51 protein-coding genes and 2 pseudogenes (2 of these 53 running past the window's edge) are annotated in these 56785 nt (G+C 70.6%); 32 read left to right on the top strand and 21 right to left on the bottom strand.

The window, feature by feature from the left end:
* The 3 genes from ABZ851_RS25995 to ABZ851_RS25985 all read left to right on the top strand — a co-directional run.
* On the top strand, positions 1-57 hold the end of the coding sequence (locus tag ABZ851_RS25995) for a 50S ribosomal protein L25/general stress protein Ctc (RefSeq protein ID WP_361131978.1). Its footprint begins 534 nt before the window's first position; 57 of the gene's 591 nt are visible here — the last part of the coding sequence; the start codon falls outside the window, past its left edge; it ends in the stop codon at positions 55-57.
* 144 nt (positions 58-201) lie between these two features.
* Positions 202-789, top strand: a complete 588-nt coding sequence (gene pth / locus ABZ851_RS25990; protein WP_361131975.1) for an aminoacyl-tRNA hydrolase — start codon at positions 202-204, stop codon at positions 787-789.
* A gap of 100 nt (positions 790-889) precedes the next feature.
* On the top strand, positions 890-1414 hold the full coding sequence (locus ABZ851_RS25985; RefSeq protein ID WP_361131972.1) for a hypothetical protein: 525 nt from the start codon (positions 890-892) through the stop codon (positions 1412-1414).
* 69 nt (positions 1415-1483) lie between these two features.
* Here the strand turns inward: ABZ851_RS25985 and ppc are convergent, their stop codons facing one another.
* A complete protein-coding gene (gene ppc, locus ABZ851_RS25980) occupies positions 1484-4207 on the bottom strand; it encodes a phosphoenolpyruvate carboxylase (RefSeq protein WP_336054074.1) in 2724 nt (907 codons plus the stop codon).
* Between the two features lie 343 nt (positions 4208-4550).
* Between ppc and ABZ851_RS25975 the strand changes: the two genes are divergently transcribed.
* From ABZ851_RS25975 to ABZ851_RS25950, 6 genes are all read left to right on the top strand, one after another.
* On the top strand, positions 4551-5564 hold the full coding sequence (locus ABZ851_RS25975; protein WP_361131969.1) for a fatty acid desaturase: 1014 nt from the start codon (positions 4551-4553) through the stop codon (positions 5562-5564).
* Positions 5565-5586: 22 nt separating this feature from the next.
* Positions 5587-6273: a TetR/AcrR family transcriptional regulator gene (locus ABZ851_RS25970; protein ID WP_361131966.1), complete on the top strand. Its 687-nt coding sequence runs from the start codon at positions 5587-5589 to the stop codon at positions 6271-6273.
* A gap of 163 nt (positions 6274-6436) precedes the next feature.
* A complete protein-coding gene (locus ABZ851_RS25965; protein ID WP_361131964.1) occupies positions 6437-7075 on the top strand; it encodes a hypothetical protein in 639 nt (212 codons plus the stop codon).
* A 258-nt stretch (positions 7076-7333) separates the two neighbouring features.
* Positions 7334-7624, top strand: a complete 291-nt coding sequence (locus ABZ851_RS25960) for a hypothetical protein (RefSeq protein WP_176956506.1) — start codon at positions 7334-7336, stop codon at positions 7622-7624.
* Positions 7625-7689: 65 nt separating this feature from the next.
* Entirely contained in the window at positions 7690-8916 is a 1227-nt protein-coding gene (locus ABZ851_RS25955; RefSeq protein WP_361131961.1) for a putative T7SS-secreted protein, read from the top strand.
* A gap of 147 nt (positions 8917-9063) precedes the next feature.
* Positions 9064-10203, top strand: a complete 1140-nt coding sequence (locus ABZ851_RS25950) for a hypothetical protein (protein WP_361131958.1) — start codon at positions 9064-9066, stop codon at positions 10201-10203.
* 166 nt (positions 10204-10369) lie between these two features.
* Here the strand turns inward: ABZ851_RS25950 and ABZ851_RS25945 are convergent.
* Together ABZ851_RS25945 and ABZ851_RS25940 are read right to left on the bottom strand one after the other, a co-directional pair.
* Positions 10370-10483 (bottom strand): annotated as a pseudogene (locus tag ABZ851_RS25945) (glyoxalase); the annotation flags it as partial.
* Between the two features lie 83 nt (positions 10484-10566).
* Positions 10567-11391 (bottom strand): trans-aconitate 2-methyltransferase, encoded by an 825-nt coding sequence (locus tag ABZ851_RS25940; RefSeq protein WP_361131955.1) that lies wholly within the window; start codon positions 11389-11391, stop codon positions 10567-10569.
* 165 nt (positions 11392-11556) lie between these two features.
* Here ABZ851_RS25940 and ABZ851_RS25935 point away from each other — a divergent pair, with 165 nt between their 5' ends.
* The 3 genes from ABZ851_RS25935 to ABZ851_RS25925 all read left to right on the top strand — a co-directional run bounded on the left by ABZ851_RS25935 (position 11557) and on the right by ABZ851_RS25925 (position 15158).
* The gene (locus ABZ851_RS25935; protein ID WP_088798071.1) at positions 11557-12054 is read left to right on the top strand and encodes a MarR family transcriptional regulator; all 498 of its coding nucleotides are present in this window, start codon (positions 11557-11559) and stop codon (positions 12052-12054) included.
* A 159-nt stretch (positions 12055-12213) separates the two neighbouring features.
* The gene (locus ABZ851_RS25930; RefSeq protein WP_361131952.1) at positions 12214-13008 is read left to right on the top strand and encodes an SDR family oxidoreductase; all 795 of its coding nucleotides are present in this window, start codon (positions 12214-12216) and stop codon (positions 13006-13008) included.
* A gap of 128 nt (positions 13009-13136) precedes the next feature.
* Positions 13137-15158 carry a beta-galactosidase gene (locus tag ABZ851_RS25925; protein ID WP_361131949.1) on the top strand — a complete coding sequence of 674 codons (2022 nt, stop codon included), beginning with the start codon at positions 13137-13139 and terminating at the stop codon, positions 15156-15158.
* A 159-nt stretch (positions 15159-15317) separates the two neighbouring features.
* On the opposite strand, the gene ABZ851_RS25920 is transcribed toward ABZ851_RS25925, so the two are convergent.
* The 4 genes from ABZ851_RS25920 to galT all read right to left on the bottom strand — a co-directional run bounded on the left by ABZ851_RS25920 (position 15318) and on the right by galT (position 19617).
* On the bottom strand, positions 15318-16088 hold the full coding sequence (locus ABZ851_RS25920; protein WP_361131946.1) for a response regulator transcription factor: 771 nt from the start codon (positions 16086-16088) through the stop codon (positions 15318-15320).
* A 270-nt stretch (positions 16089-16358) separates the two neighbouring features.
* The gene (galK, locus tag ABZ851_RS25915; protein WP_361131942.1) at positions 16359-17555 is read right to left on the bottom strand and encodes a galactokinase; all 1197 of its coding nucleotides are present in this window, start codon (positions 17553-17555) and stop codon (positions 16359-16361) included.
* Positions 17555-18547 carry a UDP-glucose 4-epimerase GalE gene (gene galE / locus ABZ851_RS25910; RefSeq protein ID WP_361131939.1) on the bottom strand — a complete coding sequence of 331 codons (993 nt, stop codon included), beginning with the start codon at positions 18545-18547 and terminating at the stop codon, positions 17555-17557. The genes galK and galE overlap by 1 nt, the downstream gene beginning before the upstream one ends.
* The gene (gene galT / locus ABZ851_RS25905) at positions 18544-19617 is read right to left on the bottom strand and encodes a galactose-1-phosphate uridylyltransferase (RefSeq protein ID WP_361131936.1); all 1074 of its coding nucleotides are present in this window, start codon (positions 19615-19617) and stop codon (positions 18544-18546) included. Before galT ends, galE begins: the two co-directional genes overlap by 4 nt.
* 268 nt (positions 19618-19885) lie before the next feature.
* Between galT and ABZ851_RS25900 the strand changes: the two genes are divergently transcribed.
* Positions 19886-21556 (top strand): sodium:solute symporter family protein, encoded by a 1671-nt coding sequence (locus tag ABZ851_RS25900; protein ID WP_361131933.1) that lies wholly within the window; start codon positions 19886-19888, stop codon positions 21554-21556.
* A gap of 30 nt (positions 21557-21586) precedes the next feature.
* Positions 21587-21895: a hypothetical protein gene (locus ABZ851_RS25895; protein ID WP_361131930.1), complete on the top strand. Its 309-nt coding sequence runs from the start codon at positions 21587-21589 to the stop codon at positions 21893-21895.
* Between the two features lie 10 nt (positions 21896-21905).
* Here ABZ851_RS25895 and ABZ851_RS25890 read toward each other — a convergent pair whose 3' ends face one another.
* The gene (locus ABZ851_RS25890; protein WP_361131927.1) at positions 21906-22712 is read right to left on the bottom strand and encodes a LuxR C-terminal-related transcriptional regulator; all 807 of its coding nucleotides are present in this window, start codon (positions 22710-22712) and stop codon (positions 21906-21908) included.
* 457 nt (positions 22713-23169) lie between these two features.
* Between ABZ851_RS25890 and ABZ851_RS25885 the strand changes: the two genes are divergently transcribed.
* The 4 genes from ABZ851_RS25885 to ABZ851_RS25870 all read left to right on the top strand — a co-directional run bounded on the left by ABZ851_RS25885 (position 23170) and on the right by ABZ851_RS25870 (position 29522).
* Entirely contained in the window at positions 23170-23589 is a 420-nt protein-coding gene (locus tag ABZ851_RS25885; protein ID WP_361131924.1) for an SseB family protein, read from the top strand.
* A 2-nt stretch (positions 23590-23591) separates the two neighbouring features.
* Positions 23592-24215 carry a hypothetical protein gene (locus tag ABZ851_RS25880; RefSeq protein ID WP_361131921.1) on the top strand — a complete coding sequence of 208 codons (624 nt, stop codon included), beginning with the start codon at positions 23592-23594 and terminating at the stop codon, positions 24213-24215.
* A complete protein-coding gene (locus tag ABZ851_RS25875) occupies positions 24212-29020 on the top strand; it encodes a putative T7SS-secreted protein (protein WP_361131918.1) in 4809 nt (1602 codons plus the stop codon). Before ABZ851_RS25880 ends, ABZ851_RS25875 begins: the two co-directional genes overlap by 4 nt.
* 145 nt (positions 29021-29165) lie before the next feature.
* The gene (locus ABZ851_RS25870; protein WP_361131915.1) at positions 29166-29522 is read left to right on the top strand and encodes a hypothetical protein; all 357 of its coding nucleotides are present in this window, start codon (positions 29166-29168) and stop codon (positions 29520-29522) included.
* A 396-nt stretch (positions 29523-29918) separates the two neighbouring features.
* On the opposite strand, the gene ABZ851_RS25865 is transcribed toward ABZ851_RS25870, so the two are convergent.
* On the bottom strand, positions 29919-31718 hold the full coding sequence (locus ABZ851_RS25865; protein ID WP_361131912.1) for an ABC-F family ATP-binding cassette domain-containing protein: 1800 nt from the start codon (positions 31716-31718) through the stop codon (positions 29919-29921).
* A gap of 121 nt (positions 31719-31839) precedes the next feature.
* On the opposite strand from ABZ851_RS25865, the gene ABZ851_RS25860 reads away from it, so the two are divergent.
* Both ABZ851_RS25860 and ABZ851_RS25855 read left to right on the top strand, forming a co-directional pair.
* Positions 31840-32205 carry a hypothetical protein gene (locus tag ABZ851_RS25860; protein WP_361131909.1) on the top strand — a complete coding sequence of 122 codons (366 nt, stop codon included), beginning with the start codon at positions 31840-31842 and terminating at the stop codon, positions 32203-32205.
* Between the two features lie 31 nt (positions 32206-32236).
* Positions 32237-33061 carry an alpha/beta hydrolase gene (locus ABZ851_RS25855; protein WP_361131906.1) on the top strand — a complete coding sequence of 275 codons (825 nt, stop codon included), beginning with the start codon at positions 32237-32239 and terminating at the stop codon, positions 33059-33061.
* Between the two features lie 361 nt (positions 33062-33422).
* Here the strand turns inward: ABZ851_RS25855 and ABZ851_RS25850 are convergent, their stop codons facing one another.
* Positions 33423-33647: a hypothetical protein gene (locus tag ABZ851_RS25850; RefSeq protein WP_361131903.1), complete on the bottom strand. Its 225-nt coding sequence runs from the start codon at positions 33645-33647 to the stop codon at positions 33423-33425.
* Positions 33648-33834: 187 nt separating this feature from the next.
* On the opposite strand from ABZ851_RS25850, the gene ABZ851_RS25845 reads away from it, so the two are divergent.
* Both ABZ851_RS25845 and ABZ851_RS25840 read left to right on the top strand, forming a co-directional pair.
* Positions 33835-34692 (top strand): helix-turn-helix transcriptional regulator, encoded by an 858-nt coding sequence (locus ABZ851_RS25845; RefSeq protein ID WP_361131900.1) that lies wholly within the window; start codon positions 33835-33837, stop codon positions 34690-34692.
* On the top strand, positions 34673-34891 hold the full coding sequence (locus ABZ851_RS25840; protein WP_361131897.1) for a DUF397 domain-containing protein: 219 nt from the start codon (positions 34673-34675) through the stop codon (positions 34889-34891). The genes ABZ851_RS25845 and ABZ851_RS25840 overlap by 20 nt, the downstream gene beginning before the upstream one ends.
* Before the next feature lie 33 nt (positions 34892-34924).
* On the opposite strand, the gene ABZ851_RS25835 is transcribed toward ABZ851_RS25840, so the two are convergent.
* The 6 genes from ABZ851_RS25835 to rsmI form a co-directional block, all read right to left on the bottom strand.
* The gene (locus ABZ851_RS25835; RefSeq protein ID WP_361131894.1) at positions 34925-35830 is read right to left on the bottom strand and encodes a 4-(cytidine 5'-diphospho)-2-C-methyl-D-erythritol kinase; all 906 of its coding nucleotides are present in this window, start codon (positions 35828-35830) and stop codon (positions 34925-34927) included.
* On the bottom strand, positions 35827-36777 hold the full coding sequence (rsmA, locus tag ABZ851_RS25830) for a 16S rRNA (adenine(1518)-N(6)/adenine(1519)-N(6))-dimethyltransferase RsmA (protein ID WP_361131891.1): 951 nt from the start codon (positions 36775-36777) through the stop codon (positions 35827-35829). The genes ABZ851_RS25835 and rsmA overlap by 4 nt, the downstream gene beginning before the upstream one ends.
* A 22-nt stretch (positions 36778-36799) precedes the next feature.
* On the bottom strand, positions 36800-37954 hold the full coding sequence (locus tag ABZ851_RS25825; RefSeq protein ID WP_361131888.1) for a ubiquitin-like domain-containing protein: 1155 nt from the start codon (positions 37952-37954) through the stop codon (positions 36800-36802).
* 274 nt (positions 37955-38228) lie between these two features.
* Positions 38229-39137: a TatD family hydrolase gene (locus ABZ851_RS25820; protein ID WP_361131885.1), complete on the bottom strand. Its 909-nt coding sequence runs from the start codon at positions 39135-39137 to the stop codon at positions 38229-38231.
* Positions 39138-39170: 33 nt separating this feature from the next.
* Entirely contained in the window at positions 39171-39629 is a 459-nt protein-coding gene (locus ABZ851_RS25815) for a hypothetical protein (RefSeq protein WP_336054039.1), read from the bottom strand.
* A gap of 216 nt (positions 39630-39845) precedes the next feature.
* Positions 39846-40781: a 16S rRNA (cytidine(1402)-2'-O)-methyltransferase gene (gene rsmI / locus ABZ851_RS25810; protein ID WP_361131882.1), complete on the bottom strand. Its 936-nt coding sequence runs from the start codon at positions 40779-40781 to the stop codon at positions 39846-39848.
* A gap of 88 nt (positions 40782-40869) precedes the next feature.
* Between rsmI and ABZ851_RS25805 the strand changes: the two genes are divergently transcribed.
* The 4 genes from ABZ851_RS25805 to ABZ851_RS25790 all read left to right on the top strand — a co-directional run bounded on the left by ABZ851_RS25805 (position 40870) and on the right by ABZ851_RS25790 (position 45899).
* The gene (locus ABZ851_RS25805) at positions 40870-42609 is read left to right on the top strand and encodes a phospholipid carrier-dependent glycosyltransferase (protein WP_361132030.1); all 1740 of its coding nucleotides are present in this window, start codon (positions 40870-40872) and stop codon (positions 42607-42609) included.
* A 189-nt stretch (positions 42610-42798) separates the two neighbouring features.
* Entirely contained in the window at positions 42799-44448 is a 1650-nt protein-coding gene (locus ABZ851_RS25800; RefSeq protein ID WP_361131879.1) for a penicillin-binding transpeptidase domain-containing protein, read from the top strand.
* An 87-nt stretch (positions 44449-44535) separates the two neighbouring features.
* Positions 44536-45051, top strand: a complete 516-nt coding sequence (locus tag ABZ851_RS25795; RefSeq protein WP_361131876.1) for a YbaK/EbsC family protein — start codon at positions 44536-44538, stop codon at positions 45049-45051.
* Entirely contained in the window at positions 45048-45899 is an 852-nt protein-coding gene (locus tag ABZ851_RS25790; protein WP_361131873.1) for a DMT family transporter, read from the top strand. The genes ABZ851_RS25795 and ABZ851_RS25790 overlap by 4 nt, the downstream gene beginning before the upstream one ends.
* A gap of 23 nt (positions 45900-45922) precedes the next feature.
* Here ABZ851_RS25790 and ABZ851_RS25785 read toward each other — a convergent pair whose 3' ends face one another.
* The 4 genes from ABZ851_RS25785 to ABZ851_RS25770 form a co-directional block, all read right to left on the bottom strand.
* Positions 45923-46885: a TIGR01777 family oxidoreductase gene (locus ABZ851_RS25785; protein ID WP_361131870.1), complete on the bottom strand. Its 963-nt coding sequence runs from the start codon at positions 46883-46885 to the stop codon at positions 45923-45925.
* A gap of 653 nt (positions 46886-47538) precedes the next feature.
* Positions 47539-48075 carry a chloramphenicol phosphotransferase CPT gene (gene cpt, locus ABZ851_RS25780; RefSeq protein ID WP_361131867.1) on the bottom strand — a complete coding sequence of 179 codons (537 nt, stop codon included), beginning with the start codon at positions 48073-48075 and terminating at the stop codon, positions 47539-47541.
* Between the two features lie 17 nt (positions 48076-48092).
* Positions 48093-49673, bottom strand: coding sequence for a DUF2079 domain-containing protein (locus tag ABZ851_RS25775; protein WP_361131864.1), 1581 nt, complete (start codon positions 49671-49673; stop codon positions 48093-48095).
* Between the two features lie 172 nt (positions 49674-49845).
* Positions 49846-50112: a hypothetical protein gene (locus tag ABZ851_RS25770; protein WP_361131861.1), complete on the bottom strand. Its 267-nt coding sequence runs from the start codon at positions 50110-50112 to the stop codon at positions 49846-49848.
* 64 nt (positions 50113-50176) lie between these two features.
* Between ABZ851_RS25770 and ABZ851_RS25765 the strand changes: the two genes are divergently transcribed.
* The 3 genes and pseudogenes from ABZ851_RS25765 to ABZ851_RS25755 all read left to right on the top strand — a co-directional run.
* The gene (locus ABZ851_RS25765) at positions 50177-50815 is read left to right on the top strand and encodes a SurA N-terminal domain-containing protein (protein ID WP_361131858.1); all 639 of its coding nucleotides are present in this window, start codon (positions 50177-50179) and stop codon (positions 50813-50815) included.
* A 67-nt stretch (positions 50816-50882) separates the two neighbouring features.
* Positions 50883-51899 (top strand): nucleoside triphosphate pyrophosphohydrolase, encoded by a 1017-nt coding sequence (locus ABZ851_RS25760; RefSeq protein ID WP_361131855.1) that lies wholly within the window; start codon positions 50883-50885, stop codon positions 51897-51899.
* A gap of 795 nt (positions 51900-52694) precedes the next feature.
* A pseudogene (locus ABZ851_RS25755) lies at positions 52695-52805 on the top strand (zinc ribbon domain-containing protein); the annotation flags it as partial.
* A gap of 269 nt (positions 52806-53074) precedes the next feature.
* On the opposite strand, the gene ABZ851_RS25750 reads toward ABZ851_RS25755, so the two are convergent.
* The gene (locus ABZ851_RS25750) at positions 53075-53479 is read right to left on the bottom strand and encodes a hypothetical protein (RefSeq protein WP_361131852.1); all 405 of its coding nucleotides are present in this window, start codon (positions 53477-53479) and stop codon (positions 53075-53077) included.
* A gap of 44 nt (positions 53480-53523) precedes the next feature.
* On the opposite strand from ABZ851_RS25750, the gene ABZ851_RS25745 reads away from it, so the two are divergent.
* The 3 genes from ABZ851_RS25745 to ABZ851_RS25735 all read left to right on the top strand — a co-directional run.
* A complete protein-coding gene (locus tag ABZ851_RS25745; RefSeq protein WP_361131849.1) occupies positions 53524-53784 on the top strand; it encodes a hypothetical protein in 261 nt (86 codons plus the stop codon).
* A 573-nt stretch (positions 53785-54357) separates the two neighbouring features.
* The gene (locus ABZ851_RS25740; RefSeq protein WP_336050666.1) at positions 54358-55614 is read left to right on the top strand and encodes a cytochrome P450; all 1257 of its coding nucleotides are present in this window, start codon (positions 54358-54360) and stop codon (positions 55612-55614) included.
* A 297-nt stretch (positions 55615-55911) separates the two neighbouring features.
* Positions 55912-56785 carry the 5' portion of a transglycosylase family protein gene (locus tag ABZ851_RS25735; RefSeq protein WP_361131846.1) on the top strand. The gene runs 128 nt beyond the window's last position, so the window shows 874 of its 1002 coding nt (coding positions 1-874); the start codon lies at positions 55912-55914; its stop codon lies beyond the right edge, outside the window.

Raw genomic sequence — 56785 nt, 5'->3', positions numbered from 1 at the left:
CAGGCCGAGGCTCCGGCCGAGGAGGCCGAGGGCGAGGGCGAAGGCGCCGAGGCCTGAGTCGTTCTTCGCTGAGAGGTTTTCTCGGCGAGTGGTCCAGCCGCTGCCGCGCGCCTTGGGGCGCGGGGTGGCGGTTGGCCTGTTTCATGGGCAGTTGCGGTCGGGGCCGGTGCGGGGTTGCCGGCGGATGTGGGAGTGGCTGAGATGGCGGACGCTGATCCGTGGCTGGTGGTGGGGCTGGGTAATCCGGGCCCGGAGTATGCGCGTAATCGCCACAATGCGGGTTTCATGGTGGCGGATTTGCTGGCGGAGCGGATGGGGGGCCGTTTCAAGGCGCACAAGGCGCGGGCGCAGGTGGTGGAGGGGCGTTGTGGTGCGCCGGGTCCGTCGAGTCGCCGTGTCGTGGTGGCGAAGCCGTTGTCGTTCATGAATCTGTCGGGTGGGCCGGCGACGGCGTTGCGGGATTTCTACAAGGTGCCGGTCGGCAACATCATTGCGATTCATGATGAGTTGGATATCGATTACGGTGCGTTGCGGCTGAAGCTGGGTGGCGGTGACAACGGTCACAACGGTCTGAAGTCGATCACGAAATCGCTGGGTGCGGAGTACCACCGGGTGCGGTTCGGGATCGGGCGTCCGCCGGGCCGTATGCAGGTCGCGGATTTCGTGCTGAAGGATTTTTCGTCGGCGGAGCGGCGCGAGCTGGATTATTTCGTGGACCGTGCGGCGGATGCGGTGGAGACGCTGATCGTGGACGGTCTGGAACGGGCGCAGAGCACGTACAACTCCTGAAAGAGCACGTACAACTCGTGAAGGGGACAGCCCGGGTCAGGCTCTGACGAACCGTTGTGGGAGGTTGACCGGCTGCGGGTTATGGCCAAGGATCGCCGCCATGGCCCGAAGCAGTACGCGTACCAAAGCGGTGAGACGGAGTCGTACCCGGCGGGTCGGTGAGAGCGCTTACGGTGCGCTGCTGCTGGCCAGGACCGGGGTGATGGGTCTGCTGGCGCTGCTCCTGCTGGTGGCCGGGGTGTGGACGTCGTGGCACACGGCGCAGTACGCGATGCTCGTCAAGGCGCGGGAGCGCGGCATGATGACGGTGTCGTCGTGTGCGGCGGAGCGGTGCACCGGCTCGTATGTGCCGACGGGGGGCGACGGCCGGCCGCGGTCGCGGGTGACGATCGCCGAGGCGGCGGCGGGCGGCAAGGGCGAGCGGGTCGAGGTGACGGTCGAGCCGGGGACGGCGCGGGCGGTGCGGACCGGGGCGGCCGGGATCCTGCATGCGTGGGTGCCGTTCGCGGGGTCGTTGCTGCTGGCGGCGCTGGTGGTGGCCGGGGGGATGCGGCTGCGCCGTACGGCGTGGGTGATGGGGTTGTTGGGGGCGGTGTTGTTGGGCGCGGCGTTCGCTGCGCTGTAGGCGGTACGACGGCGGCCCGCCCTCTCGGTCGAGAGGGCGGGCCGCCGTCGTGTGCCGTGCCGGGCGGTGTCAGCCGGTGTTGCGCAGTCCGGCGGCGACACCGTTGACGGTGAGCAGCAGGGCGCGCGCGAGGACCGGGTCCGGCTCCTCGCCGCGCTCGGCGGCGCTGCGCTGGCGGTCCAGCAGCGAGACCTGGAGGTAGGAGATCGGGTCGAGGTAGGCGTCGCGGATGTGGAAGGTCTGCTTGAGGACCGGGTTGGAGTCGAGGAGGGTCTTCTCCCCGGTGACCCGCAGGACCTCGGCGACGGTGAGCTCGTGCTCGGCCTTGATGACGTCGAAGACGTGCTTGAGCTCGTCGGGCACGAGGGTGTCGACGTAGTGCTGGGCGATCCGCAGGTCGGTCTTGGCCAGCGTCATGGTGACGTTGGACAGGAAGTTGCGGAAGAAGTGCCAGTGTTCGGACATCTCGTCCAGGACGCTGTCGAGTCCGGCTTCCCGGGCGGCCTTGAGGCCGGTGCCGACGCCGTACCAGCCGGGGACGATCTGACGGGACTGGGTCCAGCCGAAGACCCACGGGATGGCGCGCAGTCCGTCGAGGCCGGCGCCGGAGTCGGGGCGGCGCGAGGGGCGCGAGCCGAGGTGGAGCTCGGCGAGCTGGTCGACGGGGGTGGAGGCGAAGAAGTACGCGGGCAGGTCGGGGTCCTCGACCAGGCGCCGGTAGGCGCCGTGGGCCGCCTCGGAGACGGTTTCCATGGCGGCGTCCCAGCGGGCCAGGGCCTCGTCGGACTGCCGGGGGGCGGTGTGCAGGGCGGAGGCCTGGAGGGTGGCGGCGACCGTCAGTTCCAGGTTCTCCCGTGCCAGCGACGGCACCAGGTACTTGTCGGAGATGACCTCGCCCTGTTCGGTGACCTTGATCTCGCCTTCGAGGGTGCCGTAGGGCTGGGCGAGGATCGCGTCGTGGGAGGGGCCGCCGCCGCGGCCGACGGTGCCACCGCGGCCGTGGAAGAGGCGCAGCCGTACGCCGTGCCGGTGGGCGACGTCGCGCAGCAGGCGCTGGGCGCGGTGGATCTCCCACTGGGAGGTGGTGATGCCGCCGAACTTGGAGGAGTCGGAGTAGCCGAGCATGACCTCCTGGACGTCGCCGCGCAGGGCGACCAGGCGCCGGTAGGAGGGGTCGGCGAGCATCTCGTCGAGCAGCTGGTCGGCGATCTTCAGCTCGTCGGTGGTCTCCAGGAGCGGGACGATGCCGATCTTGGCCCAGCCGGCGTGCAGGTCGATCAGTCCGGCCTCGCGGGCGAGGACGGCGGCGGCGAAGACGTCGTCCGAGCCGGCGCACATGGAGATGATGTAGGACTCGATGACCTCGGGGCCGAAGGTTTCCTTGGCCTTGCCGATGGTGCGGAAGACGCCGAGGGTCTTGGCGCCGGCCTCGTCGAGCGGGGCCGGGGTGGGGGCCAGCGGGCGCCGGGAGCGCAGTTCCTTGGCGAGGAGCTTGCGGCGGTAGTCGCGCGGCATGTCCGCGTAACGCCAGGATTCCTCGCCGAGGCGGTCGAAGAGCTGGCCGAGGGCGTGGTGGTGGGCGTCGGCGTGCTCGCGGACGTCCATGGTGGCGAGCTGCAGGCCGAAGGCGGCGATGGTGCGCAGGGTGCGCTCCAGGCGGCCGTCGGCGACCAGGCCGCCGCGGTGTTCGCGCAGCGAGGTCTGGATGAGGGCCAGGTCGTCGAGGAGTTCCACGGTGCCGAGGTAGTCGCGGCCGGGGACGTGGGGGGTGTCGCCGGCGAGGCGTTCGCGGGTGTTGACGAGCTTCTGGCGGATGCAGGTTGCCTTGAGGCGGTAGGGCTCCTCGCTGTTCAGCCGCTTGTAGCGGGGGCTGATCTCGGGGAGGAGGTCGAGGTCGTGCTGGAGGGAGGCCAGCAGCTCCTCGGTGGCGCCGCAGTTGCGGATGGAGTTGGACAGCGCGCCGCGCAGTTCGTCGACGTGCTCCAGGGCGTCGGTGATGCCGTGCTCGTGCTGGAGGAGCAGGACGTCCCAGGTGACCTGCGGGGTGACGTTGGGGTTGCCGTCGCGGTCGCCGCCGATCCAGGTGCCGAAGGTGAGCGGGCGGGTGCCGGCGGGCAGCTCGGTGCCGGCCCGCTCCAGCTCGGCAGCGAGGTCTTCGAGGACGTCGCCGACGGCGCCGCGGCCCAGCTCGTCGAGGTAGTAGATGGCGTTGCGGGCCTCGTCGGTGGGCTCCGGGCGGGCGACGCGCAGCTCGTCGGTCTGCCAGATGAGGTCGATGTTCTCGGCGAGGCGGAGGTCGGCGCGGCGGCGCTCGGCGTCGGGGCTGTCCAGCAGCTCGGCGACCTTGCGGAGCTTGGTGAGGACGGAGCGGCGGGCGGCCTCGGTGGGGTGCGCGGTGAAGACGGGGCGCACGCCGAGGTTGCGGGCGGTCGCCTTCAGGTGCTCGGGGTCGGCGTCCTTGAGCATGTCGGCGGTGCGGGCGAGGATGCTGCCCTCGGCGGCGCGCCGGGCGCCGAGCTCCCGGCCGCGGTGCACCTGCTCGGTGACGTTGGCGAGGTGGAAGTACGTGGAGAAGGCGCGCACCAGCTTGGCGGCGGTGGCCAGGTCGGTGTCGCCCAGGAGCCGGGCGGCGGCTTCGCCGTCGGAGCGGGTCAGAGCGCGGACCCGCTCGACGAGGTCGAGGAGCTCCGGGCCTTCCTGGCGGACGAGGGTTTCACCGAGGAGGTCGCCGAGGCGGCGGATGTCGGCGCGCAGGGCGATGTTGTCGCTCGGGCCGGGGTCGAGGCTCTCGATGGGCGCGATCTCGGCCGGAGTGTTGTCGGCACTGCTCACTGGTGCGGCTCCTTGCAGCGATCAGGGGCGTCGTACCGCGGCTCATGGGAGAGGTGCCGGCGGGCGACGGGTGGGCAGGTCTGATGCGGGCGGGTTGCGGACCGCGCTGTCCGACGTTCCCCAGGATAGGTCTGCCCAGCGTCAGCAGATCACACCGTCCGCTGGGTGGGCAGATGCGTCACAGGGGGTGGGTGTGGCGCCTGTCACGGCCTTGCCCGGGGCGGCGGCACTGCCATACTTACGAGACCGTAGGTTACGGTTCCGTAGCCGTAGCCGTGCCCCCGAGCCCCCGACGAGGGACACCATGACCGCTGGTTCCGAAGCCGTAGAAGATCCCCCGATTCCTGCCGGTTCCTCCGCCGGCCCGGCCGCTGCCGCCGCGGCGCCGTCCGCGACGCTGGGTGGCGAGCAGCGCAGGTCGGTCGAGCAGATCACGCTGCTGCTCTTCATCACCGTCCCGTTCGTGGCGCTGGTCGCCGCGGTCCCGCTGGCCTGGGGCTGGGGGGTGAGCTGGCTGGATCTGGGGCTGATGGTGGCGATGTACTACATCGGCTGCCACGGCATCACGATCGGCTTCCACCGCTACTTCACGCACGGTTCCTTCAAGGCGAAGCGGCCGCTGCGGATCGCGCTGGCGATCATGGGCTCGCTGGCGGTGGAGGGGCCGCTGGTGCGCTGGGTGGCGGACCACCGCAAGCACCACAAGTTCTCCGACGCCGAGGGCGACCCGCACTCCCCGTGGCGCTTCGGCGAGACGGTGCCGGCCTTGATGAAGGGCCTGTGGTGGGCGCACATCGGCTGGATGTTCGACGAGGAGCAGACCCCGCAGCAGAAGTACGCACCGGACCTGATCAGGGACGATGCGATCCGTACGGTCTCCCGCCAGTTCGTCCTGTGGACGACGGTGTCGCTGCTGATCCCGCCGCTGGTGGGCGGTCTGGCGACCTGGTCCTGGCAGGGTGCGCTGACCGCGTTCTTCTGGGGCTCCCTGGTCCGCGTCGCGCTGCTGCACCACGTCACCTGGTCGATCAACTCCATCTGCCACGCGGTGGGCAAGCGCCCCTTCAAGTCCCGCGACCGGTCGGGCAACGTCTGGTGGCTGGCCGTCCTGTCCTGCGGTGAGTCCTGGCACAACCTGCACCACGCGGACCCCACCTGTGCCCGGCACGGGGTGATGAAGGGGCAGCTGGATTCCAGCGCCCGGCTGATCCGCTGGTTCGAGAAGGCGGGCTGGGCGTATGACGTCCGGTGGCCGGACGCGTCCCGTATCGATGCCCGACGCGCGGAGCCGGCCGCCGGGGGTACGTCCCGGCGGTAGGCGGGGAAGGCATGATTGACGGGTGGCGATCGACGACAGCAGCGCGAGCAACAGCAAGGGCAAGCCCTCCCCGGCCGCGGGCACGCGGCGGGCCCGCCGGGTCCGGATGACCGGTGCGGAGCGCCGGGAGCAGCTGCTGGACATCGGTCGCACGCTCTTTGCCGAGCGGGGCTACGAGGGCACCTCGGTGGAGGAGATCGCGGCGAAGGCCGGGGTCTCCAAGCCGGTGGTCTACGAGCACTTCGGGGGCAAGGAAGGCCTGTACGCGGTGGTCGTGGACCGCGAGATGCGGCAGCTGCTGGACATGGTGACCGGCGCACTGACCGCCGGCCACCCGCGCGAACTCCTCGAACAGGCGGCGTTCGCGCTGCTCGATTACATCGAGACCTTCACCGACGGCTTCCGCATCCTGGTCCGCGATTCCCCGGTGGCCCAGTCCACGGGCACCTTCGCCTCCCTCATCAGCGATATCGCCACTCAGGTCGAGGACATCCTGGGCCTGGAATTCAAGGCCCGCGGCTTCGACCCGAAGCTGGCCCCGCTCTACGCTCAGGCCCTGGTCGGCATGGTCGCGCTGACCGGCCAGTGGTGGGTGGACACCCGCAAGCCGAAGAAGGCCGAGGTGGCGGCCCATCTGGTGAACCTGGCCTGGCACGGCCTGGGCAACCTGGAGGCGAGGCCGCGGTTGATAGGGCATCGGAAGAACTGAGGGGCGGGGAGGGGGCGGGGAGGGGGCGGGGCTGTCGGGGGCTGGGCTCTCGGGGGTGGCGCCTCACGGGCGGCCCGCCGGGTGATCGTTGTCTGACACACTGGTCGGCCGTCGTCATGTACCGCGTCTGTCGAGGCGATCCGGAACGGGAGCAACGAGCCGAATGTCCGAGATAACGTTCTGCCTTTCGCAGGAAGAATTTGCGCAGCAATTCACCGCACTTCCCGGGCACGAGGCATGGGGGGCTCTCCAAACGGGAAATGGGCGGATTGCCGCCGAGTCGCCCCTGGCCCGGGTTCACCGCCAGGGCGGCAGTGACGACCGCGCGCCGGCCTTCACCCTCACGGCGGGGACGGAGCCCGCCCACACCCTGTGCACCGTCGCCCCCGAGGCCGGCGCCGCCGGATCGGGTACCGCTTATGCGGTGCATGACGGAACCGGCAACCTCATCGGCCGGATCGTCCATGCGCGTTCCCCGCTGGGAGTTCGCCAGGCCTGGCGCATCGAGGACACGGTCAAGCAGTGCAGCGCGGTCGCCTACAAGGGAAATATCCGCGGCTGGATCGCATACTGGGCCATCTCGCCGTTCTGGGTCATTCTGGCGCTGATCCACCTTCTCAACGGTGACCTGCATCCGGGCCGTTCGGTGTGGCGCAAGCCCTACCGCGCCCGCTGGCGCATGCTCACCGGCGGCGGACCGAAGAAGGCCGCTCTCGACTTCAACACCGGCCGATACCGCGCGGACCCCGGCCTGCTGAATGTGCATCTCCTCTATGCGCAGGCCGCGTTGTACGGCGCGTAGCGCCGGACCTGGACGCCGCTCTCCCTTTCACGGAGCGCCGCCGCGCACACCCCCATCCGGGCATTCGATATCTAGCGACATATCCGGCATACCCCACAGTTTGTTTCTTCATGCAGCTTTGCCATGCCACCTCGCTGCACATTCCCCCTCCTTTAACCCTGTACTTTCACCCCGTCGGGCGTCACGGTACGGTGAGCAAATGTGCCGATCAGGGATCGTCGCACTCAAGAAATAGCTGAGCGATGGGGGAATCGCGCCGTGGCGACAGACTTCAAAATAGATGTCGAGCGCATCCAGGCGATGCTCAAGAAGCTCGCGGATGCGGACGACCGCATGCGGGATGCGCAGCACCGGCTCAACAAGGTGGGCCCGAAGACTCTGGGCACCGATGGTCTCGACGATGCCTGTGACGAGTTCCAGGATCAGTGGGGTGACGGCATCAAGCGGATCGCGGGTGCCGCCAAGGAGATTCACGAGAAGCTCAAGCTGACGCTGGACGCCTATAAGGCGGGCGAAGAAGAGAACGCCAAGATGATGGGCAAGAAGTAACCACCGGCGCAGCCTGATCGGCTCGACGCGCTGCCGAAGCAGAGATTGATCACACGGGGAGACGTATGTCCTGGCGCAGCATATTCATCGAAGACGACTCGGCCTGGCCCGGCGTCAAGTTCAATCCGGCCAAGGGAGATCTGGACCAGATCCAGGCGCTCGCTTCGGATGTGAAGTCCGTCGGCGACCAGCTCGACGAACTCGACCATATGCTCAAGTCGATCGGTAAGAGCGACGGCGCGTGGGAAGGTGAAGCGGCGCAGAACTTCGCGAAGAAGCTCGGTGAACTGCCCAAGTACCTTCACCAGGGCAGCGAATCGATGCACGACTGCGCCAAGGCTCTGCGGGGCTGGCACACCCATCTGCAGGGGTTCCAGCACAAGGCCGAAAAGATCGAGTCGGAGGCCGCGGCGACCCGCAAGGACGTGACGGCCAACCGGGAGCACTACGACCGGCTGAGGAAGCGGTACGACAACCTCAACCTGGCGACCGTGGATGCCGAGGACCCCGGGTTCAAGCAGCTCATGGCCGACATCGACACGGCCACGCACAAGGTCGACAACTCCCAGGACAAGCTGGACGACCTCGTCCGCGAGGCCGAGCGCATCTACGCCCAGTGGAAGGACCGCGCCGGCGAAGCCGAGCGCGCGATCCTCAAGGCCTCGGAGAACCACCCGCCGGACCTCCACTGGTGGAACAAGGCGATCGACGGCCTGAAGGCCGGCTTCCGGGCCTTCACGGACTGGCTGGTGGACCACGCCGACCTGCTGTCCACCATCTCGTCGGGCCTGGCCGCGGCCGCGCTCGCCTGCGAGTTCATTCCGGTCGCCGGAACGGCGGTGGGTGCCGTGCTCGCCGGTGCCTCCGCGGTCTGCGCCGCCGGCGCGATGGCCGGCCACTGGATCGGCAACGCACGAGGCAACGGCACCCCGGGCTGGAAGATCGGGCTCGACGCCCTCGGGGTGATCCCGGGTGTCGGCGGTATCGCGAAGTCTGCGTTCGCCGGCGCCAAAATCGGCACCCGCGCCGCGAGCATTGCCGGGGCCGGCGGACTGGGGAAGGTGGCCGCCGGGGCCCAGGGTCTGACGAGGGGCTACAAACTCGGCGACAAGGTCTACGAGGGCGTGCGGTCCCCCCTCAGCCAGAAGGGGATCAACTTTCTCCTGAAGGGCAAATTCCCGGAGGGGAAGGTACCGACCGCTGTGGAGGCCGGAATCCAATTGCCCATCAAGGCAGGGTCCTTCATCCACGGTGCCGAAAAGCAGCTCTCCGGTCATTCAGGAGAAAAGTAGCTCCGGGTCGGCACTGAACCCAGCAATGACATAGCGCTCGCGCGGCCATAACGGGTCGCGCGACGCAGGGTCGACGCGAGCCCTTTTCCGGTTCGGCCGGCCGAGCGGCGCACCACCCGGCCGCGGGAACAGCGAAAGGATCGAACCATGTCGAATGACGCCGGGGACGCGACGGCGGGCGCGCCGTCGCCGCAGCAGAGAGCGTCCGGCCTGCGCATCGGCTGGATCATGCCCCCCTTCCTCCACGAACTGCCCGTGAATGCCGTGGATGACGAAGCAGCGGCCGACCAGTTGTACACACTGGTCACAGAACTCCTGCCGGACCACCCTCCGGAGTATCAATACCGCTTCGCGCTGGGCCTCTCGGCACAGTTGGAACCCATGGTGGCGGCGAATGTCATCTATGCCGGCCTCTGCCCGCTCGAAGTGGAGGGCCGGCCGAGTCTGTCGACCATCGTGGTGAGTCAGATGGAGCACGACCGTGAGGACGAGGCCGAGCTGCTGCGCACCACGCGCGAGCTCCTGGAGCGGAAGTACCCGGATGACGACTGTCAGAGGGTGGAGTTGACGTGCGGACCTGCACTCACCCGTACCGGCACCTCCAGGTTCGTCATCAATGCGGAGTGGTCGGCATCCGGTAATGAGCAGCCGGTTGTCCTGACGCAGATGCAGGCCTATATCCCGCTGCCCGGTACCGCGGAAATGCTGGTCTTCGAGCTCAGTTCGCAAGCGAGCGAGGACTGGGGTCTGCATGCCGAAGTCTTCGGCGAAATCCTCAACACCGTCGACTGGGGGACGGACCAGGAGGTTGAGGATTACCGCGCCATGCAGGGCGGGGGATCGGCCGGCGCGTCGGCCGTCGCCGAGCCGGACGAGTCCGTCAAAAAGGGCCTGTACTGGCACTCCAGCAGGCTGCTCGACGCCATGGCCTTGCGCGGGCGCATGGGCGGGCAGGAGCCCGTTGGCACCACCACCTGCCAGGATTGCTGGACCAAGGGCCTACGCACACCGTGCATCGCCACGCACCATTGGCATATCGATCTCCCGTCGGCCGACGATCTCCCCGGCGCCCTGTCACGGGTGAACGCGGCCTCGTCCACCAACGGCTGGGAATCGGAGACGACCGACGCCGGTAACACCGCACGCGGGTGGGAAATCGATACCGCCGGGGAGCGGGTGGGTCATTCCTTCACCGTCTCCATCGATATATCTGCGCGCAGAATCACGGCCGAGGTGACCTCACCGTGCACCCGCGCCTCCGCCCCTGCCGATTCCCTGTTCGGCTGAGAGGAGCTGAGAACGTTGCGGGCCGATCCGGAGCAGGAGCGGACACTGACCGGCGATATCCCGTCGCCCAGCGGGCCGGTGGCCGGCGGCCGGTCAGCCGCACGCGGAGACCGGCGTCATCTCCTTTGTTGCGCTCACCGAATATCAGCTGCGATTTGTGTACGTCCGGGTCCGGGAATATCAGCCGGTTGCCCACCGGGCCGGCCGAGTAGAAGCGCCGGTGGCCCGGCAGGTGGTCATCCCAGGTGACGGTGGCACCGGCGGCGGAAAGGCGGGCGGCGAGCTGGATGTGGTCGGGGCCGGTGATCACGGCGGAGCCGCGGGGCCGGCAGGTGTCAGCGGAACCGCGGCTGTCAGCCGGTATCAGCCCGCCGCCGGCTTCCGGGCGACGGCGAAGATGCGGCGGAAGGGGAAGACGGTGCCGTGGGGGCCGGTGGGGTAGGCCTTGCGGAGGGCGTCGCGGTATTCGGCGAGGAAGGCCTCGCGGGCGGCCGGGTCGTGCTCCAGGGCGGTCAGGACGGGGCGCAGGGCGGTGCCCTTGACCCAGTCGAGGACCGGGTCATCGCCTTTCAGTAGCTGGACGTAGGTGGTCTCCCATACGTCGGTGGCACAGCCCAGACAGGTAAGGCGCTCCAGATAATCGGCCGGCTCGAGGATGTGGATGAAGCGGCGGCCGTGCGGGGTGAGCCGTTCGCGCCATTGGGGGGCGTCGCACAGCTCGCCGAGGAGGGCGTGGCTGGGCGAGGTGAAGTTGCCGGGGACCTGGAAGGCGAACGTGCCGCCGGGGGCGAGGGCATCGATCCAACGGGCGAAGGAATCCGGGTGGTTGGGGACCCACTGCAGTGCCGCGTTGGACACGATCAGGTCGTAGGTCTCCTCGGGGGCCCAGTCGGCGGCATCGGCGGGGGCAAAGTCGAGGTGGCCGCCGTCCGCGGTCGGGCCGGAGTGGGCCTCGGCTTCCTTGAGCATCTCCGGGGAGTTGTCGTAGCCGGTGATGTGGGCGTCGGGCCAGCGTGCGGCGAGCAGGGCGGTGACGTTTCCGGGACCGCAGCCGAGGTCGGCGATGCGGGCGGGGCGGCCGCGCCGGGGCAGGTCGGGTATCCGGGCGAGAAGGTCGTGGAAGGGGCGGGTACGGTGCCCGGAGTGGCGGAGGTATTGCTGCGGATCCCAGATGGGTGCGTCGTGCATGATCGAAACCCCTTTGCCGATGCAGGGCTGATACAAGGCTGGCACGGTCGGATTCGGGCCGTCTCGGCTGGAAACCGAGCCCCCGCCGACGATGCCCCATAGTCCAGCGAAATATATCTCGACGTCAAGAGACTTCATGTCGACAGACCCTCTACACTGATCGTCATGGAGGACGAGGTCGATCGACTGGTCGCAGCATGGCGCCGCGAGCGCCCGGACCTCGACGTGGAACCACTTGAGGTCCTCAGCCGTGTCTCCAGGCTGGCCAGACACCTTGACCGGGCCCGTCGTATCGCCTTTTCCGAGGTGGGCCTGGAGCCCTGGGAATTCGACGTACTCACCGCGCTGCGGCGCGCCGGGGCGCCGTATCAGCTCTCCCCCGGGGCGCTGCTGACCCAGACCCTGGTCACCTCGGGGACGATGACCAACCGCATCGACCGGCTCGCCAAGAAGAACCTGGTCGAGCGCCTGCCCGACCCGAGCGACCGGCGCGGAGTGCTGGTCAGGCTGACGGCCGAGGGCCGCGACAAGGCCGACCAGTCGCTGGCCGGGCTGCTGATACAGGAGCGTGCGATCCTCGCCGAGCTCTCCCGCCAGCAGCGCGGCGAACTCGCCGGTCTGCTGCGGCGGTTGACCGGACCGTTCGACAACATTCCGGGGTAGGGCCGGGGGCCCGCGGGCACGGAGCCCGGCGCACACCGCGTTTTTTGATGGCGCGCATGCGACTCACGTGCGCCCCCTGAATCTGCACGCGCCCCTCTGCTCCCCCTCTCCTCCCCCGTCCCCTTGCCCGCCGCTCGTCCCGTGGGCTTGGATCGCGCCATGAGCCAGCAGCGCGCATCGCACCCGCCGAACGGCCCGTACGGCAAGCGGTTCGAGGGCCGTACGGTCCTGGTGAGCGGTGCCGCCGCCGGGATCGGGGCGGCCACCGCCGACCGGCTGGCGGCCGAGGGGGCCGGCGTGCTGCTGCTGGACATCGACGACGCGCGCGGCGAACACACCGCACGGCGGATCCGGGCGGGCGGCGGCCATGCCTCGTACGAGCACTGCGATGTGGCGGACGAGGACGACTGGCGGCGGGCGGTCGAGGCGGCGCGGCAGCGCTACGGGCCGGTGGACGGGCTGGTCAGCAATGCCTTCCTGCCGTATGTGGCGTCCGCGGGACACACCCCGCTCACGGACTGGGACCGGCAGCTCGCGGTCAACCTCACCGGCTCCTTCCTCGGCGTGCGCGCCGCCCTGGAGGATCTGCGGACGCGCCATGGCACGGTGGTGCTGACCTCGTCGGTGCATGCGCTGATCGGGCTGCCGGGGCGGCCCGCGTACGCCGCGGCCAAGGCCGGGCTGACCGGGCTGGGTCGTCAACTGGCCGTCGAATACGGGCCAGAGGTCCGGGTCAACAGCGTGCTGCCGGGGCCCGTACTGACGGCGGCCTGGGACGGTATCAGCGAGGAGGAGCGGCGGGCCAGCGCCGCGCAGACGGCGGCGCGGCGGCTGGGGCGGCCCGAGGAGGTCGCGGCCGCCATCGCCTTCCTGCTCTCCCCCGAGGCGTCCTTCGTCACGGGTGCGAGCCTCGTCGTCGACGGGGGCTGGAGCGTGTACAAGAACTCGTCGTGAGCCGGTCCCGGTGACGACGGGGCCGCGGCACCCCCGCCCGGGCCTCGCTCCGCAGGGGGATCCATTCCGACCCGTAGGGGGATCCGTTCGATCCGCAGGGGTATCCATTCCGACCCGTAGGGGGATCCATGGGCATCCATTTCGGCGGCGACTACAACCCCGAGCAGTGGCCCGAGGAGGTGTGGGCCGAGGATCTGAAGCTGATGAAGGCGGCCCGCGTCACCATGGTCACCGCCGGGATCTTCTCCTGGGCCGGGGTCGAACCCCGGCCCGGGGCCTGGGACTTCGGCTGGTTCGACCGTGTCATGGACGGGCTGGCGGGCGCCGGGATCGCCGTCTGCCTGGCCACCATGACCGCCTCGCCCCCGCCGTGGCTGTCCCACGCACACCCCGGGATCCTGCCCGAGGACGCCGACGGGCGGCGCCGCTGGCCCGGCGGCCGGCAGCACTACTGTCCCTCCAGCCCCGTCTACCGGGCACACGCCCTGCGCCTGGTCGAACAGCTCGCCGCCCGCTACGCCGGCCACCCGGCGCTGGCCCTGTGGCACGTCGGCAACGAATACGGGTGCCACACCCGCCAGTGCTACTGCGAGGTCTCGGCCGACGACTTCCGGCACTGGCTGCGCGCACGCTACGGGGACATCGACGCGCTCAACGCCGCCTGGTCGACGGCCTTCTGGTCACAGGCCTACGGCGACTTCGACGAGGTGCTGCCGCCGCGCACCGCGCCCACCTTCCCCAACCCCGCCCAGCAGCTGGACTATCCGCGCTTCGGCGACGCGGCCCTGCGCGCCTGCTATCTGGCCGAAAAGTCGGTGCTGGAGCGCCTGACCCCCCGGATTCCGGTCACCACCAATCTGATGCCGCAGCACAAGCCCGTCGACGCCTTCGCCTGGTCCCCCCATATGGACGCGATGGCGCTGGACTTCTACCAGGACCCGTACGCGCCCGACGACCACATCCGGGCCGGCTATGTCTTCGACCTGATGCGCTCGGCGCGCTCCGGGCAGCCCTGGATGCTGCTGGAGCAGGCACCGGGCGCGGTCAACTGGCGGCCCCGCAACGGCCCCAAGCCGCCCGGCGCGATGCGGCTGTGGAGCTGGCAGGCCGTCGCGCAGGGCGCGGACGCGGTGCTGTACTTCCAGTGGCGGCAGTCGCCGGGCGGCGCTGAGAAGTTCCACTCGGCGATGCTGCCGCACGGCGGGACCAACACCCGCATCTTCCGCGAAGTGGCGGAGCTGGGGCGGGAGCTGGCGTCGCTGCCCGGCATCGAGGGGACCCGGTCACGGGCCGCGGTGGCGCTGCTGGCCGACTGGCACAGCTGGTGGGCGCTGGAGCTGGATTCCAAGCCGTCGACCGCGCTGGACCACTCCCGGATCGCGCTGGATCATTACCGGCCGCTGTTCGAGGCGGGGGTGGCCTGCGATGTGGTGCCGCCGCAGCGTGACCTGTCCGGCTACCGGCTGGTCGTGGCGCCCAATCTGTATCTGCTCACCGCGGACGACGCCGCGCGGCTGACCGCCTATGTGCGGGACGGCGGACACCTGCTGGTGTCGTTCTTCTCCGGGATCGTCGACGCCCACGACCGGGTGCACCCCGGTGGATATCCGGGCGCGCTGCGGGAGCTGCTGGGGCTGCGGGTGGAGGAGTTCTGGCCGCTGGACGAGGGCCGCCGGGTGAACGTCGGCGGGGCGTACACGGGGCGGGCGGATCTGTGGTCGGAGGTCATCGACCTCGAAGGGGCCGAGGCGCTGGCCCGCTTCACGGACGGGGACCTCGCCGGGCGGCCCGCGGTGACCCGGCACGCCTACGGGCGGGGCACGGTCTGGTACGTGGGCACCCGGCTCGACGCCGCGCCGATGCGGGCCCTGCTGGACGACGTACGGGCGGCGGCCGGGGTCACGCCCGTACTGCCGGGGCTGCCGGAGGGCGTCCAGGCCACCGTCCGCGAGGGCACCGGCGGGCGGTATCTCTTCCTGCTCAACCACGGGGCCGAGGCGGTGGAGGCGGTGCTGCCGGGGCCGATGCGGGAGGCGCTGTCGGCGGTGGACGGGGCGGGCGAGGGCGCGGGCGGGGCCGGTCCCGGGGTCGTCGACCGGGTCGTGCTGGGGCCCCGGGGCGTGGCCGTATTGACCGAGCCCGGCGCGTAGGGCGGCGCACAGGGTGGCGGTGCTGCGCGCGGGCGGCGGTCCTGCGCGCGGGTGGCGCTCCCACGCTCCCGCGCGACGCGCTCGCGAGGCCTCAAGACCCGCGCACCCCCTCGCCCGCCCGCCCCCTGCGCCCCACGGGGCACCAGGGACCGCAGCCCCTCACGGCACCGGCACCGACGCCGCCGCGGCCGCCGTCTCCAGTTCGACCGGGCCGACCCCGGCCCGGCGGGCCAGCGCGACGGCCGCGAGGGTGGAGTGCACCCCGAGCTTGCCGAGCACGTTCTGCATATGGGTACGGACCGTGTGCGGCGAGAGGAACAGCCGCTCGGCGACCGCCTTGCGGCCCAGGCCCGCCACCATGCAGCGCAGCACCTCGCGCTCGCGCGGGGTCAGCGACTCCACCAGCCGTTCGCTCTCGGAGCGGTGCTTGCGGGCGGCCGTCAACTCCCGCAGGACGCCGGTCAGCAGCGCGGGCGGCAGATGCGTCTCGTCGCGGAGCACACCGCGGATGACGGCGAGCAGCCGGGAGAGCGAGCAGTCCTTGGCGACCCAGCCGGAGGCGCCGGCCTGCAGCGCGGCGGCCGCGCGGCGCGGGTCGTCGCGGTCGGCGAGGACGACGGTGCGCAGATACGGATGGCTGGTGCGCAGGCCGGAGACCAGCGCGATGCCGTCCCGCGGCACGGCGCGCGGCACGGCGTCCCGCGGCGCTCCCTGCGCGGGCACCGCGAGCAGCGGCGCGGCGAGGTCCGCGTCGGCGAGCAGCACGTCGAACCGGCGGCCGTCGGTGACCGCCCGGTCCAGATTGCGCAGCGCCGCGGGGGCGCTGCCCGCGGCCGCTACGTCCACGTCCTGTTCCGCGGCGAGCGCGGCCGCCAGGGATTCGGCGAAGATGCGGTGGTCGTCGACCACCAGAACCCGGATGCGTTGCACAGAGACCCCCTGTCTCGGTGAACGGACCATAGCGGGCACGGCGCCCGGATTGAAGATCGCCTCAGCCGCACGGCCGCCGCCGTGCCGACATGACTACCCCACCCCGGGCGCCGTACCCGAACGGTCTCGCCCCCTGATCGGCACCGGCCCCCACCGGTGCAGGCTCCCAGCGTACGGACGGGTTGCGGCAAGGGAAGGTGATTGACGAAACTGCCCCTCCACCCGGGCCGTTCGGCGGCCGCCCGGTGGCCGCGCGCCGCCCGGCACGCCCTACTCGACGCGGTGCGCTCCCGCGCTCGGGACGGCCTCGAAGATCCGCGGGGCGGCATGGCCGGCCGCCGCGAAGGCCTCGCTGACCGCCGCGCCGACGGCGGGGGCGTCGGCCTCCTCGACGAGCACGATCGCCGAGCCGCCGAAGCCGCCACCGGTCATCCGGGCCCCGAGGGCGCCCGCCGCGTTGGCGGTGTCGACGGCGAGGTCGAGCTCCCGGCAGGAGATCTTGAAGTCGTCGCGCAGCGAGGCGTGCCCGGCCGTCAGCAGCGGGCCGATGGCGCGGGTGCGGCCCGTGTCGAGCAGCGCGACGACCTCTTCGACCCGGTGGTTCTCGGTGACGATGTGGCGGACCAGGGCCCGGGTGACGGGGTCGTCGGCCAGCCCGGCCAGGGCCTCGGGCAGATGCGCGTACGGCACATCGCGCAGGGCTCGCACGCCGAGCGCCCGCGCGCCACGCTCGCAACCGGCGCGCCGCTCCGCGTATGCGCCGTCGCCCAGCTCGTGCTTCACCCGGGTGTCCACGACGAGGAGCCGCAGCCCCTCCCCCGCCAGGTCGAACGGGATCTGGCGGCGGGTGAGTTCGCGGGTGTCGAGGAAGAGGGCATGGCCCTCGGTGCAGCAGGCCGCGGCGGTCTGGTCCATGATCCCGCAGGGCACCCCGACGAAGGCGTTCTCGGCCCGCTGGGCGAGCCGGGCCAGTTGCTGCGGCTCCTGGCCGAGCGCGTACAGGTCGTTGAGAGCGACCGCGGTGACGACCTCCAGGGCGGCGGAGGAGGAGAGCCCGGCGCCGGTCGGCACCGTGCTGTCGTAGTGCAGGTCCGCGCCGCCGACCGGCAGGCCGGCCTCCCGCATCGCCCAGACGACACCGGCCGGATACGCGGCCCAGCCCGCCTGGGGCGCCGGCCGCAGCGCGTCGATGCGCAGTTCGACGATGCCGCCGTCGGCGCCGCCGGAGTGCAGCCTCAGCACCCCGTCGGTGCGGGCCGAGGCGGCGGCGAGGGTGGTGTGCGGGAGGGCGAGCGGCATCACGAAGCCGTCGTTGTAATCGGTGTGTTCACCGATCAGGTTGACCCGGCCGGGCGCCGCCCAGGTGCCCGTGGGGGCGGCGCCGTACACCGCGGCGAATGCCGCCGCGGTGTGCTGAGCGCCGTGCGGGCGCCCGGTGGCCGGGGTGGCGGCTCCGTGAGCGGTCATCAGGTCCCCTGTGGTGAGTTGTGGTGGTTTTCCCGGTCGAGGTGCTGGGCGAACTGCCAGGCGTCGGTGACGATTCCGGCGAGGTCGGCGCGGCTGGGGCGCCAGCCGAGGCGGTCGATGGCGGCCTGCGCGGAGGCCACCAGCACGGCGGGGTCGCCGCCGCGGCGCGGGGCGGCGATCTCGGGGATGGGGTGCCCGGTGACCTTGCGGACGGTCTCGATGACCTCGCGGACGGAGAAGCCGTTGCCGTTGCCGAGGTTGCAGATCAGGTGCTCGCCCGCGGTGGCGGAGTCGAGGGCGAGGAGGTGGGCCTCGGCGAGGTCGGCGACATGGATGTAGTCGCGTACGCAGGTGCCGTCGGGGGTGGGGTAGTCGTCGCCGAAGACGGAGATCGCCTCGCGCTTGCCCTGGGCGACCTGGAGGACGAGCGGGATGAGGTGCGACTCGGGGTCGTGGCGCTCGCCGCAGCTGCCGTAGGCGCCGGCGACGTTGAAGTAGCGCAGCGAGACCGCGGCCAGGCCGTGGGCCGCCGCCTCCCCGCTGATCATGTGGTCGACGGCGAGCTTGCTGGCGCCGTACGGGCTGGTGGGCGCGGTCTCGGCGGACTCGGTGATCGGGGTGGCGGCCGGCTCGCCGTAGGTGGCGGCGGTGGAGGAGAAGACGAGGGTGCGGACACCGGCGGCGCGCATCGCGGCGAGCAGGTCCATGGTGCCGCCGACGTTGTTGCGCCAGTACTTCTCGGGGTCCACGACGGACTCGCCGACCTGGGAGAAGGCGGCGAAGTGCAGCACCGCGTCGTAGGAGGGGTCGAGCCACGTGGCGGCATCCTGGATGCGGCCCTCGATGAAGCGGGCACCGGCGGGGATGCCCTCGCGGTGGCCGGTGGACAGGTCGTCCAGCACGGTCACCTCGTGACCGGCCTGCAGCAGATGCGCCGCAACGACGCTTCCGACATATCCCGCACCGCCTGTGACCAGGTACTTCTTGCTCACTTGCTCGCTACCTCTCGCAGTCGCTCGGCCGCGGCCTCCGGCGGCACATCATTGATGAACACATTCATGCCGGATTCGGAACCCGCGAGAAACTTCAGCTTGCCGGAAGTGCGGCGGATGGTGAAAAGCTCGAGGTGGAGTGCGAAGTCCTCCCGGTGGTCGGCGCGCAGCGGCGCCTGGTGCCAGGCGGCGATGTACGGCGTGCGGGCGGCGCCGGCCGCCCGGGCCCCCGGGCCCGTCCCCGTGTCGAAGATCCGGTCGAAGCGCCGCAGGACTTCCAGGTAGACCTGGGGGAACTCGGTGCGCGCGGCGTCGTCGAGGGCGAGCAGGTCGGGGACCCGGCGCTTGGGGTAGAGGTGCACCTCGTAGGGCCAGTGGGCGGCGTAGGGGACGAACGCCACCCAGTGCGCGCCGTCGAGGACGATCCGGCGGCCGTCGGCGAGCTCGTCCGCGACCACCTCGTCGAAGAGGTTGCCGCCGGCGGTGGCCGTGCGGTGCGCGGCCAGCGAGGTGAGCATGCGCGCGGTGCGCGAGGTGACGAAGGGGTACGCGTAGATCTGACCGTGCGGGTGGCCGAGGGTGACGCCGATCTCGGCGCCGCGGTTCTCGAAGCAGAAGACCTGCTCCACGCCGGGGAGCTGGGAGAGCTCCGCGGTGCGGTCGGTCCACGCCTCCAGGACCAGGGCGGCCTGCTCCTCGGTGAGGTCGGCGAAGGAGGCGTCGTGGTCGGGGGTGAAGCAGACGACCTCGCAGCGGCCACCGTCGCCGGCGAGGGACGGGAAGCGGTTCTCGAAGACGGCGACGTCGTAGTCAGCGGCGGGGATCTCGGAGAAGCGGCCCTCGCGGGAGGGGCACAGCGGGCACTCGTCGGCCGGGGGGTGGTAGGTGCGGGCCTGGCGGTGCGAGGCGATGGCGACATCGTCGCCGAGGAGCCGGTCGTGACGGATCTCGGAGGCGGTGGCCACGGGGTCGAGGGGGCGCCGGTCCACGGCATCGCGTACGACGTCGTCACGCGCGTCGTAGTAGATGAGCTCCCTGCCGTCCGCCAGCCGGGTCGACGTCTTCTTCACGGGCGCTCCTCACCCTCTGACCAAACACAAACAAACACAATGAAGCACAACTAAACAGTTGCGTCAATGTACGGGCTGCGGGCGAATCCCGGGTGAAGTCCGGGCGAACATTCCCGGCATACCGGCCACCCCGATCACGAAAGCGCAACTGAACCAAACAAAAGTATTCAGTTTCCCGAGGACCGCGCGTAGCTTTTTGTGCGTTCCGATCGCACACAACGATGTGTCCTCCGGGGGCCGCGCTCCCGACCCGCGAAATGAGTCGCCCATGATCACCCTGGCCGAGGGGCTACGGCTCCCCACCAACGGGCTCGATTACACGATCCTGGCCATCTACTTCGTCGTCGTCCTCGGTATCGGATTCGCGGCCAAACGCAGCGTGAAGACGAGCCTGGACTTCTTCCTCTCCGGGCGGTCGCTGCCTGCCTGGGTCACCGGCCTCGCCTTCGTCGCCGCCAACCTCGGCGCCACCGAGATCCTCGGTATGGCCGCCAACGGTGCGCAGTACGGGGCCTACACCGTGCACTGGTACTGGATCGGCGCCATCCCGGCGATGGTCTTCCTGGGCCTGGTGATGATGCCGTTCTACTACGGCTCCAAGGTCCGTTCGGTGCCCGAGTTCCTGCTGCACCGCTTCGGGCCCTCCTCGCACCTGCTGTCGTCGGTCATCTTCGCCGTCTCGTCCGTACTGATCGCCGGCGTGAACCTCTACGCCATGGCGATCGTGCTGCAGGCGCTGCTCGGCTGGCCGCAGTGGGTCGCGATCGTCGTCGCCGGCTTCTTCGTCCTGGCGTACATCACCATCGGCGGCCTGTCCTCGGCGATCTACAACGAGGTGCTGCAGTTCTTCGTCATCCTGGCCGCGCTGATCCCGCTGACCGTCGTCGGCCTCAAGCGCGTCGGCGGCTGGGACGGCCTGACCGACTCGCTGACCTCGTCACACGGCGACGCGTTCCTGACCGCCTGGAAGGGCACCGGCATCGGCGAGGCCAACCCGCTCGGCGCGAACTGGCTCACCATCGTCCTCGGCCTCGGCTTCGTGATGAGCTTCGGCTACTGGACGACCAACTTCGCCGAGGTGCAGCGCGCGCTGTCCGCGAAGAACCTCTCCGCCGCCAAGCGCACCCCGCTGATCGCCGCCTTCCCCAAGATATTCATCCCGCTGGTGGTGGTCGTCCCCGGTCTGATCGCGCTGGTCATGGAGCCGACGCTGGGCAAGTCCAAGGACGGGCTGCAGTACAACGACGCGATCCCGGTGCTGATGCGGGACCTGCTGCCCAACGGCGTGCTGGGCATCGCGGTGACCGGTCTGCTGGCGGCGTTCATGGCGGGCATGGCCGCCAACGTCTCGTCCTTCAACACGGTCTTCACCAACGACATCTGGGCGGCGTACCTCAAGAAGGGCCGCGAGGACCGCTACTACCTGAAGACCGGACGCGTGGTCACCGCGGTCGGCGTGCTGATCGGCATGGGCACGGCGTTCATCGCCTCGTCCTTCAGCAACATCATGAACTACCTGCAGACCCTGTTCTCCTTCTTCAACGTGCCGCTGTTCGTCGTCTTCATCATCGGCATGTTCTGGAAGCGGACCAGCGCAGCGGCCGGCTTCTGGGGCCTGCTCTCCGGCACGGTCGCCGCGATGGTCAACTACTTCGGGCTCTACAAGCAGGGCATCATCGCGATCCCCTCCGAGCAGGGCGCCAACTTCGTCTCCTCGATCGTGGCGTTCGTCGTCGGCGCGCTGGTGATGGTGCTCGTCACCCTGGTCACCAAGCCCAAGCCGGCCGAGTCCCTGGCGGGCCTGGTCTACGGCTCGCGGTCTCCCGGCATGGAAGAACTGCCGGCCGAGGGCGACGACGCGTGGTACCGCAAGCCGGCCCTGCTGGGCTGGGGCGCGCTCGTCCTCGCCGCCGTCTGCTACGTCCCGTTCTCCTTCTGAACCTGTCTGAACCAGCGGAGTTGACGCACCATGAGTGACTATCAGCACGAGGTCGAGGAGCTGGAGCGCGAGTCGGCGACCGCCGCGCGGCTCTTCGACGTACGGCGCATCATCGGCGGCCTGTTCGTCGTCTACGGGGTGATCGTCACCATCGCCGGCCTGACGGCCTCGGACGCCGACCTCAAGAAGGCCCAGGACATCAACATCAACCTGTGGACGGGCGTGGGCATGCTCGCCCTCGGCCTCTTCTTCCTCATCTGGCTGAAGCTGCGGCCGGCCGTGCCGCCGACGGCGGAGGAGTTGCGGGCGGGGATCGCGGAGGGGTCCGCGGAGGGCTGAACGGGGCGTGTTACTGCGGGGGCGGAGGCGGAGGCGGGACCGGATCGTCTTGATCCGCCCCCGCCGTGGCACCCTCCGCCATCCCCGCCCTCGCCGGCGTCCCCGTGCCCGTCCCCGCACCCGTCCCCACCGCCGCGGCGGGCGCCGCGCGCCCGCCCGCCGCCCGGTCCAGCAGCCCGGTGCGCGCCGCCAGGGCCGCGGCCTCCAGCCGTGACCCCACCTCCAGCTTCATCAGCACCCGCTGGACATGCGTACGCGCCGTACTCGGCGCGATGTCCATCCCCGCCGCGATCAGCCGCGTGTCCTCGCCGTCCGCGACCCGCATCAAGACCTCGACCTCGCGCGGGGTGAGCAGTTCCAGCAGCCGCGCCCCCTCGTCGTCCGGCTGCGCCGCGGGGTGCAGCAACTCCTCGAAGGCCTGCTGCAACAACTGCGGCGCCACCGCCGCCTCCCCCGCCCGCGCCTTCATCATGGCGCGCTCCACACCTTCGATCCGCTCGTCGTTACGGACATAACCGGAGGCACCGGCGGCAAAAGCGGCGGCGATCCCGCGCGGACTGGGAACCGGCCCCAGCACCACCACCGCGACCTGCGGCCGCTCCTTCTTGATCCGTACGACCGGGTCGAAGGCGCCGGGACGGGCCGGTACGGCGGTCCCCAGCAGGCACACCTCGGGCGCCCGGCTCACCACCAGCTCCGCGGCCCCCGCACTCGGCGCGGCCGCCGCCAGGACGCGGTGCCCGCGCAGCTTCAGCGCCGAAGCCAGCGCCTCCGCGAGCAGACGGTGATCGTCCACCACCATGAGCCGCACGCCCATCGAGCAACCCCCTCCACCCCGGCGGGCCCCGGCGCGACCCCCTGCCGGGCCGCTCGTCCCCGGGAAGCTACACGCTCGGCTGCGATCACGCGCCCCCTACCGGGAAGAAGCCCCCGGAATGCTGGAATCCCGGCCAATCTGGGCTGGTTGCTGCTGTTGGGGGGGCGTGTGCGGGCCAGCGGTTCGGCCCGCTGGGTGGGGCAGGCGGAGCACAGGGGCGGGAGTGAAGGCCGGTCTGCTCGTCGGGAAGCTTGGAGTTGCCGGGGCGGGGCGACGCCGCCCGCCGCGGGGAACGTAATTGAACAAGAAAGAAACCATGGGCCGGTATCCGCAGATGGTGCCCTTGCGTCTCGCTGTCAGCGTCATGTGCCAAGGTAGGGCCAGTAGTTCACCAGTTCAGCAGCTGACCACTTCTGCAGCTCCATAATGTCCGTGGCGCATCGGGGGATCTTTCCGCATGTCTTTGACCGACGAGATAGCGGCAGTCCATGCCGGACAGCCGGATCCAGGCGCATTGGTGGGGGAGTTCCGCCGCACCCACATCCTGCTCCCGACGGTCGACGACACCTTCCTGTCGGCCGAGTTGGACGGCATCCGGTGGCTGTATGCCTTCACCGACGAGGACGCGCTGAGCCGCTTCGCGCTGTCCCGGGGGAGCGAACCCGGGACGGAGTGGCAGTACGTGTCGGTGTCCGGCGCTCGGGTCCTTGACGTGCTGATTCCCGCGATCGAGGGTCCAACGGGGGTGGCGCTGGACGCGGGGAGCGAGCAGGGGGCGCTCTTCCCTCCGGTGTCCGGAATCGTGCCCGACAGCGTCGCCGTCGACGTATCGGCAGGCGGCATGTCCGAAACCGCATCGCTCAGTGGGAAGGCGTAGGAATGGGACTGATAAATGGCGCCGGATATCAGCTCGATCCGGAGGCTTTCGAGGAAATCACCAAAGGCATCAGGGCGGCGACAGCCGAGCTGAAGGAGTTGGGCTTCGACATCGAAGCCCAACTCGGCCGTGGTTTCGACAGAGTGTCCCTGGACAGCGTGGAATGCGGCGACGACGGCTTGGCGTCGGTTCTGGAATCGTTCTGCGACCGCTGGGGCTGGGGCGTGCGCAGCCTGATGCAGGATGCCAACGAATTCTCGAAGAAGCTGCAGCTGACCGCCGGCATCTACTACGAGCAGGAGCAGTACCTCTCGGACACGTTGAAGCAGACGACGAACGCGATGCTGGGGGATCCGAGCCTGACGGCCGAGCAGTTGCACAAGCGGTCCTGGAGCCAGATCGCCGAAGACAATCCCTTCGAGCAGGCTCTGCACCCGGACTTCGATCCGAACTCCGCGGAGTCGCGGGAGGCACGGGACAACATGAAGGGCACGGCCCAGAAGCTCGCGCAGGACTTCCACTCCGTCCCCGACCGGATGACGCACCCCTTTGACGACCCTGCCGAGGTCACGACGGAGTTCCACGAACCCAAGAAGTCCGAAGACCACGGGGGCAGCAACAAGTGAACTGGCTGGGGGATTTCACCAACAAGGTCGGCGAGGGCGCGAGGCAGTTCACGGATCTCGCGGAACGCGGTGCCGGTGAGATCGTGGAGTTCGGGGCTGACAAGGCCGGGGACGTCCTGGACACGGTCGGGGCGGACGGCGCCGCGGATGCCGTCCGCTCGGGCGGCGACAAGCTCGCGGGCGCGCTGGGTGCCCACGTCGACGAGCGTCAGCTCGATGAGACCCAGGACCCCAAGGAACTCATCCACGGCGACGTCGAGAAGATCAACGAGAGCGCGTCGCATCTGAAGGACTTTTCGGCGGCCTTCGACCGGGTGGCCGATGGCATGCGCAAGCTGGGCTCGCACCGAGGCTGGGGCGGCAAGGCCGCCGACGCCTTCCGCGAGAAGTTCGACATGCACCCCAAGCAGTGGATGCACGCGGCCGATGCCTGCGGCGACGCCTCGAAGGCGCTGAAGGCGTATGCGGAGACGGTCTCCTGGGCGCAGGGCAAAGCCGCCGACGCGATCGAGAAGTACCAGAAGGCAGAGGAAGCGACGCGGAAGGCCGAGGAGTCCTATGCGACGAAGGTGAAGTTCTACCTCGGGGACGTCGAGGCCTGGAACGACATCGCAAAGAGTGGCGCGGACCCGGGGCCGGCGCCGCAGAAGCCCGATAAGTACGTCGATCCGGGGGACGGGGGCCGCGAGGCGGCTCAGGAGATCCTCAAGGAGGCCCGAAGCCAACGCAACGAGGCCGCCGAAAAGGCCCGCAACGCCGTCAAGAAGGCTTTGGCCCACGCACCGGACAAGCCCGCGTTCACCGACCTGGCCGGGGCTGCCCTCAAGGACGGCGGCAAGGCGTTCGTCCTGGAGCACATGCACCTGGCCGGCGGCGCACTGAAGGCCGGCGCCGAGACGTGGAAGCTCGCCCGCATGGTCAACCCCATGGATCCCTACAACATCACCCACCCCTGGAAGTTCCTGGCCAACGCCGGCACCACGCTCATGGGCCTGGCCCAGGCTCCCCTCCACCCGATCGACACCGCCAAGGGCATACTCGGCTCGGGCTGGGGCAGCGACCCGGTCGACTCGTGGGGCGCCTTGGTGGTGAACGTCGTCGGAGGCAAGGGGGCCGGCGGGCTGGCCAAGGGGGCGGCGAAGGGGGCGGCGAAGGGCGCGTTCAAGGGGGCTGCTCGGTCAGCCGTCAGGGAGGGCGGCAAGCGCACCATCATGGACCGGGCCCGTACCGCCTGGTGCAAGATCTTCGGCAACGACCCCATCGACATGGCCACCGGCCGGATGATCCTGCCGCAGACCGACATCACCCTCCCCGGCAGTCTCCCCCTCGCCTTCACCCGTACCTTCGAGTCGTCCTACCGCACCGGCCGCTGGTTCGGCCCGACCTGGATGAGCACCGTCGACCAGCGGCTGGAGATCGACGCCGAGGGCGTCATCCTCATCGGCGAGGAGGGCAACTTCCTCCTCTACCCGCACCCGGCCGTAGGCGTGCCCACCCTCCCCACCGAGGGCGACGGCCACCCCCTGGAGCGCACCCCGGACGGCGACTACCTCCTCACCGACCCGGTCACCGGCACCCGCCGCTACTTCACCACCTACACCGAAGACCTCGCCGTCCTCGACGAGATATCCGACCGCCACGGCAACCACCACACCTTCGACTACACCGAAGACGGCACCCCCACCGCCATCACCCACAGCGCCGGCTACCGCCTCCTGCTCACCACGGACGAAGGCCGCATCACGGCTCTGCATCTGGCGGGCGCGGCTCCCGACGGCTCCGACCAGTTGCTGATGACGTACGGCTACGACGACGCCGGCAACCTCATCACCACCACCAACTCCTCCGGCCTCCCGCTCCGCTTCACCTACGACGACCACGGCCGCATCACGTCTTGGACGGACACCAACGACAGCAGCTACACCTACGTCTACGACGACGATGACCGCTGCACCTCACAGGGCGGCATAGCGGGCCACCTCCGCGCCCAGTTCACCTGGGGCGAGCCGGATCCCGTAACGGGCCTGCGCACCAACCTGCTCCACAACTCCCAGGGCGGCGTCACCCGCTACGAGGTCAACGAACGCCACCAGATCGTCGCGGAGACCGACCCCACCGGCTCCACCACCCGCACGGTCCGCGACGCCAAGCACCGCGTCCTGTCCAGCACCGACCCACTGGGCCGCACCACCCGCTTCACCTACGACGACGAGGGTCGTCCCACCGCCATCACGCTCCCCGACGGCTCCACCGCCACCACCACCTACAACGACCTCAGCCTGCCCCTGACCAGCACCGGCCCGGACGGCACCAGCTGGACCCACACCTACGACGCCGACGGCAACCGGACCTCCTCCACCGACCCCACGGGCGCCACGACCACCTACACCCACGACGCCCGCGGCCACGTCTCATCGATCACCGACGCCCTCGGCAACACCACGCACCTCTACTGCAACGAGGCCGGTCTGCCCCTGACCGTCACCGACCCACTGGGCGCCACCACCCGCTACCGCCGCGACGCCTTCGGCCGCACCACCTCCGTCACCGACCCCCTGGGCGAGACCACCCACATGGTGTGGACCGTCGAAGGGAGGCTCGCGGCCCGCATAGACGCCGCCGGCGCCACCGAGGAGTGGACCTACGACGGCGAGGGCAACCGCCTCACCCACACCGACGCCATCGGCCAGACCACCCGCTTCGAGTACAGCCACTTCGACCTGCTCACGGCCCGCACCGGCCCCGACGGCGTCCGCCACGAGTTCACCCACGACACCGAACTCCGCCTCACCCAGGTCACCAATCCCCAGGGCCTCACCTGGAACTACGCCTACGACGGCGCCGGCCGCCTCATATCCGAGACGGACTTCGACGACCGCGTCCTGGCGTACACCCACGACCCGGCGGGCCAACTGCTGACCCGCACCAACGCCCTCGGCGAGGTCACCAGCTACACCCGCGACACCCTCGGCCGTATCACCGAGAAGAATGCCGCCGGCCTGGTCACGACATTCGCCCACGACGTGTCCGGCAACCTCCAGCAGGCCGCCAACCCCGACGCGACGGTCACCTACACCCGCGACATCCTCGGCCGCGTCACCGCCGAGTCCGTCAACGGCCGCACCATGACGTTCACCTACGACGCCCTGGGCCGCCGCACCTCCCGCACCACCCCCACCGGCCACACCACCACCTACACCTACGACGCCGCCGGCAACCGCACCGCCATGGACATCGCCGGCCACGTCCTCACCTTCGACCACGACGCCGCAGGCCAAGAACTCACCCGCACCATCGGCGACCATCTCCAACTCGCCCACACCTGGGACCCCACGGGCCGCCTCGCCAGCCAGTCCCTCACCACAGCAGCCACCGGGACTGTGCCGTCCCCCACTGGGGCGCACCAGGCACAGAACACTGCCGCCGCCGAAGCCCAACGGGTCCTCCACCGCGGCTACACCTACCGCCCCGACGGCCACCTCACCGCGATCGACGACTCCCACACCGGCCGCCGCACGTTCGACCTCGACCGCGCCGGCCGGGTCACCGCCGTCCACGCCACTGACTGGACCGAGACCTACGCCTACGACGAGGCTGGCAACCAAACCCACGCCACCTGGCCCGACCGGCATGCCAACCCCTCGGCCCGAGGCGAAAGGACCTACGAGGGCACCAACATCATCCGCGCCGGCCGTATACGCTACGAACACGACGCCCTCGGCCGAGTAACCCTGCGCCAAAAAATTCGCCTCTCTCGCAAACCAGACACCTGGCGCTTCTCCTGGAACGCCGAGGGCCGACTTACATCCGTCGACACGCCAGACGGCGCCACCTGGCGCTACCTCTACGACCCTTTCGGTCGCCGAATAGGCAAACAATGTTGGCGCAATGGCTACACAGAGGCCACTGAAGAAATATCTTTCACCTGGGATGGCTCGACCCTCACCGAACAGTGCTCCCAACTAGCACGTGCCACCCAATCTATTTCTCTCACATGGGAATATAGCGGCATTTCCCCGGTCAGCCAGACCGAACGGAAGATCGCCAGCCCCGGATCACCGATACCCGACCAGGCAATCGACGAGCGCTTCTTCGCCGTTATCGCTGACTCCACGGGAAGCCCGACACACCTTGCGTCAGAATCTGGCGACATCTCCTGGCAAAGCCGCTGCACCATCTGGGGAAGTACGGTATGGAATCAATCCGCCACCGCATACATTCCACTCCGGTTCCCAGGTCAGCTGTACGACGCTGAAACAGGCCTGCATTACAACTACTTCCGTTACTACGCCCCAGAGAGTAGCCGATACATCTCTGCGGATCCGTTGGGGATCGCACCATCACCCAATCCGGTGGCGTACGTCACTAATCCGCACGCGAGTGCGGACCCCATGGGCCTCAGTCCGTGCGATATCGCACTGGGCCTGGAAGATGAGGGGGATCTGCGTAGATTCGCAGCAAAGCACAATTTCGAACATTTCATGGATCGTACGCGAGATGACGCACTGTCAGAAGTGAGACATGTGGCCCACATGGAGCCACACAGGCGAATACACGTGGTCCTTGATGGATTTAGGCTAACTAACGGAAAAAGAGGGAGCCTCCAAGAAGTCTTCGAGGACTTTTACAAGGAAGGCGGCGGCGATAACTGGCTTACCACGCAGCGCGAAATGTATCACGTAGGTGAAAGCATCAGACGTGAGGCAAGAGCATGGGATTCGATATCATTTTGGCATGAAGGCGGTAAGGTAGACTTGTCCATGCCGGATTTCGGGGACTTGAGGAGACAGGCTGGAATAGGGTGAATGCGAGCAAGAATGCGCGCCCCGACATTGCATCCAATAAAGAAAATCAAGCCACCTATTACCCCGCATGCGTCGCCCTAACCAACGTGGCAAGCAACCCGCCTGTAGAATCATAGCCCCCATCTCAACGACTCAAGGAGGCGCCATGCAGCTAGTCGAATGGGAACGCAATTTTAAGACATGGAATTACTCATTCAGCTACTCACAGCTCCTGTTGCGCAGCGCACCACGACACGAAGGGGACACGAGAGTAGATGTTCTATTCTCAAACGTTCGCCATATGAGCATCGCCGCAAAAATGGAGCGGCTAAAGATCGAACAAGAGGATTTTGAAGGTGCCCGCGAGAGGCTTGGAATCACCGCCAGTCCAATAGAGCCCTTTGAGCTGTTCGTTCTCAACCAAGGTGCTGGCTATGTTTTGGCCACCCACTGCCAATGGCATGAAGATAACGAATGGATTGACGCACCTTCACACTTTGGTCCTTTCCGGCAAGTCAGGTAGATAGCTGCGAACCGATTCACCAGCAGAACATTCCCGCCTTTCCTGCACTCGTCCAGGAACCGCCGCAGCTGTGCAATCACCGAACCAACGATGAACGTGGGTGACGTGGGTTTCGGCGGTCGGGGACACGGCGGAGGAGATTCGTCAGTGAGCCCGACGAGAGGCCGAAGTGCCGGATCAGGGCGCCGCTGACACTGTAGGCGGGGAGTACAACCTCACCAAGGGCATCACCCAGCAGACTGGTGGTGCGGTGCCGCAGGACGGGGCCGAGTAGCACCACAACAAGGCCGCCCGCCGCGACGCCGCCGGGCACCAGATGACGTACAAGGTCCGGCCGTCCCCGTGCTGACCGGCGTTCCCAGGAGCCGTGCCCCGTCCGGCTCCTGGGAACAGGGGCTACGCCTCCTCAGCCAACTCCAGCCACCGCATCTCCAGCTCATCCTTCTCCGCGCTCAGTTCGCGGAGTTGGGCGTCCAGGCCGGCGACCTTTTCGAAGTCGGTCGCATTCTCGGCGATCTGGGTGTGGAGGGTGGCTTCCTTCGCGCCGATCTTGTCCAGTTGGCGTTCGATTTTCTGGAGTTCCTTCTGGGCGGCGCGGTTGACGGCGGCGGTCTTCTTGGGGGCGGTGGTCTGCTGGGCGGGCGCCGGAGTGGCCGCGTCGATGACCTGCTGCCGGCGTTCCAGGTACTCGTCCAGGCCGCGCGGCAGCATCCGCAGCGTGGCGTCGCCCAGCAGGGCGAAGACGCGGTCCGTGGTGCGCTCGACGAAGTAGCGGTCGTGGCTGATGACGATGAGGGAGCCGGGCCAGCCGTCGAGGAGGTCTTCCAGCTGGGTCAGGGTCTCGATGTCGAGGTCGTTGGTGGGCTCGTCGAGGAAGAGGACGTTGGGCTCGTCCATGAGGAGGCGCAGGATCTGCAGGCGGCGGCGTTCACCGCCGGAGAGGTCCCCGACCGGCGTCCACTGCTTCTCCTTGGTGAAGCCGAACTTCTCGCAGAGCTGGCCGGCGGTCATTTCGCGGCCCTTGCCCAGGTCGACCCGCTCGCGTACCTGCTGGACGGCCTCCAGCACCCGCAGCGTCGGGGGGAGTTCGCCGACCTCCTGGGAGAGGTAGGCCAGTTTCACCGTCTTGCCGACGACGACGCGGCCGGCCACCGGCTGCGTCTCGCCCTGCGTCCGGGCCGCCTGGGCCAGCGCCCGCAGCAGTGAGGTCTTGCCTGCGCCGTTGACGCCGACCAGGCCGATCCGGTCGCCGGGGCCCAGCTGCCAGGTCAGGTGCTTGAGGAGGACCTTCGGCCCGGCCTGGATGCTGACGTCCTCCAGCTCGAAGACGGTCTTGCCGAGGCGGGAGCTGGCGAACTTCATCAGCTCGGCGTTGTCGCGCGGGGGCGGGACGTCCGCGATCAGTTCGTTGGCGGCCTCGATGCGGAAGCGGGGCTTGCTCGTACGGGCCGGGGCGCCGCGCCGCAGCCAGGCCAGCTCCTTGCGCATCAGATTCTGCCGCTTGGCCTCTTCGGTGGCGGCGATCCGCTCGCGCTCGGCGCGGGCGAAGACGTAGTCGCTGTAGCCGCCCTCGTACTCGTGGACATCGCCGCGCTGGACGTCCCACATCCGCGTACAGACCTGGTCGAGGAACCACCGGTCGTGGGTGACGACGACGAGGGCGGAGCGGCGGGCGCGGAGGTGGCCGGCCAGCCAGGAGATGCCCTCGACGTCGAGGTGGTTGGTGGGCTCGTCGAGGACGATCAGGTCCTGTTCGGCGATCAGCAGCTTGGCGAGCGCGATGCGGCGGCGCTCACCGCCGGAGAGCGGGCCGATGACGGTGTCCAGGCCCTGCGTGAAGCCCGGCAGGTGCAGATCGCCGAAGAGGCCGGTCAGCACGTCGCGGATCTTGGCGTTGCCGGCCCACTCGTGGTCGGCGAGGTCGCCGATGACCTCGTGCCGGATGGTGGCGGCCGGGTCGAGCGAGTCGTGCTGGGTGAGGACGCCGAGGCGCAGCCCCCCGTTGTGGGTGACCCGGCCGTCGTCCGCGCTCTCCAGCTTGGCGAGGATCCGGATCAGGGTGGTCTTGCCGTCACCGTTGCGCCCGACGACGCCGATCCGGTCCCCCTCGTTGACGCCGAGCGAGACACCGTCGAGCAGGGCACGGGTTCCGTACACCTTGCCGACAGCTTCCAGATTGACGAGGTTCGTGGCCATTCCGCTCCTGCACTTCAGATCGATCGATCCACCCAGCCTAGTCGGCGTGGGGAGGAGGGCCGCCGGGAGATGAGTATCCGTACCGATGGCGGGGGCGGACGGCGGCCCTAGCGTCAGCGTCATGATCAACGACCAGGCTCCGGCCGCCCCTTCCGTGTCCGACACCGCACCGCCGGTGACCGGCTCCGCCGCGGCCCGCGTCGTCGCCGGCGTGCTGGTGCTGGCGTTCGCCGCGGTGACCGGGCTGTTCGCGCCGTTTCTGGTGATGGCGAGCGACGGCTGCAACGAGGGTGACGCCCGCACGATCTGTTCCGTGGGTGCCCAGCAGGTCGTCGGCAACCTGCCGGTCATCGCCGCTTTCGTGGCCGCCCTGCTGGCTGTGGTGGGCATGAGCAGCAGGGGCGGCGCCGGCCGGGGCTGCCTTCTGGCGGCTCCGTGTCTGCTGGTCGTGGCCTGGGTGGTGTCGATGGCCCTCGCGGGCTCCTGAGGTGCGTCGTTCCTCGTTGTAACGTGCCGTCATGGCACCGGACATGGGCATGACGGGTACGGGCATGACGGGTACGGGAGTGGAGACGGTACGCGGGCTGGTCTACGGCCCGAGCGGGAAGCGGCTGGATGTCTACCGTCCGGCCGGGGCGCCCCAAGCCTCCGGGGCGGCTCCCACCGTGCTGCTCTGGCACGGCATCGGCCCCGACGAGCGGGATGTGCTCGAACCGCTGGCGCGCACCGCGGCCGCGCGCGGACTGCTGGTGCTCGTACCGGACTGGCGCTCGGACGCCACGGACGGTGGCCGCGCGCACCTGCTGGAGTCGCTGGCCTTCGTGCGCGGAGAAGCGGGCGGGCTGGGCGGCGACGGGGAGTCGTTCGTGCTGGCCGGGTGGTCGGCGGGGGCCGGGGCCGCGCTGGGGGTCGCGCTGCGGCCCGGGATCGTGGAGGGATGGCGGCCGAGGGCGGTGGTGGGCGTGGCGGGCCGTTACGACCTGCCGGCGCGGACCACCGGGACCGCGCCGCTGGACGATCTCGCCGCGGGCCGGGAGCCGGGCGTACCCGTCCACCTCGTCCACGGCAGCCGCGACGCCGTAGTGGACGCCCGCCACTCCCGCGACCTCGCCGAGGCACTGCGGGCGGCGGGCCGAACGGACCGAGCGGACCGGGCGGACCGGGCGGGCCAGGCAGGCCAGGCGGTGACGCTCCAGGAGCCGGAGGCCGACCACGCGGGCGTGATCATGACCGCGTACGACCCGGCGGCGGACCGCTGCGTCCCGACGACCGCCGAACACGCCGTACGCGCGGGCCAGTTGGTGGCCGGGGTGCTGACCGAGGCCGCCGGGGGCGCGGCGTAGCGCTCCGCCCCTCGTGCACCCCTGGCGCCTCAGCGGCGCCCGCCCCCACCGGACGACCAGGCGTTGAGCCTGCGGACGGACTCCTCCAGCTCCCGGCGCCGGGCGTCTTGAGCCGCACGCTGCCGCGACTCCGCGGCAGTGACGTGCGGCCGGACAAGGCCGCAGTCCTCACCGCACAGCGGCCACAGGCCGGGCGGCACCCGGCGGACCCGTACGAGGCGCCGTCGGGCTGAAGCCGGCGGCGACCCTGCCGGGGCGGCGAGCGCGCCGGAAGCGGTGGGCGCCCGGCGGTTGCCCCGCCCGGGAAGTAACCAGCTCAGCAGCCTTCCGAGGGTTGTCCGGACGGGGCCCGGCCCACCATTCAACGGGTCGCCGCCGTGCGGAGAACCTCGGCGAGCCGACGGGCGGTGGCCGCGTTGCAGTTACCGAGGGCGACGAGCGAGACGCCGTAGACGCTCGCGAAGCCGGGCAGATCGACACCGAGCGAGGGCAGCGTGATGCCGTGGTCCTTCAGCGCGGTACGCAGCTCTTCGGCGCTTTCGTGTACGGCGTCGGGGTGGTCGGGGAGGGAGCGGTCGAGGGGCATGGAGCCCGCCTTTCTGTACACATAGCAACGAACTGCTTACAGAGTGATGTGACGCGGCGTAGCGTGAAAGGGGTTTGGGCTCCCGGTCGCGGTCCGGGGAATGCGCGGTGTGACGTGGTGGAAGTGTGGGAACCGCCGGGGCCCGTCCGCAACGACTGGGAATCAGCTACACGTACGGCGGTGAACCGTGGCACGACGCAAGGAAATCGACGGCTCGGCGGGAGTCCCCACCTTCTACGGCGCGGAGTTGCGCTACCAGAGGGAGTTGGCCGGGCTCACACTCTCGCAACTGGTCGAGGGCAGCTTCTACGGCCCGAGCCACCTCAGCGAGATCGAGCGCGGCGAACGGCGGATGCCGATGGAGCTGGCCGAGCATGTGGACACGGTGCTGAAGACGGACGGCTTCTTCACGCGGCGCTGCGAGGACGTACGGAAGGCCCGGCGGACCGGCCATGCCGAGTACTTCGAGCGCGTATTGGAGGCGGAGAAGTACGCGGCAAGCATCGAGGAGTGGTCCCCTACCGTCATTCCTGGTTTGTTGCGGACCGAGCCGTACACACGAGCAGTGGCGCAGGCCGCGCGTCCACTGGCGTCCGACGCGGAGGTGGACGAGAAGGTCAACGCCTCCATGGCCCGCGCCTGCCTGTTCGAGGGCGACCACAAGACCCCGGAGTATTGGGTGATCCTGCACGAGTCGTTGCTGCGCCACCCGATCCTTCCGCCGGAAGCTGCGGCCGACCAGCTGGACCACATCTCAGCGCTGGCACGGCGCCGCCGGATCGTTCCACAGATCCTTCCGTGGAACTGCGGACCGCATCCCCTCATGGTGGTGGGCTTGGCCAAGATCATGACCTTTGCGGCTGCTCCGCCACTGGCCTACTTGGAATCGCAGTACAGCGGTGACACGATCGATGATCCGGCCATCGTGCAGAAGTACCGCAAGGCATACGATTGGCTCAGGGCCGCCGCGCTGCCGCCGAAGGCGTCCCTCGACGTGATCGAGGAAGCGGCTGAGGATTATCGAAATGGCAAACAGCCACGTTGACTTGAGCAATGCCGTCTGGCGCAAGAGCAGCTACAGCAACGGCGACGGCGGGGACTGTGTCGAGGTGGTCGACGACCTCCCCGGCATCGTCCCCGTCCGCGACTCCAAGGACCCACACGGCCCGGCAATCGTCTTCCCGGCCACCGCCTGGTCGACCTTCGTCACCGCCGTCAAGGACACTGCCCTGCAGGGCTCTTGAGCTTCGCGGGCGCTTGAGCTCCCAGGCCCCGAATCAGAGCACCGTCGCCCCCACCGCCGGCGCCTCCGCCACCCGGACCTGGCGGCAGGTCCCCGACGCCAGCAGGTCCTGGGCCACCCGTCCGGCCGTCTCCGCGTCCTTGACCAGGAAGGCGGTGGTCGGGCCCGAGCCGGAGACCAGGGCGGCCAGGGCGCCGGCCGCGGTGCCCGCCTCCAGGGTGGCGGCCAGGGGCGGGCACAGGGAAAGCGCCGCGGGCTGGAGGTCGTTGGCCAGGGCCGCGGCGAGCGCGGTGGCGTCGCCGGACTCCATGGCGGCCAGCAGCTCCGGGGCCGCCTCCGGCTCCGGCACGTCCGTGCCCGCCGTCAGCCGGTCGAACTCGCCGTAGACGGCCGGGGTGGACAGGCCGCCCTCGGCGACCGCGAAGACCCAGTGGAAGGCGCCGCCGACGGGGAGCGGGGTCAGCAGTTCGCCGCGGCCGCGGCCCAGCGCGGCGCCGCCGACCAGGCTGAAGGGAACATCGCTGCCCAACTCGGCGCAGATTTCCAGGAGTTCGTCGCGCGAGGCACCCGTCGACCAGAGCGTGTCGCAGGCCAGCAGGGCTCCGGCGGCGTCCGCGCTGCCGCCCGCCATACCGCCCGCGACGGGGATGTCCTTGGTGATGTGGAGGTGGACGTTCGGCTCGATGCCGTGGCGGGCCGCGAGGAGTTCGGCGGCGCGGGCCGCCAGGTTCGTGCGGTCCAGGGGGATGCGGTCGACGTCGTGGCCCTCGGCGGTGATCCGCAGGGTGTCCGCGGGGGTGGCGGTGACCTCGTCGTAGAGGCCGACGGCGAGGAAGACGTTCGCCAGGTCGTGGAAGCCGTCCGCGCGGGCGGCGCCCACGGCCAGCTGGACGTTGACCTTGGCCGGTACCCGGACGGTGACCGAGGTGGTGGTCGTCATGTCTGCTCTCCCCCTGATGTCTGCTCTCCCCCTGATGTCTGCTCGCCCCGCGACTGCCGGATGCCGGGCTTCCCGCCCGGTCCCTTGTGCTCGGCGATCCGCGCGAACTCCTCGACGGTCAGCGCCTCGCCACGGGCCTGCGGCGAGACACCCGCGGCGATCAGCGCGGCCTCCGCCGCGGCGGCCGAACCGGCCCAGCCCGACAGCGCGGCCCGCAGCGTCTTGCGGCGCTGGGCGAAGGCTGCGTCGACGACGGCGAAGACCTCGTCGCGCGAAGCGGTCGTCTCGATCGGCTTCTCGCGGCGGACGAGGGACACCAGGCCGGAGTCGACGTTGGGCGCGGGCCAGAAGACATTGCGGCCGATGGCGCCGGCCCGCTTGACCTCGGCGTACCAGTTGGCCTTCACCGACGGCACGCCGTAGACCTTGTTGCCGGGGCGGGCGGCCAGCCGGTCGGCGACCTCGGACTGCACCATGACCAGGGTGCGGTCGATGGTGGGGAACGCCGCGAGCATGTGCAGCAGCACCGGCACGGCGACGTTGTACGGGAGGTTGGCGACCAGCGCGGTCGGCGCGGGACCGGGCAGCTCGGTGACGTGCATGGCGTCGCTGTGCACCAGCGCGAAGCGGTCGGCGCGCTCGGGCATCCGGGCCGCGACGGTGGACGGCAGCGCGGCCGCCAGCACCTCGTCGATCTCCACGGCGGTGACCCGGTCCGCGGCCTCCAGCAGCCCCAGGGTCAGCGAGCCGAGGCCGGGGCCGATCTCGACGACGACATCGTCGGTCCTGACCTCGGCGGTCCGCACGATCCGGCGGACGGTGTTGGCGTCGATGACGAAGTTCTGGCCGCGCTGCTTGGTGGGCCGGACGCCCAGCGCGGCGGCCAGCTCGCGGATGTCTGCGGCGCCCAGGAGGGGGCCGGAATCGTCGGTGGTGCTCTTGGTCATGCCAAAGCCTCGCTGCGCTCGTTCACCCGTGAAGCTTACGGCCGCAGACCGGCCACGGGCTCGCCCCCCTTCTGATGTAGAGCTTCTTGGCCCGGAAGGTCTGTTCCCGGGGGGAGGCGTCCTGCGGGCGGCCGCGGCCGCCGAGGGCCCGCCAGGTGGGGATGTCGAACTGGTAGAGCCCGCCGTAGGTGCCCGACGCGTCGACCGCGTGCGGCCGCCCGCCCGTCTCGCACTGCGCCAGCGCATGCCAGGCGAGGTGGTCGGCGCCGCGCACGGAGGTCGGCAGCACCATGGTGCCGAGGTGCACGATCTGCGGACGGGGCGCGTGCACGATCTTGCTGTGCAGCCGCTTCGGCTTCTGCCGGACGCCGTTGACGGTGCGCACCCGGTAGGTGACCCGCCGCACCCCGACCCGCCCCTGCTGGACGACCGACTGCACGCCGCGGGCCAGACGCGGGTCGGCGCGCAGGATCGTGCGGAAGGGCAGGCGCTCCTCGCGGACCTCCTTGGAGCCGGTGATCCGCACCACGGAGATGGTCTGGCCCTCGCGCGGGAAGCTGTCCGGCGGCGCCGAGGTGGTGTCCTGGTCGCGCAGCGCGAGGCCCGCCTCGGCCAGCGCCTCGCGGACGGTGGAGGCGTTCGTGCGCACCCGGTGTTCCCGGCCGTCGGCGACGATGACCACCGAGCGTTCGGTGCGGACCGCGAGCTCCATGCCGTGCTGCTCGATGCGGCGGGAGCGGTCGGCGGACAGCACGGCGCCCTCGGCCCGTACGCCGAGCTGGTGGAGGGCGCCGGCGACGGTGTCCGCCGTGGTCCACACCTGGCGGCGCTGTCCGTCGATGGTCAGGACGACCGGGCGGCCGTGCCGGACGACGATCTCGTCACCGCTGCTGAGCGCGGTGCCGGGGGCGGGAGCGACGAGGTCGTGGGCGCCGATGCCGAGGTGCTCGGCGGCGAGCAGCCCGTCGACGTCACCGGCGAAGGTGTGCAGGGTGCGCGGGATGCCGTCGACGGTGAGCCGGACCGCCTTGTCGTGGGCGACGAAGGCGGTGGTGCCGCCGGCGAGGAAGGCGACGACCAGGGCCTGCGGCAGCAGCCGGCGCAGCGCTTCGGGGCCGTCGGCGCGGCGTCTACGACGGCCGCGCGCGGCGCGGTGGCTGCTCTGCGATGGACTCACGGCGCGCTCCACATGCCACGGGATGCGGTTGACGGCCGGAATGTAGCGGAGTGTGGGTGACTCTCCAAAGTCGCGTCGTCACGGAACGTGTCCATGTCGGTGCTTCGGTGACGGTCCGCGGTGGCGCGGGAGGGCCGTCCGCGGGCGGGCGGGAGGTGGCCGGGGGCCGGGACCGACCCGTCGGCGGCCGCCGGAATGCGGTGGCGTCCGTTCAGTATCCGAAGGCACGCCGGGGTGCCTCCGGATGTGCGTGGTCAGTGCCCGAAGGCGCGTGTCAGTACCCGAAGGCGCGCGCCGTGTTCGCCGCGACGGCGGTGGCCAGTGCGTCCTCGGTCACGCCCCTGACCTCCGCCATCGCCCGCAGCGTGACCGGAATGAGGTACGGGGCGTTGGCCCGGCCGCGGTACGGGGCGGGGGTCAGGAAGGGGGCGTCGGTCTCGACGAGGACCAGCTCGGACGGGGCGACGGCGAGGGCGTCGCGCAGCGGCTGGGCGTTCTTGAAGGTGACATTGCCGGCGAAGGACATGTAGTAGCCGGCCGCGGCGCAGATCTTGGCCATCTCGGCGTCACCGGAGTAGCAGTGGAAGACGACCCGTTCGGGGGCACCCTCCTCGCGCAGGATGCGCAGCACGTCGTCGTGCGCCTCGCGGTCGTGGATGACCAGGGCCTTGTCGTGCCGCTTGGCGATCTCGATGTGCGCGCGGAAGGACCGCTCCTGGGCGGCCATGCCCTCGGGCCCCGTACGGAAGTAGTCCAGGCCGGTCTCGCCGACGCCGCGGACCTGCGACAGGGCGGCCAGCTCGTCGATCCCGGCGAGCGCGGCGTCCAGGGCACTGTCACCACCGGCCTCCCGAGCCCCCTGCCGCGACCAGCCTCCCCCAGCCCTGGGGGGCTGGGAGGTGCCCCCAGGCTCCCCCAGCACAATGCGCGGCGCTTCGTTGGGGTGCAGCGCGACGGTGGCGTGCACGCTGTCGTGCGCGGCCGCGGTGTCGGCGGCCCAGCGCGAACCGGCCAGGTCGCAGCCCACCTGGACGACGGTGGTCACACCGACCGAAGCGGCCTTGGCCAGCGCCTCCTCGACGGTGCTGTTCTCCTGCATGTCCAGGTGGGTGTGCGAATCCGCGACCGCCACCCGAAGGGGTTCGGGCAGCGGCGGCGGGGTGTTCTTGTCCTGCGGTGCCATGGCCGCGATCCTACGAGGGCCGCGGCACGGGCCTCACTTGCGGTGGTGCTGGAAGGGGTGCAGCAGGTCGGAGAGGTGCCAGTGGTGGCGTCCGGAGTCCTCGGCGGTGCTGCCGGCGTGGTCGGGGCCGGCCCCGGAGGGTGCCGGTGCCTTCTTCCGGTCACTGCCGTGCTGGCGCTGGTGCATGCTCGCGATCGCGTCGGAGACCATCGAGACCTGGCCGGAGCGCATGATGCGTACGACGTTGCTGCCGCAGTTCAGGCAGGTGGGGCAGGTCAACGGGGACGGGACCCGCTCGCCGTCCGCGTAGTAGACGACATGCGTCTCGCCCTTGCCGTCGACCTGGTGGACTATCTCGTACGCCTGCTCCCAGCCGTGCCCGCACCTCATGCAGGCGAAGGAATAGGCCTCGTGCGCGGCGGCGTCCGGACGGCCGGTCGGGTGGTCCTGGCCGGTGGCCGAAACGCCGGTGGTGTTCGCGATCTCGCTCATGTGCGCGCTCCTCTTGTCCGCTGGACAAGGTCTTCGGGAACCGTTCGTCCCTCGTCCAGTGGACGCCTTCGGCGCGCACAATGCAGCCCTTGGCCGACGCTATTGGCCCAGATTTGGCCGACGGTAGGAAAATCACCTCAACGCGCGGACCTGCGCTTTACCTTTCCGGTCAGCCGTTTACCTTCTGATGAGTCGCTTTTCGCCCGCGACCACGCATCAATTCCTCGCGGGGCCCTTCGCGGGGTCCGTCGCGGCGTTCCCGGCAGAGCCCTTCTCCGCGCCCTTCGCCGCGCTCTTCCCCGCGTCCTTCTCCGCGTTCTTCGCCGCGACCACCGCGTCGAAGACCTCCCGCTTGGGCAGCCCGGCGTCCGCGGCGACCGCGGCGATGGCCTCCTTGCGGCGCTCCCCGGCCTCCTCGCGGACCCGCACCCGGCGCACCAGCTCCTCGGCGTCCAGCTCCTGCGGTCCGCTCTCGGGGGCACCCTCGACGACGATGGTGATCTCCCCGCGTACGCCCTCGGCCGCCCAGGGCACGAGATCGCCCAGCGGCCCGCGCTTGACCTCCTCGTACGTCTTGGTCAGCTCACGGCAGACCGCCGCGCGCCGGTCGGCGCCGAAGACCTCGGCCATCGCGACGAGGGTGTCGTCCAGACGGTGCGGCGCCTCGAAGTAGACGAGGGTGCGCCGCTCGCCTTCGACCTCGCGCAGCCGGGAGCGCCGCTCGCCGCCCTTGCGGGGCAGGAATCCCTCGAAGCAGAAGCGGTCCACCGGCAGGCCGGAGACGGCGAGCGCGGTGAGCACCGCGCTGGGGCCCGGTACGGCGGTGACCTTGATGTCCCGCTCGACCGCCGCGGCGACCAGCCGGTAGCCGGGGTCGGAGACGGAGGGCATGCCCGCGTCGGTGACCAGCAGCACCCGTGCCCCGCCGGCCAGCGCGTCGGCCAGCTCCGGCGTCCTGGCTGCCTCGTTGCCCTCGAAGTACGACACGATCCGCCCCGAGGGCTGGACCTGAAGTGCCTGGGTCAGCCGGCGCAGCCGACGGGTGTCCTCAGCGGCGATCACATCCGCGGCGGCCAGCTCGGTGGCGAGCCGCGGCGGCGCGTCCGCGATCTCCCCGATGGGCGTCCCTGCAAGTACCAGCGTTCCAGTCACCTTCCCATCCTCCCAGGAGGCCGCCGTGCCCCGATCCGCCGGTGTCCGCCGGTGGCGTCCCCACCGGCCCCCGGCCTGCTTCCCTACGATGGGCCGGGTGACGAGTGACACCACCGCGACCGACGCCACCGCGCAGCACGTCCCGGAGCCGGCCATGGAGCCCCCCGTGTGGCAGCGGCGGCTGCGCCGCTTCGGGTATCCGGTCCGCGCGCAGGGCGATGTCCGCGCGCGGCTGGTGCCCGCCTTCCCCGAGCCGAGCGGTCGCCTGTGGGCGGTGTTCGGCGTGGGCCCGGCCGCCGCGGCACGGCTGGCACGGTGGTCGGGCTGGGCCGGGCCGCTGCTGGTGACGCTGTTCGCGGGGGTGCTGCGGTTCTGGAACCTGGGCAGCCCGCGGAAGGTGATATTCGACGAGACGTACTACCCCAAGGACGCCTGGTCGCTGCTGCAGTACGGCTACGAGGGCACCTGGGCCAAGAACGCCAATGACGCACTGGTCGGGCATCCGCCGCAGATCCTGCTCTCGCCCGAGCACTCGTACGTCGTCCACCCGCCGATGGGCAAGTGGCTGATCGCGCTCGGTGAGTGGGCGTTCGGGATGGACCCCTTCGGCTGGCGGTTCACGGTGGCGCTGCTCGGCACCCTTTCGGTGCTGCTGCTGTGCCGGATCGGCCGCCGGCTGATGCGGTCGACGGCGCTGGGCTGCCTGGCGGGCGCCCTGCTGGCGGTGGACGGGCTGCACTTCGTGATGAGCCGGACCGCGCTGCTCGATCTGATCGTGATGTTCTGGGTGGTGGCCGCGTTCGGCTGTCTGCTGGTGGACCGGGACCGCACCCGGGCCCGGCTGGCGGCGGCGCTGCCGCTCGATGCCGCCGCGGTGGCGCACCCGGACGGGGAGGTCGGCGACCGGCTGCGGCTGGGGTGGCGGCCGTGGCGGATCGCGGCCGGACTGTGTCTGGGCCTGTCCGCCGCGACGAAGTGGAACGGCCTCTATTACCTCGCGGCGTTCGCCCTGATGTCGGTGCTGTGGGATGTCGCGGCGCGCCGTACGGCGGGCGCCCGGCGGCCGTTCCGCTCGACGGTCCGGCGCGATGTCCTGCCCGCTTTCGGGTCCACCGTCGTCCTCGCCCTCGCCACCTACCTCGCGTCGTGGTCGGGCTGGATCGCCACCAAGGGCGGCTACTACCGCGACTGGGCGACCACGCCGGATGGCCGGGCGAGCGGCTGGACCTGGCTGCCGGACTGGCTGCGCAGCCTGTGGCACTACCAGACCGAGGTCTACGCCTTCCACACCGGACTGACGACTCCGCACACCTATCAGTCCAACCCGTGGAGCTGGCTGGTCCTGGGCCGCCCGGTCTCGTACTTCTACGAGGACCCCAAGGCCGGGCAGGACGGCTGTACGGCCGCCGAGGGCTGTGCCCGCGAGGTGCTGGCGCTGGGCACGCCGCTGCTGTGGTGGGCGGCCTGCTTCGCGCTGCTCTACGTCCTCTACCGCTGGCTGTTCCGGCGGGACTGGCGGGCCGGGGCGATCGCCTGCGGGGTCGCGGCCGGCTACCTGCCGTGGTTCCTCTACCAGGAGCGGACCATCTTCCTCTTCTACGCGGTGGTGTTCGTCCCGTTCCTGTGTCTGGCGCTGGCGATGATGACCGGCGCGCTCATCGGACCGCCGGGGTCAACCGAGCGGCGCCGCACGATCGGTGCGGTCGGTGCCGGTGTCCTGGTTCTGCTGATCGTGTGGAATTTCATCTACTTTTATCCCCTGTATACGGGTATGCCCCTCCCCAAGTCGGCCTGGCACCACCGGATGTGGTTCGACACCTGGGTCTAGCCGGCCGGCGCGATCGACCCGACCGGAGGCGGACCGGCGGGAGTTCGACAACTCTGTAACAGGCATACAACAGCGCGTCACCGGACCGTGCCCTGATCGAGACTCACCGCCTCCCCGTGTCCCATAGAGTGCGGGGCACGTTCTTGTGTGCGTATTCAGGGACGAGGCTTCTGGGAGGGATTCGGTGGCATGCGCCGAGAGGTGAAGTACGGGCTGATCGGCGGATCGGTGGCCCTGGTGGCGGGAGTCGTGGGCGGCTTCACGCTGTTCGGCGGCTCGGACGAGTCTCCGCAGGAGGTCAGGTCAGCGGACGGCAAGGCGGGCGACAAGCCCAAGGTGGCGACCGGCCCGCTGTCGGCCAAGGAGGTCCACACGACGGCACAGGGCTTCCTGACCGCCTGGCAGTCCGGCGACGCGGCCAAGGCCGCGGGGATGACGGACGACCCGGTCAAGTGCAAGGCCGCGCTGGAGGCCCTGGCCAAGCAGGCGCGGTTCTCGAAGGTGGCCCTGACGCCCGGCACGCCGTCCGGCGACAAGGTGCCGTACTCCGTCGCCGCGCAGATCGACTACAAGGGCACCAAGGCGGCCTATTCGTACCGCACGGCCACGACCGTGCAGCGCGACAAGACCACCGGGAAGCCGCAGATCGCCTGGCAGCCGGCGATGCTGCACCCGGGCCTGGCCAAGGGCGACCAGCTGGAGACCGGTGAGGCCGAGGCGCCGCCGATCAAGGCCGTGGACCGCAACGGCGCCGCGCTGACGCCGGAGGCGCATCCGGCGCTGGCCGGGGTGCTGGACAGCCTGCGCGACAAGTACGGCGCCAAGACCGACGGCAAGCGCGGGGTGGAGCTGTTCATCCACCGCGCCAAGGCCGCCAAGCCCGCTGACCAGTTGCCCGACAAGACGCTGAAGGTGCTCTCCAAGGGGACCCCGGGCACCCTCAAGACCACCCTGGACGCCAAGCTGCAGTCGGCGGCCGAGCGGGCGGTCAAGGGCAAGAAGGCCGCCTCCGCCGCCGCGGTCAAGCCCAGCACCGGCGAGATCCTGGCGCTCGCCAACTCCCCCGAAAAGGGCTTCAACATGGCCACCCAGGGGTCGCTCGCCCCCGGCTCGACCATGAAGATCGTGACGTCGGCGATGCTGATGGACAAGGGCCTGACCTCGCCGGGCAAGAAGAACCCCTGCCCCAAGTACGTGACCGTCGGCGGCTGGAAGTTCCAGAACCTCAACAAGTCTGAGATCAAGGACGGCACCTTCGCGCAGAGCTTCGCCGCGTCCTGCAACAACGCCTTCATCTCGCACGCCAAGGACCTCAGCGACGACGACCTGACCAAGGAGGCCCGGGACGTCTTCGGCATCGGCCTGAACTGGCAGACCGGCATCCCCACCTTCGACGGTGCGGTGCCCGTGCAGCACGACGCGCAGATGGCGGCCTCACTGATCGGCCAGGGCGGGGTGCGGATGAACCCGCTCAACGTCGCCTCGCTCTCCGCGACGGTCCGGGCCGGCTCCTTCCACCAGCCGTACATCGTCTCGCCGTCGCTGGACCACCGGACGCTCGCCAAGGCCGCCCGCACCATGAAGCCGTCCACCCTCAGCGGCCTGAAGTCGCTGATGAAGCTGACGGCGACCTCCGGCACGGCCGCCGAGGCGATGGCCGGGGTCAGCGGTGACATCGGCGCCAAGACCGGCTCCGCCGAGGTCGACAACCAGAAGAAGCCCAACGCCTGGTTCTCCGCCTACCGCGACGATGTCGCCGCGGCGGCCGTCGTCCCGGCGAGCGGCCACGGCGGCTCCAACGCGGGCCCGCTGGTCCGCGCCATCCTCACCGCCGGCTGACGGGCCAGGCGCCCGCCGGGGCGCCTCCCGTCTCATCGACCGGATTCCGTTCGCATGGCCCGTACAGCTTTCGCTAGCGTGCGGGCCATGAGCGATTCCCGGTCCGGCAGCACACCACGAACCCCGCACGCCACTGCTCACCCCCGCTTCGCCGAGGCGCTCACGGCACTGGGCCTGACCGTGGAGGTCCGCGGCTTCCCCGAGGCCACCCGCACCGCGGCCGAGGCCGCCACGGCCGTCGGCTGCGAGCTCGCCCAGATCGTCAAGTCGCTGGTCTTCGCGGTGGACGGGCAGCCGGTGCTGGTGCTCATGGACGGCGCCTCGCGCGTCGACCTGGAGCGGGTGCGCACGGAGCTCGGCGCCGCCGAGGCCGGCCGCGCCGATGCCGCCCTCGTCCGCGAGACCACCGGCTACGCCATCGGCGGCGTCCCGCCCTTCGGCCACCGCACCCGCACCCGGGTACTGGCCGACCGCGGCCTGCTGGCGCACGACACGGTCTGGGCCGCCGCCGGGACCCCGCACACGGTCTTCCCGCTCGCGCCCGCGGCCCTTATCGAGTACGCCGGCGGCCGGGTCGTCGACGTCCGCGAGCGCACCGCATGACCCCGCTCGTCGTGGCTGCGGTCCTGATGGCCGCCGTCACCCACGCCAGCTGGAACGCCATCGCCCACGGCATACGCGACCAGCTCCTGGCCTTCACCCTGGTCGGCGGCGGCAGTGCGCTCTGCGGCCTGGCCATGGCCGCCCTCACGCCGCTGCCCGCGGCCGGCGCCTGGCCCTGCCTCCTGGCCTCCAGCGTGCTGCACATCGTCTACCAGGCCCTGCTCATGCAGTCGTTCCGCCTGGGCGACTTCGGCCAGATGTACCCCATCGCCCGCGGCACCGCGCCCCTGGTCGTCACGGTCCTGGCCGCCGTCTTCGTCCACGAGGTCCCCAACGGCTGGGCGCTGGCCGGTGTCGCCCTGGCCTCCGCCGGGCTGGTGGGCGTCGCCCTCTGGGGTATCCGCGGTTCGGGCACCAAGCCGCACTGGCCGGCCCTTCTCGCCGCCCTCGCCACCGGCCTGGCCATCGCCTCCTACACCACCGTCGACGGCCTGGGCGTCCGCGCCTCCGGCACCTCCCTGGGCTACATCGCCTGGCTGATGATCCTCGAAGGCATCGTCATCCCCGTCTACGCGCTCGCCACCCGCCGCCGCCAACTCCTCACCGAACTGCGCCCCATCGCCCTGCGCGGCATGGCCGGCGGTGTGCTCTCCGTCTTCGCCTACGGCCTGGTCCTGTGGGCGCAGACCCGCGCGCCCCTCGCTCCCATCGCCGCCCTGCGCGAATCGTCCATCATCGTGGGCGCCGCCATCGGCGCCCTCTTCTTCAAGGAACGCTTCGGCGCCCCCCGGATCGCCGCGGCCGGCCTGATGGTCCTCGGCATCGGCCTGATGCTCCACACCAGCTGAACGAGCGGCGGCCCGCGGACGGCTCAGGCACCGGCGCGCGCGCGTCGTGCGCCGCGGACCCGCCGCACGAGGTCGTCCGCGGCGCCCCGCCACTCCCCTTGGTCAAAGACGAATCCCGCCTCGAGCAGGCGGCCGGGCACCACCCGGCGGCTCTTCAGCAGGAGCTCGGTGTCGGAGCGCATCGCGAACGCGCCCAGCTCGGCCATCCACTTCGTGGCCGGCAGGCCCACCGGGACGCCCCAGGCGGCCCGCAGCGCCCGCATGAACGCGCGCTGCGGCAGCGGGGCGGGGGCGGCGAGGTTCACCGGCCCGCTGAGGTCGCTCCGTTCGACCAGGAACTCGACCGCGCGGACGAAGTCGAGGTCATGGATCCAGGACAGGTACTGCGCCCCGCCCGCGACCGGACCGCCGAGCCCGAGCCGCGCCAGCCGCAGCAGCACGTCGAACACACCGCCGCGATCGGGGCTCATCACCATCGCGGAGCGCAGCGCGACCTTGCGGGTGCCCGGGGTCCTGGCCTCTTCCTGCGCCCGCTCCCAGGCCTTGGCGATCTCGACGCTGTACGCCCAGTAGCCCGGCACGCCCGGCTCCGAGCCGCCGACCACCCCACTCGCCTCGTCGTTCGGGGCGTCGAAGCGGTGGGCGTAGACGGTGGCGGTGCTCATCTGCAGCCAGACGCGGGGCGGCCGGGAAGCGGCCGCGATCGCTTCCCCCACGACGCGGGCCGAGTCCACCCGCGAGTCCATCATCGCCTGGAGGTTGGCCGGCGTGTAGCGGCAACTGACGCTGCGTCCGGCCAGGTTGATCACGACGTCACTGCCGTCGACCGCCGCCGTCCAGGGCCCCAGCGTCACACCGTCCCACCGCACCTCCCCCGCACGCACCGGTCGCCTGGTCAGCACCACGACCTCGTGCCCCGCGGCGCTCAGCGCACGCCTCAGAATCGTCCCCACCTGCCCGGTCCCACCGGGTATCACGATCTTCATCGGGCCCCCTCCTCACGCCCGACCGTAGCGTTTCGCCTCCGGCGGCGTGGTGGGTTTGGGCGGGGGCCGCGTCTCGCCGTTCGCCTCCGGCGGGGGGGTGGGGTTTGGGCGGGGGCCGCGTCTCGCCTCCGGCGGGGGGTGGGGTTTGGGCGGGGGCCGCTTGCTGTTTGTGGTGGGTGCCGGTGGCGGGCCTCCGGGGCCTGTGTGGTGGACTGCTTCGCTTTACGTCCACCACACAGGCCCCTCCGGCCCACCACCTCCCGCCCGGTGAGGCGACCCCCGCCCGGTGGGGGTGAAGGTTCTTAAAAGCCAGTAGCCGGGCCCGCATCGTGGTGCGGGCCCAGCTACTGGTCTTTGGTCTTTTCCTGCACCCCCACCGGGGTGCGGCCCACAACCGACGGGAGGGGGCGGGGCCGGAGGGGTGGGTTGTCGGGCTTTGCTTCCAAAGGTCCCAAAAAGGAGCAAAGGCGGAGCGCAGCGGAGCGTAAAGCGAAGCAGTCCGACAACCCGCCCCGGAGGTCCCGAACCCGGAACCCACCACCCAGCGAGGGACCCCACCCCACAAACCCACCCCCGCCGAAGGCGGCAACCACACACAACCAACCCCGCTCCCGCCGAAGGCGGGAAAGAACAACAGAAAGAAAAACGGCGGATCACCCGGCAACGTGGGCGGCGATCCGCGCCGCGCACGCGGTCGGGGTCACGGAGGTCGTGTCGACCTCCAGGTCGTAGCGGACGCCCCGGTGGACCAGCGCCGCCTGGGCGGCGGCCATGCCCACCACCCGGTCCCCGCGGGCGCGTTCGCGGGCGGTGGCGGTGCCGGGGTCGCAGTGGACGCCGACCCACAGCACCGTCAGGCCGTCCAGCGCCCGGTGCCAGCGGTCCTGGCCCGCGCCGCCGTCCAGGAAGACCTCGTCGAGGATGATGCCGGTGCCGGCCCGGGCCATCGCCGCGATGCCGTGCAGCCAGCCGGTCTGCAGCGCGCGGAACTCGGGCCCGACGGTGACCGTGCCGTCGGGGGCGAGGACCAGCCCGTCCGGGGAGGCCATCAGCGCGGGCGGCAGGGCAGCGATGAAGGTGTCGACGCCGAAGGTCAGCCAGGGGCGGGGCAGCGTCTCCTGCAGGGCCCGGGCGAGGGTGGAAGTGCCCGCGCTGGAGCCGCCGTTCAGGACGATCACATCGGTGGTCATCGCGGTACCGTACGCGTTCAGCGGGCGGATGTCCGGTGAAATACCAGCAGGTCCCCGGCGCTGCCCAGGAGGACGTAGGTGGACTTGGGGTGGCGGGCGGCGGCGTCCGCCAGCGCCTGGTGGGGGGTGCGGTTGTCGCGGAGCTGCACGGCGACGTACTCCGGCGAGAGGCCGCCGGTGTCGCCGATCCAGAAGGCCCGGGTCCGGCCGGCCAGGCGGCTCAGCGGCCGGATGTCGGACTCCACGCTCGCACCGTCGGGTATCCGCGCCAGCAGCTTCTCGGCGGCGATGGCGTCCGGCGGGGTGCGGTAGGTGGCGCCTTCGGTGAGGCGGGCCAGCGGCAGCGTGGTGGTCAGTGCGAGGGCCACGGCCACCACGGCGGCCGGCAGATGGTGCGCGTACGAGCGCAGCCAGGGCCGGGCGGAGACCCGGGCCCCGGGCAGGGCGTCGATCAGGGCGAGGAAGACCACCGGCATCAGGACGGCGCTGTAGTGCCAGTCGGTGCCCCAGTAGTGGGGCTCGTGGGACAGGAAGCGCCAGCCCAGCGTGGGCAGCGCGACCAGCAGCAGCGGGGAGCGCAGCGCGAGCAGGCCGGTGGTGGGCAGCAGCACCCACAGCGTGGTGCGCACGGCCGTGACGAGCGGGATGGTGAGGCCGCCGCCGTCGGCGCCGAACTTGCTCCAGTAGTCGTACGAGCCGGAGCCGTTGAACCCCGGTATGAGCAGGCCGAGGGTCACGGCGGTGGCGCTGAGGCCGAAGGCGACCAGGCCGATGGCCAGCGGACTGGCCCGCCGGGTACGGATCAGGGCGAGCGCACCGATGACGGCCGCGGTCACCCCCAGGTCCTCCTTGACCAGCACCAGCGGCGCGGCCCAGCACACCACCGCGGTCCACCGCCCGCGCAGCACCGCTTCGAGCGCGAAGGCGATCAACGGCAGGGCGAAGGCGATCTCGTGGAAGTCGAAGTCGACGGCTTTCTGCACGCCCCAGGACGTGCCGTAGGCGACGCCGATCGCCAGGCCGGGGACGCGGCCCAGCGTGCGGGCGGCGGCGCGGGTGACCGGTATCGCGGACACCGCGACGAGCGCGGCCTGTGCGAGCAGCAGGGTCAGCGGGGAGGGGAACAGCCGGTAGAACGGGGCGAGCACGATCAGTACGGGACTGAAGTGGTCACCGAGGATGTTGGTGCCGGGGCCCTTGAGGTCGACGATCGGCGCCTGGAAATGGGCGTAGCCCCGTATGGCCTGCTCGAAGATGCCCAGGTCCCAGGAGGACGCGGACAGGGTGCGGAAGCGGTGGAGCGCCAGCAGCGCGAACGCGACGAAGAAGAACCCCGCCGTCCAGTACGGGTCGAAGCGAGGGGCGCGCAGGGGGGCGGTCCGGGTGCGCAGCCGGTGCGCGGTGCGTCGCAGCCGGCGGGGCCGGTCCGGTGGCGGTGCGCCGGTGGCCGCGGCCTCGTGCCCGGCCGGCGACGGGGCGGACCGGGGAGCCGGTATGGACCCGGACGGGGTAGCGGTCCGGGGTGGTGGCACGGCGCCGATGTCCTCCCCAAGAATCCGTCCGGGGGCGCCCCCAGCCGTTACTGCGGCCGTGTCCATGCGGATCCTCACTCTCAACTGTCGAAAAGATACTCGAAGCGGAGCCCCGGCCGGCCCGGCTGCCGCCGCGACGGCGAGGGCCGGGGTGGCAGGGGACAAGAGGGTGGCAGTGAGTCAGACGCGGGCGCCGGCCGGTCCGTTCCGGGGCGGCCCGCCCCTCGGCTCCGGCCGGCTACCGGTCCTTGACGCTTCCGCCGGCCGGCGGTCGGCTGACCCCCCACCGGGTGGCGAGCCGGGCGGACACCGGACCAGCCGTCTCTGCCGGGCTCGCCACGGCCCGGGAGATCCTGCGGCAGACCATCACCACCGCCGAGACGGCGTCCGAGGTGCCCACGCCGTCCTGGCCGGAGCAGGGCCGGGGCGAGCCGGCGGGGTCCGGCGCCCGGAAGCGGAACCGTCCCCGTTCCAGATCGTTGGCCGAAGCAGTGGCCTGGGCCACGCCGACTCCATAGCATCGATCCACCAAGGTCGAGACTCCGTCGCACGATCTGCCGGGAGGCCATGTGTTCCGCCGTAGGACAGCGCTCTCCGTATCCGCCACCGCCGGCCTGCTGGCCGCGGCCCCGTTGCTCGCGGCCTGTGGCAGTGCGGCCCATCCCGGGGCCGCGGCCATCGTGGACGGGAAGCGGATCACCGTCGCGCAGTTGCAGGCGAAGGTGAAGGATGTCCGCGCCGCGCAGGCCAAGTCGCCGCAGGGCGACCAGCTCATCATGAACACCGGCCGGCTGAGCCTGGCCACCCTCAACGGCATGATCTTCGACGAGGTGCTGGCCCGCGGTGCGCACGATGCCGGGGTGACGGTCACCCGGCGCGACGTCCAGCGGTGGCGGGCGCAGGCGGAGAAGCGGGCCGGCGGCGCAGACCGGCTGGAGGAGATGTGGCTCCAGCAGGGCATCGCCCCCGACGAGATCGACGCCACGGTCCGCAATCAGCTGCTGCTCGACGGTGTCGCCCAGCGGCTCGGCGCGGACCGCGGCAAGCCGCAGGGCCAGCAGAAGCTCGCCCAGGCGCTGGCCAAGACCTCCCGGTCCATGGGGATCGATGTCAATCCGCGGTTCGGCAAGTGGGACGACCACCAGGTCGTCCTCGGCGAGACCAAGGACCCGTGGATCACCAGGGAGCCGGCGAAGCAGCAGGCCTGAGCCGCCCACCGGCGCCGGTCGTCCACCGCCCCCGGGCGTTGTCGGTGCGGTGCGTTACGTTCGAGGCGTGAACGCTGACGCCTCTGCCGCCGACACCGGCGCCGAAGCCCGCCCCGAGGGCACCGGCACCGGACGCCTGGTCCTGCTCACCACCAGCCACCGGGTCGCCCCCGGACTCCTGTCCTGGCCCGCCTGGCAGGTCCTGCGCGGGGCGGACCGGGTGCTGTGTGCCGACCCGGACCATCCGCAGCTGCCCTATCTGCGGGAAGCCGGCATCGAGGTGGAGACGGCCGCCCCCGCCGCCCGGGAGCTCGTCGACTACTGCGTGCCGGGCGGCCGTACGGCCGTCGTCCTGACCTCGGCGGACGGCGAGAGCACGCTGACCGACGGCCTGGCCCGGCTGGCCGGTTCCGGCCGCGAGACCATGCCGGACCTGGAGCTGCTGCCCGGCTCCTACGACCTGCCCGGCGCCCGGCTGCTCGACCTCGTCCAGGTCATGGACCAGATCCGCGCCGCCTGCCCCTGGAGCAGCATCCGTACGCACCGCGACCTCGCCAAGTACGGCATCGAGGAGGCGTACGAGCTGGTCGAGGCCATTGAGGAGGACGATCGCGAGGCGCTGCGCGAGGAGTTGGGCGATGTCCTCCTCCAGGTCGTCTTCCACGCCCGGATCGCCCAGGACGACCCCGACGAGCCGTTCTCCCTCGACGATGTCGCGGGCGGGATCGTCGAGAAGCTGATCCGCCGCCATCCCCATGTCTTCGGGGAGGCGGACGCGGCGACCCCGGAGGACGTCAGGGCGCACTGGCTGCGGGTGAAGGCGGAGGAGAAGCAGCGCGATTCGATTACCGAGGGCGTGCCGCTGGCCCAGCCCGGTCTGGCGCTGGCGGCGAAGCTCGCCTCGCGCGCCCGCACGGCAGGGCTCGATGTCCCGCCCCCGGCCGGCCAGGGCATCGGGTACGAACTGCTGGCACTGGCGATACGGGCCGAGACGGAGGGCGTGGACCCGGAGGCGGCCCTCCGGGCGGCGGCACGGGCCTACCGGGATGCGGTGGTGGCTGCCGAAGGCGGCGCCCGTTCGTGACTCCTCCGGCGCGGGGGAATCGTCGGTCGCGTGAGGGCGTGAGGGCGTGAGGGCGTGAGGGCGTGAGGCGTGACGGGCCGGCGAAGGGGAGGGCGGGATGAGCTACGAACTGCACGCCGTGATCGGCGGCGGGGAGATGCTGCGCGGTGCGTCGCGGGGGATGGCTGCTGCCCGGCCGGCATCGATCGGCCAGAGACGACCGCCGCTTCCCCACTGATCCCGGCTCCCCAGCACAGTGGCTCGACGGCGAGCACGCCACCCGCACTCGCTGGCACAGCCTGGTCACTGTCAGGCGCGAGCACCTGCGCGCCACCCCATAATGCGCTGTGGCTCCGCCGGAACCGGCGAAGCCACAGCGCGCGACCAGCCTCGGCGACCGGCGCATGATCGTCAACGGACTGCGAGCCAGTGGTCCAAGCCGGGGTTGCCGGCTTCCCCTGAGTCGGTAGGCCCTGCTGCTAGTCCGTTCCCAGCCGGAGGCTGCGCTCGATGGGGCCGGGGCCGACGGGAAGAAGACCAAGCGCCGTGGCAACAAGGTGACGCTGCTGACGGGCTTCGTAGGCTCGTTGCCGACCTGACCTTCGGCAGTAGTCCGGTGGCCGTCCTGCAGATGCTTGGGGGAAGAACATGCCCCCGCAGAAGATGCACTCTCGGCCTGTGTCGCGGTTCGGGATAGAGGCAGTCATCGGCGGGAACCGTGGGAGTGGACCTTGGCGTGGCGGTGTTCGCCGCGACCTCGGGCCCATTGGTCGTCGGTGATGACAAGGTCCAGCTGTTCGCGAGCCAAGCCGCCGCAGCCGCAGTCTGTTCGTCTGCACCCGCTGCCGGCACACGACACACGCCGACACCGGCGCCGCCGTCAACATCAAACGCCGCGCCCAGAGCGCCGCTCCCAGACCCGACTGAGGGGGAGTGAAATGCTGCGATAGCAGACCTTGCGGCGTGCATACGTACGCGTTAGGTGCAGATGCAGTCGGGCACCGTCTACCACCCGCGAAGCCGCCCATGCAGAAGGGGCACCCCGGAAACGGGGCGCCCCTTCCGATCGGCTCATCCACCGACCTGCTGCGCAGGGTGTGGGATGTGACCCCACGGTGACATCGCTGCCACGCCGGTGGTCACGACCGGGCCCGGTACCAGCACAACACTGCCCTGACCTGCCCGGTTCGGCCCGCCTATGCGCGGATGCGCACCCGGGACGAGCAGTCGGAGCCGAGCGGGCCGACTATGCACGCCCGCATCGTGTAGGCGGTGCCTTCGGGGAGGTTTCCGCCCTTGCAGGAATCGTGGCCGGGGCTCTTGCTGGTGGCGGTCCGGCCGGTGCTGAGCTCGCCCCGGATGCCCTCAGAGTTGGAGAACTGGTCGCTGGCGCACAGCTTGTCGCCGCCCGCGCTCCACTCGACGTAGCCGTGGACCGTGCCCCTGGCCTTGGCGACGATGCGGACGTCGCCGTTGGAGTAGGTGTAGGTCTTCCAGCTCATGCCGCTGTCGGCGGAGGCGGGGGTGGCGGTAAGACCGGTGAGGGCGCCGGCGAGCAGTCCGGCGGAGGCGAACGCGGCCAGGGCCGTACGTATGCGCACGAAAGATCCTTTCACATGGGTGTTGATCACGCCTATTCAAGACCATGTCGATCAACGATCACTCAACACCCCCGCTACGAGCGACAGTTGCTGGCCCCGCTGATCCGCGGATTGATCGTCGCGCTCTTGAGGAAACGAGTCGCTTGCTGCCGGGCCCAGTCATTCTTCATTGCCCCGAAGACCGCTGGCGCATGGTCGAGGTGTACGACGCGTTGCGCAAGGACAAGACGCGCCGAACCCGGCGCCTGAGCGGATGCAACATCGTTGCATCCTTCGTCGACGCCGCAGATCATCCCTGGGAGTGAACCATCGGCTCGCCACGACGCCTGCGCTCACGAGCAGGGGATGTCGTCGTGTTCCTCAGCCGGCGAATGTTGCATCCAGTGCAATTCATCCCTTTTTCTGCCCGGTCGGGTATCTGGAATTGCAGGTCGTACCACCACACGACCGCCCGGTCCCGGCGCCGCCGGACGACGGCGGCCTGTAGGTGTTCTCCGTCCGGCAGGCGCACCTCCACTTTCGGGGCCGCTTGGCCCGCGGTGCCGGCCTCGGCCCGTCGCCGGCGGCCGTGGCGTTCCTGACGGAGCTGGGGGTGGATCCGGCGTAGTGCTGGGGGTCCGGCGTAGCGGAGGGGGTGCGGCGTAGCGCAGGCGGTGCGGTGGGGGCCGGACAGCGCGCGGGCGCACCACGGTGCGCCCACCGGTTACGGTCGGAAGGTGCACGACAAGCCCGACACCCCCGCCGCCGACGACTTCGCGGGCCGCGCCGCCCCCGACGCCTCCGCACTCGCGGGCCGCCCCGCCGCCGACGCCCCCGCGGGCCGTCCGTCCCCTGCCGCCGACGCCGCCGCGGGCTGCCCCGCCGGGTCCGCCCCCGAGCTGTTCACCTGGGAGTTCGCCGCCGACCCCTACCCCGCGTATGCCTGGCTGCGGGAGCATGCGCCGGTGCACCGGACCGAGCTGCCCAGCGGCGTCGAGGCCTGGCTGGTGACCCGGTACACCGAGGCGCGGCAGGCGCTCGCCGACGGCCGGCTGTCGAAGAACCCGGTGCACCACAGCGAGGCCGCGCACGGGAAGGGCAAGGTCGGCATCCCCGGTGAGCGCAGCGCCAACCTGATGACGCATCTGCTCAACATCGACCCCCCGGACCACACCCGGCTGCGCCGGCTGGTCTCGAAGGCCTTCACCCCGCGCCGGGTGGCCGCCTTCGCCCCGCGCGTCCAGGAGCTCACCGACCACCTCATCGACCGGTTCGCGACGGAGGGCGAGGCCGACCTCATCCATGAGTTCGCCTTCCCGCTGCCCATCTACGCGATCTGCGACCTGCTGGGCGTGCCGCGCGAGGACCAGGACGACTTCCGCGACTGGGCGGGCATGATGATCCGGCACGGCGGGGGGCCGCGCGGCGGCGTCGCCCGGTCCGTGAAGAAGATGCGCGGCTATCTCGCCGAGCTGATCCACCGCAAGCGCGAAACCCTCGGCGACACCGCGGAGGCGGACGAGGACCTGATCTCCGGCCTGATCCGGGCCTCGGACCACGGCGAGCACCTCACCGAGAACGAGGTCGCCGCGATGGCCTTCATCTTGCTGTTCGCCGGTTTTGAGACGACCGTGAACTTGATCGGCAACGGCCTCTACGCCCTGCTGCGCCACCCGGCCCAGCGCGAGCTGCTGCAGAAGTCGATCACAGCGGGCGACACCGACCTGCTCACCACCGGCATCGAGGAACTGCTCCGTTACGACGGCCCCGTGGAGCTGGCGACCTGGCGGTTCGCGACGCAGGAACTGACTCTGGGCGGGCAGCGGATCGCGAAGGGCGACCCGGTCCTGGTGGTACTGGCCGCCGCCGACCGCGATCCGGCGCGCTTCACCGAGCCGGATGTCCTGGATCTGACCCGTCGTGACAACCAGCACCTGGGGTACGGGCACGGCATCCACTACTGCCTGGGCGCGCCGCTCGCCCGGCTCGAAGGGCAGGCCGCGCTGGCGACGCTGCTGACCCGGCTGCCGGACCTCCGGCTCGCGGCGGAACCGGACGCCTTGCGCTGGCGTGGCGGGCTCATCATGCGCGGACTGCGGTCGCTGCCGGTGGAGTTCTCGCCCGAGCGCCCTGACCAGCAACAAGGTCAGAAGTGACAGAGAGTCAGGTGCGTGACCTTCGCGTGATCTGCACTACACCGACTTGTGACTACCCGTGACCCCGGCTACCTTTCCACCGACGATCGACGGGCTTCACCCGATCGGCCGAAGCGGTGATGTGGGGGACCGGTGTAACGGTGCGCCGCGTGCGCGTCGGCCGGGCGGGTACCCGTCGAGCAGCTCACAGAGCTCGTCGTACAACTCAACCGCCGCGCGAAAGGCATCCGCATGCGTTCCGGGAACGGCCGACACCGTCGACCCCGCCAGGCACCGGCCATCTTTGTCACGGCGGGAGTGACCGGCGCCGGTTTCGCCCTGCCACTGCTCGCCGCGAGTGGCGCCCACGCCGCCGACACCGCGACCTGGGACAAGGTCGCGCAGTGTGAGACCGGTGGCGTCTGGAGCGCGGCTTCGGGCAACAGCTACTACGGCGGGCTGCAGCTCACCCAGGAGATGTGGGACAACTACGGCGGCTCGGCCTACGCCTCACGCCCCGACCTCGCCAGCCGCTCCCAGCAGATCGCGGTGGCCGAGTCGATCCTCCACCACCGCGGCCCGGAAGTCTGGTCGAGCTGTGCGGTGAGCGCCGGTCTGACCAAGGACGGCCAGGCGCCGGAGGTCGACCCGGGCAGCACCGCCACCCCCTCGCCCGCCCCGTCGGACGACGGCGGCTCCCCGGACCCCTGGGACTCGTCCGGCAGCCCTGACGCTTCGGGCTCCGCCGGGACGCACGACGGGACGCACGACGGGCCCGGCGACGAGCCGTCCGCTCCGACGCCGTCGCCCGACGCCTCGGACTCCGCCGGGACGCACGAGCCCGGCGACGAGGCATCGGGCCCCGCGACGCCGGGCGACCGGGCCGACGACCCGTCGCGGTCCACCGACCCGTCCACCGGCCCGTCGCACTCCGCCGACCCGTCCGATGACCCGCCGCAGCCGGCCGACCCGTCCGCCGACCCGTCCGAGGGCGGCAGCCGTACGGACACCTCCGGCACGCCGCGGGAGACGCCCGCGAAGGGCAAGCACCGCGGCGGTGCGGGCGACGAGGGCGCCGACGACGACGGCAGGTCCTCCGGCGGCCGGCACGCCTCGCGCGGCGACGCCGGGCGCACCGGCCCGGCCGCCGACGGCGACTACACCGTGCGCCCGGGTGACACGCTGTCAGCCA

This window comes from Streptomyces sp. NPDC047049 (assembly GCF_040643995.1).
In the GTDB taxonomy this organism is placed as follows: Bacteria; Actinomycetota; Actinomycetes; order Streptomycetales; family Streptomycetaceae; genus Streptomyces; species Streptomyces mooreae.
The sequence above is the reverse complement of the archived record's forward strand: the minus strand, read 5'-3'. Positions and strand labels throughout refer to the sequence as shown.

Bases quoted from the DNA above. Each gene is read 5' to 3' on its own strand.
- pth (WP_361131975.1), top strand. From the start codon at position 202: ATGGCGGACGCTGATCCGTGGCTGGTGGTGGGGCTGGGTAATCCGGGC.
- ABZ851_RS25985 (WP_361131972.1), top strand. From the start codon at position 890: ATGGCCCGAAGCAGTACGCGTACCAAAGCGGTGAGACGGAGTCGTACC.
- ABZ851_RS25975 (WP_361131969.1), top strand. From the start codon at position 4,551: ATGACCGCTGGTTCCGAAGCCGTAGAAGATCCCCCGATTCCTGCCGGT.
- ABZ851_RS25965 (WP_361131964.1), top strand. From the start codon at position 6,437: ATGTCCGAGATAACGTTCTGCCTTTCGCAGGAAGAATTTGCGCAGCAA.
- ABZ851_RS25955 (WP_361131961.1), top strand. From the start codon at position 7,690: ATGTCCTGGCGCAGCATATTCATCGAAGACGACTCGGCCTGGCCCGGC.
- ABZ851_RS25950 (WP_361131958.1), top strand. From the start codon at position 9,064: ATGTCGAATGACGCCGGGGACGCGACGGCGGGCGCGCCGTCGCCGCAG.
- ABZ851_RS25940 (WP_361131955.1), bottom strand. From the start codon at position 11,391: ATGCACGACGCACCCATCTGGGATCCGCAGCAATACCTCCGCCACTCC.
- ABZ851_RS25935 (WP_088798071.1), top strand. From the start codon at position 11,557: ATGGAGGACGAGGTCGATCGACTGGTCGCAGCATGGCGCCGCGAGCGC.
- ABZ851_RS25930 (WP_361131952.1), top strand. From the start codon at position 12,214: ATGAGCCAGCAGCGCGCATCGCACCCGCCGAACGGCCCGTACGGCAAG.
- ABZ851_RS25925 (WP_361131949.1), top strand. From the start codon at position 13,137: ATGGGCATCCATTTCGGCGGCGACTACAACCCCGAGCAGTGGCCCGAG.
- galK (WP_361131942.1), bottom strand. From the start codon at position 17,555: ATGACCGCTCACGGAGCCGCCACCCCGGCCACCGGGCGCCCGCACGGC.
- ABZ851_RS25900 (WP_361131933.1), top strand. From the start codon at position 19,886: ATGATCACCCTGGCCGAGGGGCTACGGCTCCCCACCAACGGGCTCGAT.
- ABZ851_RS25895 (WP_361131930.1), top strand. From the start codon at position 21,587: ATGAGTGACTATCAGCACGAGGTCGAGGAGCTGGAGCGCGAGTCGGCG.
- ABZ851_RS25890 (WP_361131927.1), bottom strand. From the start codon at position 22,712: ATGGGCGTGCGGCTCATGGTGGTGGACGATCACCGTCTGCTCGCGGAG.
- ABZ851_RS25885 (WP_361131924.1), top strand. From the start codon at position 23,170: ATGTCTTTGACCGACGAGATAGCGGCAGTCCATGCCGGACAGCCGGAT.
- ABZ851_RS25880 (WP_361131921.1), top strand. From the start codon at position 23,592: ATGGGACTGATAAATGGCGCCGGATATCAGCTCGATCCGGAGGCTTTC.
- ABZ851_RS25870 (WP_361131915.1), top strand. From the start codon at position 29,166: ATGCAGCTAGTCGAATGGGAACGCAATTTTAAGACATGGAATTACTCA.
- ABZ851_RS25865 (WP_361131912.1), bottom strand. From the start codon at position 31,718: ATGGCCACGAACCTCGTCAATCTGGAAGCTGTCGGCAAGGTGTACGGA.
- ABZ851_RS25860 (WP_361131909.1), top strand. From the start codon at position 31,840: ATGATCAACGACCAGGCTCCGGCCGCCCCTTCCGTGTCCGACACCGCA.
- ABZ851_RS25855 (WP_361131906.1), top strand. From the start codon at position 32,237: ATGGCACCGGACATGGGCATGACGGGTACGGGCATGACGGGTACGGGA.
- ABZ851_RS25850 (WP_361131903.1), bottom strand. From the start codon at position 33,647: ATGCCCCTCGACCGCTCCCTCCCCGACCACCCCGACGCCGTACACGAA.
- ABZ851_RS25840 (WP_361131897.1), top strand. From the start codon at position 34,673: ATGGCAAACAGCCACGTTGACTTGAGCAATGCCGTCTGGCGCAAGAGC.
- ABZ851_RS25835 (WP_361131894.1), bottom strand. From the start codon at position 35,830: ATGACGACCACCACCTCGGTCACCGTCCGGGTACCGGCCAAGGTCAAC.
- rsmA (WP_361131891.1), bottom strand. From the start codon at position 36,777: ATGACCAAGAGCACCACCGACGATTCCGGCCCCCTCCTGGGCGCCGCA.
- ABZ851_RS25820 (WP_361131885.1), bottom strand. From the start codon at position 39,137: ATGGCACCGCAGGACAAGAACACCCCGCCGCCGCTGCCCGAACCCCTT.
- ABZ851_RS25815 (WP_336054039.1), bottom strand. From the start codon at position 39,629: ATGAGCGAGATCGCGAACACCACCGGCGTTTCGGCCACCGGCCAGGAC.
- ABZ851_RS25805 (WP_361132030.1), top strand. From the start codon at position 40,870: ATGGGCCGGGTGACGAGTGACACCACCGCGACCGACGCCACCGCGCAG.
- ABZ851_RS25800 (WP_361131879.1), top strand. From the start codon at position 42,799: ATGCGCCGAGAGGTGAAGTACGGGCTGATCGGCGGATCGGTGGCCCTG.
- ABZ851_RS25795 (WP_361131876.1), top strand. From the start codon at position 44,536: ATGAGCGATTCCCGGTCCGGCAGCACACCACGAACCCCGCACGCCACT.
- ABZ851_RS25790 (WP_361131873.1), top strand. From the start codon at position 45,048: ATGACCCCGCTCGTCGTGGCTGCGGTCCTGATGGCCGCCGTCACCCAC.
- ABZ851_RS25785 (WP_361131870.1), bottom strand. From the start codon at position 46,885: ATGAAGATCGTGATACCCGGTGGGACCGGGCAGGTGGGGACGATTCTG.
- cpt (WP_361131867.1), bottom strand. From the start codon at position 48,075: ATGACCACCGATGTGATCGTCCTGAACGGCGGCTCCAGCGCGGGCACT.
- ABZ851_RS25775 (WP_361131864.1), bottom strand. From the start codon at position 49,673: ATGGACACGGCCGCAGTAACGGCTGGGGGCGCCCCCGGACGGATTCTT.
- ABZ851_RS25745 (WP_361131849.1), top strand. From the start codon at position 53,524: ATGTCGATCAACGATCACTCAACACCCCCGCTACGAGCGACAGTTGCT.